Genomic DNA, 56220 nt, shown 5'->3' with positions numbered 1-56220 from the left:
CTTTTGGATATGGCATCCAGTGATCTGGCCGGTATCATCAATGCTCAAGCGAAACTGGACGACAGCAGGCTGCCCGCGGCGCAACATATCGGTAGGATAGTCATTTGCATTCACCCAGCTACCTGGATTGCCGTCGGGCTGGGCTACTCTAGTCAGGTTTTTGTGTTTTGTGACATCAATACCCCAATGAGTTTGTAATTCGTCAATACAAGTTGATAACGCAGAAAATGGTTTTTCCATCGAACCTACCTCAAGTATAACAGACTGTCGCAACGGACGCCCAATCGAAAGCTGAGTTACTGCCGCTTGACGTTCAGCGCTAATAGGCTCGAACTTAAAGGCATAGTTCTTATTCCATGTTTTCAAAGCCTTCGTTTCGGCTTCACTGTTTGCCGCTATCCGCATTCCGCCTGAGAAGATCAACGCGGGTATATCCTCACCAAGACTACCTACGAAGAAACTAATCTCCTGTACTTCTTCCGTTGGGCCAAATTGTAATCGTGCTGGACGTGAACTGCTGCGCAATTTGAAAGGTTCGCCCGCTAACGTGAGTTGAAATCTATCGCCTGGACCGAATCGGCTGAAAATAGCAGTTGCGCTTTGCTCCGCAGTGCCAAATTGACGGATTAATCGGCAGCTATCGTCGTCATAGCTAGCAATCCATTTGGAACTTGGTTTGAGCACCAGAGGTTGTTTCTTTGCAGCTACAGGCTGGCTCAATAGAATGCCACCCGCAATAATTGAAGCAATAAAGCAGAATAATTTATTCATGATGGTACAATATTCCATGATGAGCTTATTGCAATACTTGGTTTATTCATAAAGCAACAAAAAACCCCGACGCTTTCACGCCGGGGTCTGAAACTGTCAAACGGGATAAAAATATCCCATTTATCGAAACGCTTAAACCTTCTCGGTCAACTCCGGTACGGCGTTAAACAGATCCGCAACCAGTCCGATATCGGCCACCTGAAAAATCGGTGCGTCTTCGTCCTTGTTGATCGCGACGATCGTTTTGGAGTCTTTCATGCCCGCGAGATGCTGGATCGCGCCGGAAATGCCGATGGCGATATAGACTTCTGGAGCAACGATCTTGCCGGTCTGGCCGACCTGATAATCGTTGGGAACATAGCCCGCATCGACCGCAGCACGGGACGCACCGATGCCGGCGCCGAGCTTGTCGGCAAGCGGCGTGATGACTTCTTCGAATTTTTCGGCAGAGCCCAAGGCACGGCCGCCCGATACGATGATCTTGGCGGAGGTCAGTTCTGGACGCTCGGACTTGGCGATTTCTTCGCTCACAAATGATGAAAGCCCGGATTCGCCGGCGCCGGTGACGCCTTCGATGGATGCGGAGCCGCCTTCGGTGGCGGCCTTGTCAAAAGCCGTACCGCGCACGGTGATCACTTTCTTGGCATCGCTCGATTTAACGGTCGCAATCGCGTTGCCCGCATAAATCGGGCGCGTGAACGTGTCTTCGCTTTCGATCGAGAGAATGTCGGAAATCTGCATCACGTCGAGCAGAGCAGCAACGCGCGGTGCGATATTCTTGCCGGTGGTGGTGGCGGGCGCGAGGAAAGCGTCATGGCTGTCCATCAAGCTGGCGACTAGTGGCGCAACATTTTCGGCCAATTGATTGGCCAGCGCGGCATCGTCGGCGACATGCACGGTGCTGACACCGGCAACCTTGGCTGCTTGCTCACCAACACTGGCACAGCCGGACCCGGCGACCAGCGCATGGACTTCGCCCAGTTGCGATGCGGCGGTGACAACGGCCAGCGTCGCGTCTTTCATTTCGCTATTGTCATGTTCTACGAGTACGAGAGTTTTCATGTTTGAACTCCTTAGATCCTTTTTACCCCCCGCTGCGCTCATCCTGAGCCTGTCGAAGGGTGTTTGCCACCATGCTTCGACAAGCTCAGCATGAGCGGAAGTGGGTTATTCGCCGCTAGATCGCTCCTACAGCTTTGAGTTTGGCGACCAGCGCATCCACATCTTCGACCTTCTCACCGGCCTGACGGACAGGCGGTTCGGAAACATTGGTGGTGGTGAGGCGCGGAGAAATGTCGACGCCGTAATCGGCGGGCGTTTTCTCATCGAGCGGCTTTTTCTTCGCCTTCATGATGTTGGGTAGCGACGCGTAGCGCGGCTCGTTAAGGCGCAGGTCGGTGGTGACCACGGCAGGCAAGTTGAGCTTGACCGTCTGCAAGCCGCCATCAATTTCGCGTTTCACGTCGACACTGTCGCCATCAACAGTGACGGTGTTGGCGAATGTGCCCTGACCCCAGCCGAGCAAGGCTGCGAGCATCTGGCCGGTCTGGTTTGAGTCGTCATCAATCGCCTGTTTGCCGGTGATGACCATTTTCGGCTGCTCTTCTTCCACGATTTTCGCGAGAATCTTGGCAACGCCCAGCGGCTCGACCTCTTCGTCGGTCATCACCAGGATAGCGCGGTCTGCGCCCATGGCGAGAGCGGTGCGCAGGGTTTCTTGCGCCTTTTGTGGGCCAACCGAAACGGCGACGATTTCTTCTGCCTTGCCTGCTTCTTTGAGGCGAATCGCTTCTTCGACAGAAATTTCGTCGAACGGATTCATCGACATTTTGACATTGGCGAGATCCACGCCGCTGCCATCGGATTTGACCCGCGGTTTTACGTTATAGTCTATGACCCGTTTGACGGGCACCAGGATTTTCATTGCTGTTTCCTTCTTTATATTTCCGCGAACGCTTTAGCTTACGTTCACGTAAACGTCAAATATCGATGTTGCGGCGCAGCATGCGTGATCAGACACGCGCTGCATAGCTGTACTTTGTGCCTATGCAGCGTTTCAGGCAGCGTCTTTCACTTGCGCAACAATTTTCTTAGCAGCATCGCCGAGGTCATCAGCAGAAACGATCGGCAGACCGCTGTTCGCCAAAATTTCCTTACCCTTGGCGACGTTGGTACCTTCGAGCCGGACCACGAGGGGAACCGAAAGATCGACTTCCTTGGCTGCGGTAACAATGCCTTCGGCGATGATGTCGCATTTCATGATGCCGCCGAAAATATTGACCAAAATGCCTTCTACAGCCGGATCTGCGAGGATGATCTTGAAGGCTGCGGTTACTTTTTCGGTGGTCGCGCCGCCGCCCACGTCGAGGAAATTGGCCGGGAAGGCGCCATTGAGCTTGATGATATCCATCGTCGCCATCGCAAGACCAGCACCATTGACCATGCAGCCAATATTGCCGTCCAGTTTAATGTAGGCGAGGTCATATTTGGAAGCTTCGACTTCCGCCGGATCTTCCTCGGTCACGTCGCGCAGTTCCATCAGGTTGGGGTGACGCATCAGGGCGTTGCCGTCGAAGCTCATTTTCGTATCGAGCACCAGCAGTTGCGCATCTTTGGTTTCCACGAGCGGGTTAATTTCCAGCATCTCGCAGTCCATGTCAGTAAACGCGGTATAAAGCTGTTTGCCGAGCTTCTGCGCCTGCTTGTTCAGATCACCCGAAAGACCGAGCGCAAAAGCCATCGACCGGCCATGATGCGGCATAAAGCCCTGCGCGGGATCAATCGTGATCGTCTTGATCTTTTCCGGCGTGTTATGCGCGACATCTTCAATGTCCATGCCGCCCTCGGTGGAGACGATCATCGCGATCCGGCCGGTTGCCCGGTCGACCAGCATGGAAAGATAATATTCTTCGGCAATGTCGACGCCATCGGTGACATAAAGCCGGTTAACCTGCTTGCCTTCATCGCCGGTCTGGATGGTGACCAGCGTATTGCCGAGCATTTCAGTGGCATTGTCGCGCACCGCGTCGACGGATTTGGACAGCCGTACACCGCCGCTGGCATCTGGCCCCAATTCCTTGAACTTGCCCTTGCCGCGACCACCGGCATGAATCTGTGCCTTCACCACGTAAAGCGGTCCGGGCAATTTTTCTGCCGCTTCGACAGCTTCGTCAACGGTCAGAGCTGCGTGGCCCGCAGGAATGCCGATGCCATATTTGGCGAGTTGTTCTTTGGCCTGATATTCATGGATGTTCATGGGACGGTGCAGCGCCTTTCTTATATGTTCGTTTAGCGAGTCTTGCGGAGGGCTAAAGCACAGTCAGGGGCCGATTTCCACCCCGATTTATGATATTTATTGCTTCTCTGTATAGCTGTGCAATTATGCGCTTCTCATGATTTTCAATCCCCCATTGGCGAAAGAGGATATGCGATGACTGGCAAAGGCCTGCTGAGAGGTATTTTCATATCCGTGATCGCTGTCATATTACCTCTCGGCGATACAGTATCGGCTTCGGAGAAGGTTGACATGGAAGGCTATCAAAAATTTGGCTCTTTCCTGTCTGACTTTCGTAAAGAGCAATCCATTCGGGCGCTGACCGCAGTGATTGTCAAAGATGGAGAAGTGGTCTGGGAACAGGCTTTGGGAACATCGGATGATGAAGGCGATGTGCCAGCGACCATGGACACGACTTTCGGGATTGCGTCGGTCACCAAGCCCATTGCTGCTACCGCGATTTTGGCGGAGGCGGGCAAGGGCGGACTCTATCTCGATTGGCTGCTGGCTAACGATCCGCGCTGGGCGGATTTTTGCGGATGGTTTTCAACCTCCGGCATTCCCTTTGGCGGTGGCGGCAAAGACAGCGATGGAACGGCTATCGAACCGGTGGATTGCGAGCGCAAATTATCGCTTTTGGACAGCCTGAACATGCGGGTTAATGGGGCGGCTGGATCGGCCTTCGTTTATAATCCGATGACCTATGCGCGTATCGATCGGGCTATAGAGGGAGCTGGCGGAAGGCCGCTGCGAGCCATTGTCCGGGACAATGTCCTGAAGAAGGCGGGTATGGAAAATGTCGCGCTGGGTTGGCATGATCCTGACGGGGGATCGGCGCTAAGGCTATTGGCCCCGCCATTTACCGTTCAGGAGGATGGCCGCGATATAAAAGCCAGTCACTCGGATGATGATTTTCGCGCGGCGGCTGGGATCATAGCCAGCGCACGACATGTTGCTCAGTTTGATATCGCGCTGGATGCCGGAAAACTGCTTTCGGCCGATTGGATGGGGCGGATATTCTCGGACGACAAACTGCCGCCGCGCGGGGACTATCGTTGGGGATGGTTTGCACAAGACTGGCAGGACAAGCGGCTCTATTGGCACTCGGGTTGGGAACCGGATCGCTATTCGGCCATCTATCTCAAAATACCGGAAAAACGGCTCACCCTGATCCTGTTGGCGAACAATGAAAATCTCTGGTGGGGCAATCCTTTTTCCGCAGCAGAGATTCACAAAAGTCCGGTGGTTGCTGAATTCCTCACAAAATTTGCTGCGCCATGAATCGGCGTGGCCGACTTATTTAACGGCGCAGACCAGTCCAGATGACGTCACGACGCCCAGTATTTCGGGGTCCTGCAACGCCTTGGTCCGCTTCACAAATTCATTGACGCTGATATCGCCGGGATCGCGTTTGCGCAGCTTGTCGAGGCGGCTGAGCTTGTCGATTTGCGCGTAGGACAGGCGATCGACCATACGGTCGGCCATACAGCTGGCAATCGGTTTCGACAGTCCCGCGCTCATCAACCCGTTGCGCACGCGGGTTTCGGGCGTCGCACAAGCGGCCAGACTGGCGATCAAAGCCAGTCCAGCCACGAGATGCGTCCGGGTCATTTCTTTGTTTTGGCCAGCTCGATCGCGTCCAGCACAACCTGACGCGCTTCTTCGGCATCGCCCCATTTGCCGACACGGACCCATTTTTCGGGCTCCAGGTCTTTGTAATGGGTAAAGAAATGTTCAACCTGCTGCATCACGATCTCGGGCAAGTCACCGCCTTCACCGATGGCGCGATAATAAGGGAATGTGGCATCAATCGGAACGCAGAGCAGCTTTTCATCGCCGCCATGCTCGTCTTCCAGATTGAGCACCGCAATCGGACGGCACCGCACAACACAGCCCGGCATGAACGGCGAGCGCGCCACGACCAGAGCGTCTAACGGATCACCGTCAGGTGACAAGGTATGCGGAATGAAGCCATAGTTAGCAGGATAACGCATTGGCGTGTGCAGGATGCGGTCGACAAACAGCGCCCCGGATGCCTTATCAAATTCATATTTAACCGGTTCGCCGCCTACGGGAACTTCGATTATGACGTTGAGGCTTTCCGGCGGGTTATCGCCGATAGGAATTTGGGTGATGTCCATAGGGTATTGGGTCCTATTATCTTGTTTTTGGCTTCAAAAGCCGGTCAATGCCCCCTTCAATTTGGCCACCCTCTCCGGCAGTTTCGTCTGCCACTATTTTTTCAAGGTGCGGATAGCGAAGCCCGCCTGAATAATCGACCAAAAAATTGCTATATTGGTCGTCATTCTTCGCAAATATCTCGATTTTATTCATTTGCCCGCGATTTTCCTCGATCGCCTGGGTCAACATTTCGGCGGTATAGGCTTTGCCGTTCACGGCCGTGATCGTGAGGCCGTTTTTAAGGCCCGCCTTAAACGCCGGTCCGTCCCACATCACCGCTTTGACCACGCCCTTGTCGCTCACCACCATGCCGATCGAGTGGCTGAGATCCAGCTGTTTGCGGCGTTTGTCATTGGCGCTGATAAAATCGCTCTTTGTCGCATTATAGACCAGTTTATACCCGCCCAGGGTGAGCCCGTCTTTGGGTGCTTCGTCGGTTGTCTGGTATACCCGTTCCTGAATGAATCCGGCCCAATCATAGGGCTGCACGGCGTTCAGCGCCGCGATCACATCGGGCAGTTCATAGGTGACGACGCCATAGTCGCCATTCTTGCCTTTGAAGAAGGTTCGGGCAAAATTTTCGAGTGATTTCTTGCCGCCCGATTCGCGCCGGATAATGCCATCAGCCTCCAGCCAGATGAGCAGGCCTTCATTATAATAATCTTCCTGCCGCTGCCAGCTGCTCCACGGTTTGGGTTTGCGTTCGGCGATAATCGGATCATGAGTCGTGTCAATTAACGGGCGCCATTGGCGGCCCACGCGCAGGTCCATGCCCGCTGCAATCGCGGCAAAGGCATCGAGCGTATCCTGTTTGGAATAAAGACCGGAGCGCGCGCCAAGGACATAGCCCCAAAACTGCGTCTGGCCTTCATAGACCCACAGCAGGTTATCGCGCATCGGCTCACGGAAATCGGGCGTCCACATGCCGGCGGGGCGGCGATATTTGCCGTTCCAGGCGTGGACAATCTCGTGCGGCAACAGGTTGCGGCGACCCGGTCCATCATTCCATTTGGTGAAATATTCGCGGTTCACGCCATTTTCCGAAGAGCGATGATGCTCAATCCCGATGCTGCCCATTTCCTCGGTCAACGCGAGCAGGAAATCATAGCGGTCATAAGGATGGCTGCCGAACAGCGCCTCTGATTCCCGGGCCAATTTGCTATGCTTGGCAATGTGCGACTTTCTGGGTTTGAGGAATTTGGCATCATCAGCCACGACATTCAGATGCACGCGGCGGCTCAGCCGGTAGGTCTGAAAATTTTTGCCAGCGAAGACCGGGCTGTCGATCAGCGTATCATAGTCTGTCTTTTGATAGGCGACGCGGTTCCCACCGGCAGATTTGTCCTGCCGTGACTTCGGGCGCATGGAACTGGCCGCACGCCAGCCATCTGGATAAATGGCGGTCGCTTCCACGGGAATCTGTCGGACATAATGGCCAGCAGGATAGAGAGACACCTGGTGCCAGCGCAGGTTGAGCATGGACGGGGCCATGACGATACGGCCCTGGCTGGCCGTGGTGGCGGAGGTGAATTGGAATCGCGCTTCAATTTCCTCTACGCCCGGCGGAATATCGATATGAAAGGCATAGACATCGACATCATCGCGTACCCAGGCCAAATCCGTTTTGTCTGCCAAAATCCGCAGTCCGGTCAGCTTCTCAATCTCCCCGCGCGGCGCATGATTGCCCGGCAACCATTCGGGGTAAAGCAGAGTTAGGCGCCTTAGTCCGGAGATCGGAATAAATTGTTGGACCTTGAACACACCCTGTTTGTTATCGCGTGCATCGACAATCAGGCGCATCGTGCCGGGAAAAGCCACATCCTGCGCTCTGGGAATCGTATCTTCCGGAGCAACATAGGTCGGCTTGCTCAGATTATCTGGCATGGCGGCGGAGAGGGCGGTGACAGGCGAAACGAGTGACAGGGCCGAAAACAGACCCAAAAATGCAACCAGACGCATACTAACTCTATCCCCTGTAACGTGGCTTCATAACTGTTCTTCGGTGCTGAATGGCGCTTTTTAGCGGCTGCGTCCAGTGGACCAACAAGAAAAACACTAATATTGGCAATAGAAACAAGCCATCTTTCGCTTTTGCGCATCACCGGCTAAAGCGCCTTCAAGGTAAAAGGGCAGATATGGCAAAAATACAAACACCGCAACCGGTGCGCGGCACGCAGGATATATTTGGCGAAGATCAGGAGCGTTTTAGCCATGTCGTGGAGACGTTTGAACGCGTGCGCCGGCTTTACGGGTTTAAGGGCGTACAGATGCCGGTGTTTGAGCCAACGGCTGTTTTTGCGCGGTCTTTGGGCGAAACCACCGATGTTGTGTCGAAGGAAATGTATAGTTTCGAGGATCGCGGCGGTGACAGTCTGACCCTGCGCCCCGAATTTACCGCCGGTATCAGCCGCGCCTTTCTGACCAACGGCTGGCAGCAGCATATGCCGTTGAAGCTGTCCACGCACGGTCCTTTGTTCCGCTATGAGCGCCCGCAAAAGGGCCGCTACAGGCAGTTTCACCAGCTCGATGCCGAAATTATCGGTGCGGGTGAGGCGGCGGCAGATGTCGAATTGCTGTGTTTTGCGGATCAGCTTTTAAACGAACTGGGCATATCGGACGGCGTGACCTTGCAGCTCAATACATTGGGCGACGCGGAAAGCCGTGATGCGTGGCGCGACGCGCTGGTCGAACATTTTCGGGCGCATAAAGCCGATCTGTCCCAGGACAGTCAGGACCGGCTGGAACGCAATCCGCTGCGCATTCTCGATAGCAAAGAGCGCCAGGATCGCCCGATTGCCGACAGCGCGCCGGAAATTGACGCCTATCTGTCGGACGAGGCGAAAGAGTTTTTTGCCGAGGTTACCGAGGGGCTGGATGCCTGCGGCGTGGTATGGGAGCGCAACAGCCGACTGGTGCGCGGACTCGATTATTATCGTCATACCGCGTTTGAATTTGTGACCGACCGGTTGGGCGCGCAGGGGACTGTACTCGCCGGTGGGCGTTATGATGGCTTGATTGAATCGCTGGGTGGACCGGTGACGCCCGCTGTTGGCTGGGCGGCAGGGATTGAGCGGTTGGGTATGTTGCTGACAGATTTTGGGAAATGCGTTTCAATTGCTGTTGTCGCCGACTCAAAAGAACTGGAAACCAAGGCTCGAGAGGTAACGCAAAGACTAAGAAGCAATAATCTGGCTTGTGAAATGAGCTACAAAGGGAACCCTAAAAAACAAGTAGATAAGGCGCGAAAACGAGGACATGATGGTGTTCTATTTGTAAGGGAGCCGGATAGTCCTGGAGGGGAGTTTTACATTCAGCGTTTCGTAGATCTTGAGGAGTTTGTTGGACTTTCTGCGAAAATTGGCAGAGTTCTCGGGACGCCTATAGTGGATAGTAACGACAGATGATGGCTATCCTCACATGTTACGCACATCGTCACCCTGAACTTGTTTCAGGGTCTATTTCTCGAATTTCGCAAACGTCGATTGCCTCGCGATGGATGCTGAAACAAGTTCAGCATGACGATGATAGGAAGGCGTGGCGATGACCACCATAACCCCCCAACGCATCGCCCAGATCGAAGCGCGCTTTGCCGAGCTGCAGGCTATGATGGCGTCTGGCAATCTCGATGGCGATAAATTTGTCGAGGTCTCTAAGGAATATGCCGAGATCGAACCGGTAGCCGAGGCCGCGGCTGAGGTTCAGCGCCTGCGTGACGAGCAGACGGGGCTGCAAGAAATGCTCGCCGGTGATGATGCCGAGATGAAGGCGATGGCCGCCGATGAAGTCGATGACGTCAAGAAAGCGCTTGAAAAGGCAGAGCATGCGCTGGCTTTGAAATTACTGCCGCGGGATAGCGCTGATGATCGGCCCGCGATGCTCGAAATTCGCGCAGGTACCGGCGGTGATGAAGCCGCGCTTTTTGCCGGTGATCTCTACCGCATGTATAGCCGCTTTGCCGATGAGCAGGGCTGGAAGGTCGAACTGATCTCCGCCAATGCGTCCGAAGTCGGTGGGTTCAAGGAAGTCGTTGCGAATATCAATGGCAAGGGCGTGTTTGCGAAACTGAAATTCGAATCCGGTGTGCACCGGGTGCAACGTGTACCCGAAACGGAAAGCGGCGGGCGCATTCATACCTCGGCGGCAACGGTTGCGATTCTGCCGGAACCGGAAGAAGTGGATATCGATATCCGCACTGAAGACCTGCGCATCGATACCTATCGGGCGAGCGGCGCGGGCGGACAGCATGTCAACAAGACCGACAGCGCGATTCGCATCACCCATTTACCCACCGGACTGGTAGTGCAATGTCAGGACGGCAAGTCTCAGCATAAGAATAAAGCACAGGCGATGAAAGTATTGGCCGCCCGGCTTTATGAGCAGGAACGCGATGCGGTGCAAAGCGAAGAGGCCGATGCGCGCAAGGCGATGGTCGGCTCCGGCGACCGCTCCGAACGCATCCGCACCTATAATTATCCGCAAGGCCGCGTGACCGATCACCGGATCAACCTGACGCTGCACAAGCTGCCCGAAATTGTCGAAGGCGGCGCGCTGGGCGAGATGGTCGATGCCCTGATTGCCGAGGATGAAGCCAGCCGGCTTGCCAATCTGGATGGCTGACATGGCCGCGGCATTGCGGCAAGCGGCGCAGGCACTGGAAACTGTGAGCGAAACGCCGCGCCTCGACGCGGAACTGCTCATGGCGCATCTTTTGGGCATCAGCCGTCAGGATTTGCTTCTCGACCTGCCAAAACTGGATGTGCCGGACGGTTTTTCGGCCTTGCTGGAACGTCGCAAAGCCCATGAACCGGTTGCGCATATTGTCGGTGAACGGGAATTCTGGAGTCTGCCGTTTCAGGTGTCTGCCGATGTCCTGATTCCCCGTCCCGATAGCGAGATTTTAATCGAAACCGCCGTGGAAATCGGCACCGATCACCCGCCAACACATATCCTGGACCTCGGCACCGGCAGCGGCGCGCTATTGCTGGCCGCCTTGTCCGAATTTCCCGAGGCGCGGGGTGTGGGAATGGATGCTAGCCCGGCCGCGCTTGCTATGGCGCATAACAATGCCGATAGCTTGGGACTCAGCGATCGCGCGCGTTTCCTGCTGCAGGATTGGACAATGGCGGACTGGACGCAATCACTGGGCGGGCTGTTTGACCTGATTCTCGCAAATCCGCCTTATGTATCGACAAAGGCGGAACTGTCCCGCGAAGTGTCGGAATTTGAACCGCATAAAGCTTTGTTTGCCGGTGCGCAGGGGATGGACGACTATCATGTCATCATTCCGGCTTTGGATGCATTGTTAGCGGGCGACGGTATCGCGTTAATCGAGATCGGATTTGACCAAGCCGGCCAAGTCACGATATTGGCTGAAAAACAGGGCTATGCCGTTGAATGCAAACAGGATTTAGGCGGTAATGACCGGCTGCTTGTCCTGCGGCGAGACCCTGTCTCGTAAAAATCACTTGGTTTTGGCTTATGAAGGCGCTAAGGATGTTTCAGGCCCAGATGATTTCTGGCAATTTCCCTAAAATCGCTGGCCTACCCCCATATAGATAATATTGCTGATGTCCGGCGATCATTTATCTTCTTTGGGTTGCTGTGGGTCATTAGATCTGCGGCACGGGCACTGCCTTTGTGGCGGTTAGATAACAGGAAAGACCGAGTATATTAACGGTATAAGGACACCCAGAATTTGATGAATAATCGTCAGGCCGGCGGCCGTCGCCGTGGCCGGAACAGTAATAACAACCGCAACCAGAATAATCGTGGTGGCGGCGGTATTGACCGGGAAAACCGGATCGACAATCGCGCGCGCGGTAATGCCGCCCAGATGCTGGATAAATACAAGAAAATGGCGCAGGACGCGCAGGTCAATGGCGACCGCGTCAATGCCGAATATTATCATCAATTTGCTGACCATTATTTCCGGGTGAACGCAGACAGCCAGGCGCGCCGTGAAGAGCAGCGACTGGCCAGAGAAGCCGGGCGCGAAGAACAGCGCGGCCAGAATAATGACCGCAATGACAATGCGGATGACAATAGTGATCAGGATGATCGCGGACGCCCGCAGCGCGGACGTCGGCCCAAGGCGGATGATCAGCCTGCAAAAGCAGCCAATTCAGACAAAAAGCGTTCTGATACAAAAGGCACAGACAGGCAGGACAGTTCAGACGCTCCAGCGGAGAAAAAACCCGTTCGGGCCCGCCGCCCCCGTAAACCGGCCGCTGAAGTCGCAGAAGCCAATGGCGAATCAAATGGCCTTGATGCCAGCGCCTTGCCCCCTGCCATCTCGATCCAGTCGGATGACAGTGGTGATAGCGCCAATGATGGGGAAGAGAAGAAGCCTGCGCGCAAGCGTCGCACGGTAAAAGCCAAGACGGCCGAAGCCGAAACACCGCAAGAAGGCGACGCGGCTTAGTTATTCAGGCTGTTTGGCCAAGGCTGTTTCCAGCCAATCCGGCAGATCAAGATCGGTGATATCGTCAACCCGGCGATGTTCGATCGACAGCCCGAGATCGGGATAAGCGATGCGCTGGCGTTTTTCGTCGGCTTGCGCAATCGGCACGACCACCAGACGGCGATTAACCTTCTGCCGGTAATTCATCCGCGCGGTATTTTCCTGACCGACATAGCAACCTTTGGTGAAGCTGACGCCTTTCAGCTCGGCGGCATTACATTCCAGCCATAAAGTTTTATCGCTGCCCAATTCGTCCTGACCCTCAGTCACGCCGAGAGCAAGGCGGTGTGCCTTGTAAGCTGCATCAACCGAACCTGTTCCAGAATCATTGTGGGCGATCCACCGATAACCAATTTCAGCGAGCCGGGGGTCAGCGGGCTGTCCGCTGGCATCACGCGACCAATGCACAGATAATCCCTCGTCCACCTCAATGCCAATTTTACGGCGCAGACGATAGAGTTTCAAACGTTTGACCAGTGCTTCCGCATGATCCTTCTCACAATCGATCAGGATATCGCGCCCGTCCGCCCACAGAAAAAAATCAAACAGCACCTTGCCTTGCGCGGTCAACAGCGCTGCCCATTGCGGGGTTCCGGACAGCACGAATTGCATATCCTGGGTCACAAGTCCCTGTAGAAAGCCGCTAATGTCCTCGGTCCCGTCGGTTGCGGAAATGCGGATCACGGCGCGCTCATTAAGTCTGGTTTCGGTCATTAGGATTAGGTAGGGACGCTCAGCGCCAAAAGAAAGCCCGAACCATGAATCAATCGCCCGACCAGATTACCATCCGCCAGCCGGATGACTGGCATGTCCATCTGCGTGATGGCGATATGTTGCGGTCAGTGGCCAACTATACGGCGCGGCAATTTGCCCGTGCGATCGTCATGCCCAATCTGTCACCGCCGGTCACCGATACCGCGGCGGCGCAAGCGTATCGCGAGCGCATTTTGGCCGCTGCATCCGATCATCCCGGTTTCACACCGCTGATGACCTGCTATCTCACCGACACGGCGGATGCCGATGACATAGCGCAGGGTTTCGCAAATGGCGTCTTTACCGCCGCCAAGCTCTATCCCGCCAATGCGACCACCAACAGCGCCCATGGGGTGACGGATGTGGCCAATATCATGCCGGTGCTGGAGCGGATGCAGGCTATCGGCATGCCGCTTTTGATCCATGGTGAAGTCACCGATGCCGATGTCGATGTGTTTGACCGGGAAGCGGTGTTTATCGAACGCACCCTGTCCAAAATTGTCGATCAATTGCCGGATCTGAAAGTGGTGTTTGAACATATTACCACCGCCGATGCCGTGGATTTTGTGCATGCCGCCGGTACCAATGTCGGCGCAACCATTACCCCGCAACATCTCCATATCAATCGCAACGCGATGTTTCAGGGCGGCATAAGGCCGCATGCCTATTGCCTGCCCGTCGCCAAGCGTGAACAGCACCGGCTGGCCCTACGCAAAGCGGCGACATCGGGATCGCCGAAATATTTCCTCGGCACCGATAGCGCACCGCATGAAATTCATGCCAAGGAATCTGCCTGTGGTTGTGCCGGTATTTTCAACGCGCCCTATGCGCTGGAAAGCTATGCCACGGTTTTTGAGGAAGAAGGCGCGCTCGACAAGCTGGAAGGCTTTGCGTCGATCCATGGCCCGCAATTTTATGGCCTGCCGCTCAATGAAGGCACAGTGACCTTGCAGCGGTCAGCAGTCACCGTGCCCGAGACGATCGAAGCGGGCGGCGCGACGATCGTGCCCTTTCACGCGGGACAAGAGCTGCGTTGGCAGATTGCCGGGTAAAAGAAACTAGGTCGCTGGCGCCTTCTTGCTGGCATTGCCGAAAATCGCGTCGGCGGAGAATATCGCAAGACTGATCCAGATCAATATGAAGCAGATGATATGCGACGTCGTAAGCGGTTCGCGATAGAGCAATGTCCCGATCAGAAATTGCAGCGTTGGCGCGATATATTGGGTTAATCCGATCGTGCTGAGCTTCATTTTCTTGACCGCCGCGGCAAAGAGCATCAGCGGCGTTGCGGTCACCATCGCACCGCCGAGCAGCAGCATATCGATGGTCAACTTGTCACCGAAATGGGTGGTCGTTGTCGGCGCGGTGGTACCAAAAGTGATCCAGCCAATGAATAACAGGAATGGCAGAAACAGATAGCTGGTTTCCATAGTCAGGCCGACAATCGGGCCGACATCGGCAATTTTGCGGACAAGGCCATAAAGCCCCCATGAGCCAGCCAGCGCGAGGCTGATCCACAGGGTCTGCCATGCTTCCATTGCCAGAACGGATACGCCAATGGCGGCGATACCGACCGCAATCCACTGGTTGCGGCTCAGCGTTTCCTTGAGGAAGATTTTGGCGAGGAACACGCTGATCAAGGGGCTGATAAAATAGCCCAGGCTGGCGGCGAGAATATGGTCCGACTGCACCGCCCAGACATAGACGAGCCAGTTGACCGAGATGAGCAAGGCGGTGGCCAGCAACGGTCCGCGTATTTTCGGTGCTGCCCAGGCAGCACGCAAACCGGATAGATTTTTGCGGAAATAGAGGATGATAAAGAGTAATGGCACCGACCAGATGATACGGTGGGCAACGACTTCGAGCGGGGCAACGCTCTCTAACAGCTTGAAATAAATCGGCATGACACCCCAGATGCAGCATGCAAGAAGCGCCTGCAGGATCCCCAGTCGGCTAGTGGATATTGGGCCTGTCATAGCAAGGCGACTAGGCCCGGGCTGATGGGGTGGCAATATAAATTAGTTTGGGGCGCTGATAATTATGCTGTCCTACAAGGTCGCATTTGGGTTATGTTTCGGCTGATGAATAGGACAGTATCTTGTTGGACGGCTTCAGAAAGGGCTCAGCTTGTCGCTCAAGAGAAACGGTTGGACAGAATTTGACCCCCATTTTGCGTATAATTTGTAGAATTTTGCAGACGTCTTTTAGGCCAGTTGGTTACGCTGTGCAGAAAGGCGTCAGATAATCCCGCCGCCGATCCAGAGGCGGAAAGCGCAAATGCACATGACGATCAGGCAGAAATACATGCCGCTGCTGCGTGATGAAATCAGTCCGAAAAGGGCACCGAGGCCAGCAATCGGTAGAATCAGCCAGTTGGTCCAGCCGAGCAACGGAACCAGTCCGACAAAAGCCAAAATGAGGGCGATGCCGCCGATGAGGATAGAAATTAGATTAGCCATAACTGTATTATAGGAATAGTGCACCGGTTTTGCAAGGGCTTGTATCGGTATAAGCCTATGATAACAGGGGCGCTTAAGGGAGGACGATCATGGATATCAAGGATATCAGGATTGAAACGGAGCGGCTGATCCTGCGGCCACCCCACGCTGACGATTTTGACGAATGGGCAGCGTTTCAATCCGACGCAGACACGATGACCTTCATTGGCGGCGTCAAGAGCCGCGCGGAAAGCTGGCGCGACCTGTGCGCCATGGTCGGCGCTTGGCACGTGCGCGGCTATGCGATGTTCTCGCTCATTCTTAAAGATAGCGATAAATGGATTGGCCGGATTGGACCCTGGTATCCCGATAGCTGGCCCGGCACGGAAGTGGGCTGGGGCGTGTCGCCCGACTATGCCGGCAAAGGCTATGCGCTGGAAGCGGCTGTGGCGAGCATGAACTATGCGGTCGATACACTCGGCTGGAGCGACATCTGTCATACGATCGATCCGGAAAATCTCGCGTCGATCCGGCTGGCCGAGCGGCTTGGGTCGACCAATCGCGGACCAACCGCCTTGCCAGAGCCCTATCAGGACGCCCGGGTTGACGATTGGGGCCAATCGCGCGAACAGTGGCTCGAAAACAGAAAGCAATTTCAATAATCTGCGACGAGAGGAGAGCATGGAGATGGCCGAAGACCGATATCTGGATCCGAGCCGAGAACATTTTGATGCGTTCAAAGCGCTGCCGCGCGATGTTCCGATCAATATGCTCAACCTGCTGCAATTTCACCAACAGGCCCAATATCCTGACGACCACCCCAATGCGGCGCAAGGGTGGAGCGGCGCGCGGGCCTATGAGGAATATGGCAAAACCAGCGGGCCGATTTTCAAGCGGGTCGGCGGCACGATCATCTGGCGCGGCAAGATGGAGGCGATGGTGATCGGGCCGGATGACAAGCAATGGGACAGTTCATTCATCGCGCGCTACCCCAATAGCGGTGCCTTCCTGGAAATGGTCACCGATCCCGAATATCAAAAGGCGGTGGTCAATCGGCAGGCGGCTGTTTTGACGTCGCGACTCATTCGATTCGGTGAATTAGACGGCCCGGACGGCTTTGGCTAGAAATCCCATTTTGGGACAGGTGGTTAACGGAAGGTTGGCGGTTTAACCACGTTTCCTAACAGAAAATTAACGCTTTTTGGTGCAATTGTCCCGCATATTCAGGAGCATATTGCATGACACATCTATCCCGTTCCCTCTTGCTGGCAGCGACGGCATTTACCTTGCCGCTGACCATGGCGGCTTGTGGTAGCAACGAAGGTAATGAAGCGGAACTGGCGGAGCTGGATGATAATCTGACCGCTGATCCAGCGATGAAAGATGCGCTCGAAGACCAGATATTGGTGGATCCCAACCTGACTGATCAGGCCAACAACAACGCCATTCGCGGCGCCAATGGCCCGATTGACGGCAAGGTTCCGCCAGAAGGTGGCAAAGCTTATGCAACCGCTCAGCTGGAAGGCAAGATGCTCAGCGCGCCCAAGCCGCGTAATATGACATCGGATGATGAATGCACCAGTTGTGCTGGTTCCGAGGGCATAACCCTTGGCGCAAAGGCCCAGGCTCAGCGCGGTAAAGGCACATGCGATCAAAAGCTCAGCTATGACATGGGCTGGGCCAACCGGATGCCACCGGAATTCCCGGTCTATCCCAAGGCCAATGTCAAGGAAGCGGCCGGCGTTGAAGGCGGGCTATGCGATATACGCGTGGTCAGCTTCTCCACCGCCAGCCCGATGAAAAATGTCGTGGATTATTATTACACCCAGGCCAAACGCGGCGGCTATAGCGCGGAATATCTGCTGCGCGGCAGCGAGCATGTTCTGGGCGGAACCCGCGGCAATGACGATGGCGCCTATGTGATTACGCTCAACAGCCGCTCCGGTGGCGGTACCGTGGTTGATATTGTTGCCAGCAACGGCCGCTAATCCGGCAAGAGATTACCGACGCCAGAATATCGCATTTCACATCTGGCTGAAGAAGGGGCAGCTTCGGCCGCCCCTTTTCCTTTGGGTGATGAACGGCCCTTATCTGTCTTAGACCGATCCTATTCCCGGTAACTGCCGCCGCCATCGACGGTGACATCATTCGCGGTGGTAAAGCTCGCCCCTGCGCTGGAAAGCCAGATCATGGCATTGGCGACTTCCTCCGCCTGACCAACCCGATTGATCGGATGATTGGAATTAAAGGCGACTACGGCCTCTTCATGGGTTCCGGGAAAAGCGGCGAGATAACGTTGGTACATCGGGGTATCAATGGCGCCGGGATGAACGGTGTTGACCCGGACCTTATTCCCCTGTGCCGCGCAATGCAGCGCCAGGGATTTGCTGAGCGCCGTGACCGCTCCTTTACTGGCAGAATAGGCGGCCATGGCGGATCCGGGGCGCATCGCGAGCATGGAGCCGACATTGACTATCGATCCGTCTTCATCACTGTCGACGATTGCAGGCAGGGCTGCTCGGCAACCATAAAATGTGCCGTTCAGATTGATATCGATGGTTCGGCTCCAGCTGTCGAGATCCACATCATCGACCGCGCCGGGCTCTGAAATTCCGGCAATATTGAACAGGGTCGTTATCTTGCCAAACTTGTCCTGCGTAGCCTTTACCGCAGCATGCCACTGGTCGAGATTGCGGACATCCAGTGCGATGGCGGCTGCGCGGTCACCCAAAGCAGCGGCATGGGCTTGCGCTTTTTCCAGCTGGATATCGCCGAGCATGACGGATCCGCCTTCTTCCACAAAGCGTCGACCAGCCGTCCCGCCAATGCCTTCCGCGCCGCCGGAAACCAGCGCAACTTTTCCGTCCATCATACCCATAGTTCAGCCCCTTTGGCGGTTATCAGCGTTTATCAAAAGTGAGCGGAAGGTTGGTCAATCCGCGCAGCATCATATTGGGAGGATAGGTCAGTTCCGCACCTTCCCTGATCCGGATATTGTCGATCCGTTCGGCAAATTGTTGAAAGGATACCGTCATTTCTTTGCGCGACAGCATATTGCCGACGCACATATGAATGCCCTTACCAAAGGCCAGATGGGTGCGCGCATTTTTGCGGTCAACCTGAAAGCTGTTCGGGTTTTCAAACTGTTTCGGATCGCGATTGGCGGCATGATAGCGCATCATCACCATTGCGCCCTTGGGCAGCATGACGCCGCCCAGTTCTGCATCTCTGTGCATCACCCGCCAGATACCGGAAGAGCCGCTAGACATGCGCAGGACTTCTTCGACCGCATTGGGGATGAGCGACGGATCATCCTGGATTTTTTTATACTGATCCGGGTTGCTGGCGAACAATCGCAGGCCTTCGCCCAAAGCCGCTGTTGTGGTCTCATTGCCCGCCACCATCAGTTGCTGCACTATGGAGAGGGATTCCGCGTCATCCAGTGGCCGCTCGCCATCGACCTGGGCGTTGACCAGATCGGACAGAATATCGCTTTTCGTTTCTTTCCGGCGGGCATCCATATTGGCCTTGAGGGCGTGCTGATATTCCACCACTTCGCGCTCGGTTTCCAGTTGCCGTTCGCGCGTCATCATACCCGACAGCCGGTCCACAAAGGCATTGGTCCAGCGTTTGATGGTGCCAGCGTCGGCGACGTCCAGCCCCAGCTGCACGGCAATCGTGCGTACCGGCATGGGAATGGCATATTCTTCCATGAATTCGCATTCGCCCTTGTCGATAAAGCTATCGATCAGCTCATTGGACATTTCCCTTATGCTGTCTTCCAGCTTGTTGACCTTGGGCATCGAGAAAGCCAGATTGACCAGCTTGCGAAAACGGGTGTGGACCGGTTGGTCGGCGGTCAGCAGGGTATTGACCTGCGGCCAGCCTTTGGACTGTATCTCCTGTATTTCGGTATCATTGGCCAGTTCTTCATCCGACTTTCCGCCCGACAGCAGCGCGGTAAAATTATTGGAGAAGTCGTCTAACCGACCGACGGCTTCGGATATCAGGTCATAGTCCAATACAATGTAAGCGCCGCTGGCTTCGTCCAGAAAGACCGGGTTTTTGGCGCGTTGCTCTTCGTAAAAGTCGAACGGATCGACGAGGATATCGGGCTGGAACAGAGATTTTGAAACCGCTTCGTTCATGGTATCATTCCTATTGGGGTTTTAATCAAAAGCTGGTGTCGGAACACCTTCCGCATTGTAAACCGGACCCTCGGCATCAACGCGATATTTGGCACTGACGGCGTTTTTCAGCCCAAAGCTACCGATATGGGCAAGCATGTTCGCATAATGCACATCCTTGAAATGTTGCGCGAGGGCTTCTTCGTCCGTCCACTCTTCAAACACTTCGATGCGTTCGGGATTATTCATGTCCGCAGCCCAGCTGTAGCACAGACAGCCTTCCTGACTCAGCGCGCCATCGATATAGGGCTGCGCTTTTTTAAGACATTCCTCGCGTGTTGCCGGGTCCACGTCAACATGTGCTGCGACCAGTATTTTAGCCATTTTCTATTCCCCCTAAAGCTTCTGTCCACCGAGCTGCGCGACGACATTGAATATACGTTTTTTGTAGAGCCACTGGCCATCAATTTTGACGAACTCGTCATCATAGCGGCCACCGGCAATCCGCGGCTCGCCCTTTTCGACCAGGATTTCATGGGTTTGGTAACGGCCCGTCGCGGTGTCGCCGGTGACTTCCAGGCTGCCCGGTATACCCAGAAAACTGACGGCATCAAACTGGCTCATCGCGCCGTTCCAGAGGTTGACGATATTTTCGCGGCCCACAACCTCGGTGCCCATGAGCGACCAGATCGCGTCTTCGGTCCATAAGGCGCCCCAGTCATCAGGATCGGTGCGCAATACCGCGTCGCAATAGCTGTCATGCAATTCCCGGATTGCCAGCCGGTCTTCTATTGGTCCTGAAAACATGGACTCATCCTCTCCTCTTTATGGGAGAGATTACACGGTAAAAGCGCCAGACATGCAAGCTGCCATAAGTGCTAGGTAATCGTGCTCCTGCGCAGGCAGGAGTCCATCTCCCATGCTTAACTCAGGATGGGAGTTTTGGGTTTGGCGCGTGGATTACGGACAGCGCGCCAGCTCGACGGTGATGGCAGGTGAGGACAGGAGATAGGCCCATGCCTGCGCAGGGGCGCTGGGACCAATCGACTGGGATTAATCGCCGCTGATGCGTTCGATATCCGCGCCGACTGCTGCCAGTTTTTCTTCCAGCCGTTCATAGCCGCGATCCAGATGATAGATGCGCTGCAACTGGGTTTCGCCTTCTGCAGCCAGGGCGGCGATCACCAGACTCATCGAGGCGCGCAGATCCGTCGCCATCACCGGTGCGCCGGTCATTGTCTTCACGCCGCGTACTACCGCAGTGCGGCCTTTGGTTTCGATATCCGCGCCCATCCGGTTGAGCTCCGGCACGTGCATGTAACGGTTTTCAAAGATGGTCTCGGTTAGCACGCTCGCACCATCGGCCATGCATAGCATTGCCATCAACTGCGCCTGCATATCGGTGGCGAGGCCGGGATAGGGGGCGGTAGAGAGAGTTAGCGGACGCAAGGTTCCATTGGCGGCAACTTTGATGCCTTTGTTGTACGGCTCAATATGCAATCCGGATTCAGTGAGCGCAGCCAGGGTTGCTTCCATCTCGTCGGCTTTCGCGCCAACCAGATCAACCTCTCCACCCGCAATGCCAACCGCACAGGCATAGCTGCCCGCTTCAATCCGGTCCGCCATGACGCGATACGTGCAGCCATGCAGGCGCGATACACCGTGGATGGTGAGGTCGGATGATCCGATGCCTTCAATCTCGGCGCCCATGGCAACAAGCATATTGCAAAGGTCGATGATTTCCGGTTCGCGGGCTGCGTTCTTCAGACGACTCTCGCCGTTGGCGAGCACAGCCGCCATTAATGCGTTTTCGGTCGCACCGACAGACACGACCGGGAAGGTAAATTCCCCGCCTGGCAAGCCGCCATCTGGCTGACGCGCCGTCACATAACCACTGGTGGTTTCAATTACCGCGCCGAGTGCTTCAATCGCTTTCAGGTGCAAGTCAATCGGCCGGTTGCCAATTGCGCAGCCACCGGGCAGCGATACCCGGCATTCGCCAGCCCGCGCGAGCAATGGGCCGAGCACAAGGATGGAGGCGCGCATCTTGCGGACAATGTCATAGGGCGCTTCGGTCGAGGTAATCTTGCCAGCTTTCAGTGTCATGACCCGGCCGAAATCTTCAGGTCGCGCGCCTTCGATAGTTGTTGATACGCCAAGCTGATTGAGCAAATGACCGAAACTGTCGACATCGGCGAGCCGCGGCAGGTTGCGCAAGGTGACCGGCTCTTCGGTGAGCAGCGCGCAAGGCAGCAGGGTCAAAGCGCTGTTTTTAGCGCCAGAAATCGGAATGATGCCAGACAGCTTTTTACCGCCGCGAATTGAGATAATATCCATCGCGATGGTTTAGCGAAAATGCTCCGCCTTGCAAGTCAGACCAACTATCAAAGCGGTAAAGTTACAAAAGTGCTTGCTGCCTAATGATCGAACCCCGGATTGGTCCGGTTCAATTTGCGCATGAGGCCGGGCCAGACGAGATTGTCACCCAGACCTGGCATGAAAGCGGGTGCGGTTTGTTGGTGCACGCGTTGACCCATATCTTCCGGTTCTTCATGCAAATGCTCCTCGCCGCCCACAGCTTGCGCGAGGATTTGGGTCTTGCAGGCATTTTCGAGAAAATACATCCGCAGGAAGGCGAGCGCACAATTTTTGCCGACGGTTAGTGTGCCATGATTGCGGAGGATCAGGAGATTCTTGTCACCCACATCCGCAATCAGGCGCTCACGCTCGTCAAGGTCCAGCGCAATACCTTCATAGTCATGATAGGTGAGATCCTCATGCACCTGCATGGAAAATTGCGTGTAGCGGCGCAGCCCCTCTTTCTGGACTGAAACCGCGATACCATAAGGCGTATGGACATGGATCACACAGCCGGCATCTTCGCGCGCACTATGAATTGCGCTGTGGATGGTGAAGCCGGCGGGATTGATAAAATAGGGTGTGTCCTGCTTGATATTCCCTTCCAGATCGATTTTGACCAATGAACTCGCGGTCATCTCGTCAAACATCACACCGTAAGGATTGATCAAAAACCGTTCTTCGCCATCTTCGTCGGGCAGGCGGGCGGAGATATGGGTGAAGACCAGATCGGTCCAGGCATGCATTGCGCATAGCCGGTAGGTCGCTGCGAGATCACAACGCAACTTCCATTCCGCGTCAGAAACTTTGCCTTCAAGCCGGTCAATGGTGGTCGGATCAGGAATGTTAAATCCGGCATCAACATTCATCGCGCTACCGGTATCCTGCACAGCGGTGGCCATCTTTTCTCTCCTTGTAGAATCGTTTCGTTCATTGCCTCAATAATGGCATAGTCTTGGCCGGATAGGACAGCTTTTTTTGTTTCCCTGCCAGTCTCCCTGTCCAGGCTCCGCAGAATTTGATAAGCGCAATGATCATCTTTTCCTTCCTGCAAAAGGCGGCCCATGCCAGAGCAACATGAGAACGTACCCGAACTCCCCTGTTCGATTGTAACAGAGCTGCGTTCCGGCATGAAGGTTTGCCTACGTCCGATTCATCCATCTGATCAGGGTAAGATTGAGCGCGGCATTATGGAATTGTCTGATCGTTCACGCTATTTGCGTTTCTTCTCAAGCTTTAAAATTGCCCCGGCCTCTGTGGTCGAGAAGCTGTCAGCTGTGGACGGCATTGACCATATTGCCTGGGGCGTGGTTAATCTGGATGTGGATGACCATCCGCCCATTGCAGCCGCCCATGCGATCAGAAGTACCGATGACCCGGCGAGAGGAGAGTTTGCGATAGCGGTGCTTGATGAATATCAAAGCAAGGGTGTGTCGCGGGTGCTGATCGCGGCTTTGTTCAGCAACTGTCTGGAGCAGGGACTAAGCAAACTGGATATTGCAGTGTTGCGTGAAAACAGAAAAGCAGCCGGCTTGATCGCTGCATTGGGCGCCGAGATGACGCGAAGTGAAAATGCGATTGCCTATTATAGCCTCGATTTGGAGAGCGCCTTAAATGCTTTGCGGGCGATGGAAAAGCCAAAGGGTTTGCGCAATATTTGGGTTGCTTTTGACGGTTGAGCCATGTCCGGTTCATCAACAGACGATATCTACCAATCACCATTATTCTTGACCATTGCCGTGCATGCATGGCTATGAATAGGTCGATATTTCAACGCGGTGGGGATCAGGATCTATGACAAATGGCGGGACACAAAGTCTGAATAAGGGCTTTTTTGGCTGGATCGAACGAACAGGTAACAAGCTTCCCGATCCGGTTTTTCTGTTTTTCTACCTGATATTGTTTGTTGTTGCCTTGTCGGTCGTCGCGGACCTGCTGGGTTGGGCCGCAGTGCATCCGATTGAAGTCGACCCTGAAACGGGTGAGCGCAGAGTAATTGCCGCGACAAGCCTATTTTCGGCGGAAAATATCAGGCGGCTATGGGTTGAGATGCCCAAGACTTTCACCCATTTTCACCCGCTTGGCTATGTTTTGGTGGTGATGTTGGGGGCCGGGGTAGCAGAGCGATCCGGCCTGTTTGGCACAGCCATGCGAGCGGGTGTGCGCAACGCACCGACTTTTCTGCTGACGCCGATTGTGGCGCTGGTGGCGATGCTCGGAAATCTGGCGGCGGATGCGGCCTATGTTGTGCTGATTCCGCTGGCGGGTATCATATTTGCAGCGGCCGGCCGCAACCCGATTGCTGGTATTGCCGCTGCCTTTGCGGGCGTTTCAGGCGGTTTCTCCGCCAATCTGTTTCCGGGGCAGCTCGATGCGCTGTTATTCGGTATTACCCAGGCGGCGGCAGAAACCGTGTTTCCCAACTGGGAAGCTAATATCGCCGGCAACTGGTATTTTATCTTTGTGATGACCTTCGTTTTCCTGCCGGTCATCTGGTATGTGACCGATCGGATTATCGAACCGCGTCTGGGAACCTATAGCGGATCGATTAATCCGAGTGCCAATGTTGCCGATGACAGCGAGCCAGCCGAAGATGCCCAAGATCGCCCGCTCGAAGAGGGCGAAAAACGTGGTCTGCGTTACGCAGGTTTGGCGACATTGGGTGTGATCGCGCTCTGGCTATTGATGACCTTCGGGCCAGGCACCGCCCTGATCGATGAAACCGCTTCGGCAGAGGCGCAGTTCACGCCCTTTTACCAGTCACTGGTCGGCGGTTTCTTCTTGCTCTTCCTTCTTGCGGGCTGGGCCTATGGCAAAGGCGTGGGTAACATCAAAAGCCATCGCGATCTGGTTAAGATGATGAGCGACAGCATGGCGGACATGGCGTATTTTCTGGTGCTTGCTTTCATGGTCGCGCATTTTGTCGCAATGTTCGGCTGGTCCAATCTTGGCCTGATCACCGCCGTCCATGGGGCAGAAATTTTGCAAAGCCTGGATATGCCTGCGCCAATCTTGTTGGCATTGGTGGTTATATTCGTGGCTGTGATGAACCTGTTCGTTGGCTCGGCGAGCGCCAAATGGGCACTGCTTGCACCGATATTGGTACCGATGCTGATGCTGATCGGGGTTAGCGCGGAAACCACTACAGCCGCCTATCGTGTTGGCGACAGTGCAACCAACATCATCACGCCGCTCATGGTCTATTTCCCGCTGATTCTTGTCTTCTGCCAGCGCTGGAACAAGGATTTCGGGATTGGCAATCTGACCGCGATGATGCTGCCCTATGCGCTGTGGCTGCTCGGTGCCGGATTGGCGCTAATCATGCTCTGGGTCGCATTTGAAATACCGCTGGGCCCGTCTTCGCCAGTATTTGCGCCACCGCCGACAAGCTAACCCCTTAGCAGCCCCAAAGCCGCATAAGCTTTATCCACTGTCGGCTGTGCCAATGTCTGTGCACGCTCCGCGCCATCGCGCAAAATCGCATCAATTGCGCTTTCATCTTGGCGCAGCTCTTCATAGCGGTCGCGGATTGGCGAAAGTTTGGCCACGGCGAGGTCCGCTAAAGCAGGCTTGAAGTCACCAAAGCCCTTGCCAGCATGTTGGTCGAGCACCGCCTGCGGGGTGCTGTCTTCCAGCGCAGCATATATGCCGACGAGATTTGTCGCCTCCGCACGGCCTTCCAGCTCCTCCAACTTACCGGGCAGGGGATCAGCATCGGTACGCGCCTTTTTGATCTTCTTGGCGATGGTGTCGTCATCATCGGTCATGTTGATCCGGCTCAAATCTGACGGATCGGATTTCGACATTTTCGCCGCACCATCGCGCAGCGACATAATCCGCGCGGCGGTTGCGCCGATATAGGGTTCGGGCAGGATGAAGACGTCCTGTCCGGTATCATTGTTAAATTTGGTCGCGATATCGCGGGCAAGCTCGAGATGCTGCTTCTGATCCTCACCCACCGGTACGTGGGTGGCTCGATAGATAAGCACATCAGCCGCTTGCAGCACCGGATAGCCGTAGAGGCCCAAGGATGACCGCTGTTTGTGCTTGCCGGATTTTTCCTTGAACTGGGTCATCCGGTCGAGCCATCCCATCGGTGTGTTGCAGATCAGCATCCAGGCCAGCTCCACATGCTGTGGCACCCGCGCCTGATTGAACAGGATCGACTTTTTGGTGTCTACGCCGGCAGCAACAAGCGCTGCCACCATGTTGCGGCAATTGGCAGACAATTCCGACGGGTCATTGGGGACCGTGATCGCGTGAAGGTCGGCAAGAAAGAACAGGCACTCGGACTCCTGCTGCAGCTTCACCCAGTTTTTGATCGCGCCCAGATAATTACCGAGATGGAGATTACCTGTGGGCTGAATGCCCGAAACCGTACGCATGATCATTGTCCTTCTTGTCCTGCCTGTTCGGCTGCTTTTTTCTTCGTCAGCATGGTGATCTTGTCGCGGTCCACTGCGCCGGTCACCCATGCCAGCACCGCATAGACAAGACCGCCCGCGCTGACCAGCGCTGTAATCGATCCAATCCGTTGCCAGATATTGCCGTCATAAAGGCCTTCGCCCAGCGGAACGGCATAGATCAGCACCATTGCCATGCCGAGCGCTGAGAGGGTGATCCGCAAGATGCGCAGCAACAGCGACAGTTCAATTCGATAATGACCGCGCCGATGCAGCATGGTGTAGAGCATAGTACAATTGCACCAAGCCGCCAGCGCCCCCGCCAGTGCGAGCCCATAAATACCGTAAATCGGTATCAGGATGAGGTTCAACGTGATGTTGATTAGCAGTGATATGCCAGCGGTATAAACCGGCGTCCGGGTGTCCTTGCGCGCAAAAAAGCCGGGGATCAGGACTTTGACCAGCACATAGGCGGGCAGTCCGATGACCAAAGCGGCGACCACGCTGGCGGTCGTCGCGCCGTCGCTGGCCTTGAAATTTCCGCCGACATAAAAGGATGTGACCAGCGGTCCGGCGGCAAAGAACAGGGCTATCGCAGCGGGGATTGTGAGTAGCATTGCCAGCTCAATCGCGTTGCTTTGCAGGCGCTGTGCGCCCCCCGGATCATCTTTGGCAATGAAGCGGGAAAGGGCAGGCAGAATGGCCGTGCCGAGCGCGATTCCGATAATACCAAGCGGTAATTGATTGAGCCGATCGCCCATGGCGAGATAGACGAAGCTGCCTTCTGGCAAGCGGCCGAGGAAGAATAGGTCGATAAATCGGCTGATCTGATAAATACCTGCACCAAAAACCGCAGGCAGGATCAGTACTCCGAGCTCTTTCACATCAGGCGTGAATTTTGGTCTTCTAATCGCGAATGAAAATCCCGCTTTACGTGCCCAGCAATAGAGCCATAGCATTTGCAGCAGCCCCGATATCGACACCGCGAAAGCGAGAAAATAGGCCGTCTGGCGGGGATTAGCACCACCATCAATCCATAGCGCGATCAGCAATGCGGTGATCTTGCAGATGTTGAGCATGATCGGTGCGGCCGCCGCAGCCGCAAAACGGCTGACGCTGTTGAGGATCGCTGCGAACAAGGTCGTGATGCTGATGAGGCCAAGATAAGGAAAAGTTATCCGGGCTAAGCTGATGGAAAAATCGCTCGTCCGGCCACCTTCACCGAAATCATCAATGAACCAGATAATCGCGGGCATGGCCAGCATCATAACGGCCGAGAAAATCAGCAGGATCGGGACGAACACCGACAATACATCAATCGCAAAATTCTGCGCGGCAGAACGTTGTTCATCTTCTTCCATCTTGCGGTTGAAGAGAGGAACGAACGCCGCCGAGAACGCACCCTCGGCAAAGAGCCGGCGGAAGATATTGGGGAGTTGAAATGCGAGCTGCCAGGCATCTGCTGCTGCTCCCGCACCGAGCACGCGCGCGAGCATGATATCGCGCACGAACCCAAATATGCGGCTGACCATCGTCAGACCGGCAATGATTCCAGTAGATTTTAGCAGATTCACCGGCGTGCCCTGAAGCGAACCTGCAGCATATTCATGCCCTCGAAGGCGTTATGCTCAGGCGTTGCCAACCGGTTGTTCTCCGGATTGCATCGCGGCCTGCTGCTCCCGCTGTTGCATGTAGAGGGCCGTGAAATCAATCGGCTCAAGCATCAGCGGCTGGAATCCGGCATCGCGGACTGCGTCGGAAACAATCGCGCGCGCAAATGGGAATAATAGCCGTGGTGCTTCGGCAAATAGAAACGGATGTGCCTGTTCATCGGTGACGTTACGCAGACCGAAAAGACCACAATAAAGCAACTCAACCTGAAACGCTATTCCTTGGTCTGCCTTAGCAACAACGTCGATTTTTAGTTCAACTTCGTTCACTTCGTCAGATACTGGCTTGGAACCAATATTAAACTGTACGTCAATCTGCGGTTGGACTTCCCATTGATATACATCTGGGGCGTTGGGGTTTTCAACCGACAAGTCCTTTACATATTGCGAGATAACACCAATTTTTGGTTGATTATCGGCGCCATTGGCTGCGGCTTCCGGTGTTGTAATATTATCATTCTCATCAGCCATCTGGCTCATCCTTTCGGGAAATTACGTATAGTAAGTTAGGGAGCATTCTTACGCCCCGTTTGCAGCGCGCCTAGCAGGGGATTAAAGACAGGGCAATGCCCCAAATATGTCGGCCCTTGGGGTGAATAAGTGGCTGACATCAGTAATATTCCGTAAGGCCATATTCACAAACTTGCGGCTAAACCGGTCGATATTCGCTCCCCACAGCACTCAATAGCTTGTGAAAGACGCGCCAAATAAGAGAAAGCCATTTGAAACTGGCGCAGTTCCTGCCTATGTAGGAGGGAATTGAGATATTGGAGATATCGTGACTATCGAGATTGTTCTTTTAGCGATGGTAGCTGCTTTTTTGGGCCTGCGCCTTTATTCTGTTTTGGGAAAACGTACCGGCCATGAGCAGGAACATACCCCCCGTAACGTAGAGAATAGCTTGGATAAGCGTCCTCAGGACCGAGCTGCCCATGATGAAAATCGGGATAGCCCTATTCCCGACATCGTACCGGCTTCCTCCGCGCCTGCACCGCAGCCCACGATGATCTATGACGCTGCTGCCGAATCGGGCATGCGCGCGATCATCAATGCTGATCGCAATTTCGACGCTGGACGTTTTGTTGAAGGCGCGAAAGCGGCCTATGGCATGATTTTGGAAGCTTTTTGGACGGGAGATCGTGAACAGCTTAAAGAGTTGTGTGACGATGATGTCTACGAAAGCTTTGTCTCCGCGATTGAAGCGCGTGAGAAAAATGGCGAAATATTGGAAAATCGCCTCGTACGGATCGAAGAGGCGCGGATTGCCGACGCCGATTATGATCGCCGCGTTGCACGGATCACCGTACGCTTTGATGCGGATATCGCAGCTGTAGTGAAAGACAAGGATGGCAAGCTGATCGGCGGATCGCTGACCGATGCGGTTGATACGCATGACGTCTGGACCTTCATGCGCGATCTTTCCAGCGCTGACCCGAACTGGATCCTCGACGAGACGGACGAAGCGTAAGTCCTGCGTGGGCCATAATATTATAATCATGAAAATCGGAGGATTTTTGGGCGCAATGACGCTGCTGAGCGCTTGCTCGCTGTCTATCATTCCTGAAGGTGCGGCGCGCGGCGCACCTGCTGGAAACGGAGAGTGGGTGCAGGGCGACGTTCCGGCCCAATCTCCTCAATCAGGGCCGACACGCGCTGCGGTCAGGCAAGCACCCGTCCAGCAGACGGCGGGTACGATTGAAGCTGTTGACTCTGAACAGATCACCCCGGTTTCCGATGATGACACCCGGGCCACGGGAGCAGGTATTGCTCTAGGCCCAGATATTCCATCGCTGAATTTGCAATCGGACAAAGCCACTGCTGCTCTCAAATCTTTTCGCACCAGCTGTTCCTCGCTAGTTCGTCGCACCGACAATAGCGGTTTGACAGAGGGCGAGGATTGGCGACAATCCTGCGAGGCTGCCAAAGCTTGGCAGGACAATGACGCGCGCAGTTTCTTTGAAGGCTATTTTGAAGCGGTGCAGGTTGGCGATGGCAAAGCCTTTGCGACCGGTTATTTTGAACCACAGATTCAAGGGTCACGTGTCCGGAGCAACGTCAGTCAGGTGCCGATTTACAAGCGCCCATCCAACCTGCTTGATGTCGATCTCGGCCAGTTTTCGGATGGTCTGAAAGACAAGCGCATAAGAGGCAAGGTAGATGGCACCAAGCTAGTCCCATTTGAAGAGCGCGCGCAAATTGATGATGGCGCGTTGCAAGGCAAAGGTCTCGAACTCGCCTGGGCGTCGGATTATATAGAGTTTTTCTTCCTGCAGATTCAGGGTTCTGGCCGTGTCGCCATGCCTGATGGTTCGGTTATGCGGATCGGCTATGATGGACAGAACGGCCGCGATTATACCGGTATTGGTCGCGTGATGCGTGAGCGCGGGCTGCTTGCCGACGGCAAAACCAATATGCAGGGCATTATCGAATGGCTGCGTGCCAATCCTGAAGAGGGGCGCAAGATCATGCGGGAGAATAAGAGCTATATTTTCTTTCGCGAGCTCACCGGGCCCGGTCCGTTGGGCGCGATGAGTCATCCGGTGGTCGGCCGTACATCGGTCGCTTCTGACCCGAAATTTGTCCCGCTCGGCGCGCCGGTTTTCCTCGATATGGATCATAATATCGCGGATGGCCTTTGGGTTGCGCAGGATACCGGTGGCGCGATCAAGGGATCAAACCGGTTTGATACATTCTGGGGCGCAGGCGAAGAAGCAGCGCAAATTGCCGGCGGTATGTCTTCCCGCGGACAGGCATTGATCTTCCTGCCCAAAGGTAGCGTTGCCAAGCTACTTCAAAGCCAGCAAGGCAATTAGGCCGCATGTCTGACCGGCCCCTTACCGCCGGTGAAAAGGCGCTATGGCAGAAAGTCATCGAAACGGTAAAGCCGCTGGATGAGGCACGTGTGAGTCGGGTGAAAGCGCTACCTGTTGCGAAAAAGCTGCCAGAGCGACGTGGACCAATTACGGCGGAAAGTTTTGGCGGTGTTTCGGCCAAGGCGATACCGTTGAAGGAACAGGTTGCTGTTCCAGAAAAAGCAGGCCTTGATGGCCATTGGGACCGGCGCCTGAACAAGGGCGTTGTCCAGCCTGACGTTACCATTGACCTGCATGGTTATACATTATCATCAGCGCATGGGCGCCTGGATAGCGCCTTGGAACTCAGCATAGCGGCAGGCCATCGCGCGATCTTACTGATCACCGGCAAAGCGCGCAGCGAGGAACAACGGCGGCGTGAAGGCGGGCGCGGGGCGATCCGCGCGGCGATTTCGGATTGGCTGGCGGCATCTCGCCACGCTTCCCATATCGCGGCGGTCCGACGCGCGCATCCGCGTCATGGCGGGGCGGGGGCGCTTTATATTATTTTGCGAAGACGGCGATAGTAACTAGCTAAGCGCGCGTTTTACAACCAGCGCATAGATTTTTGCCAGTTGATCGAGATCATCCACCGCCACTGCTTCATCCAACTTGTGCATGGTTGCGTTACAAAGGCCAAATTCCACCACTGGTACAATTTTCGACAGGAAGCGCGCATCGGACGTGCCGCCCGTGGTGGACAATTCCGGTTCCACTCCGGTCACTTCGGTAATGGCCTCGCCAATCAACCCCGACAACTCTCCCGGAGGGGTCAGAAACGGTTCACCGGAAATAATCGGGTTCAGCTCACCGCCGTTACGCTCTACAATTTCGCGCACCAGCCCGCTTAGACTATCTCCGCTATGCTGGTCATTAAACCGGATCGACAAACGTCCTTCGGCTTTGGCAGGGATAACATTATGCGCCGGATTGCCAACGCTGAGGTCGGTAAATTCGATGTTGCTCGGCTGAAACCAATCGGTGCCTTCGTCCAGCTGGAGTGCGTCAATTTCGCTCAAGATAGTACCGAGCTTGGTGATCGGATTGTCGGCGAGATGAGGATAGGCAACATGGCCTTGCGTGCCATTGACGGTGATCCACATATTGACCGATCCGCGCCGTCCAATTTTCATCATATCGCCGAGCTGGTTCACTGACGTGGGCTCTCCAACAAGGCATAGATCAGGGGTAATGCCGCGCTCTGCCATCAGATCCATCAAAGCGACTGTGCCAAAGCGCGCTGGTCCCTCTTCGTCACCGGTGATGATCAGGCTGATCGTCCCGAGGTCGCTAGGCAGGCTGTGCAAGGTGCTGACAAAGGCGGCGATGCTGCCTTTCATATCCACCGCGCCGCGTCCGTGTAGTAGATCGCCTTTGACTTTGGGAACAAAAGGGTCACTGCCCCAGCCTTCGCCGGGTGGAACGACATCGAGATGTCCCGCGAAGGCAAAATGGCGTGCGCCTTCTGGACCTCTGCGGATGGCGAAAAGATTCTCAACCGCGCCGCCAAGACCCTCGTCCTCGGGCCTGTCACCGGCAATGAAGCGCGACACCTCAAACCCTAAGGGTTGGAGCATCGCTTCCATTTCGTCAAACACGATACCGGTTGCAGGCGTGATGCTCGGGCAGGCGATCAGCCGCTTGGCCAGCTCGAGGGCGCTATTGTCGCTCATATTGTGGTTCAGCCTCTTGCCGCTTCAGGTGCATCAAAATGTTCGATTACCCATGGTTCTTCTTCGGCGGCCTCCATCCACTGAACCATCCAGTCATGGCCGAGCATGGTATCCATATAGGATGCGGCAAAGCCGGGAACCTGAATTCCATAAGTCTGGAACCGTGAAATAATCGGTGCATACATGATATCAACCGCACCAAACGTACCAAATAGAAACGGCCCGCCACCGCCAAAGCGCGCCCGTGCTTGTGCCCATAGCTGCATGATACGGGCGGCATCCTGAACCACCTCTAGCGTGAATTGAAGCCCTTCGAAGCGCTTGCGAGTGTTCATCGGGCACTGTTTACGCAGCGCCATAAAGCCGCTGTGCATCTCGGCAGCCATCGAACGGGCCATACCACGCGCTGTCTCATCTTTGGGCCAGAAGCGGTCGCGATGGGTTTTGTCGGCGAGCCAGTCGATGATCGCGAGACTGTCCCAGATCACGCTTTCGCCATCCCACAAAATGGGGACCTTGCCGCCGGATGGCGCAAAATTTTCGCTAACCCGCATCTCATCCCAATCCTCACCATAGAGCGGCACGGTGAGCTCTTCGAACGAGAGCCCGGACTGTTTGCAGGCGAGCCATCCACGCATGGACCAGCTGGAATAGGCTTTGTTTCCGATTATCAGTTTCATAAACACATACCTAACGCACTCGTCATTAGAGCGGAAGCGGGAATCTTATATCCTGATATTCGCGATATTTATGAGGAAAGTTACGCTAACTGGCATCTGAACCTATATCTGAACGGCTTCGAGCACCGCCATGCGCAGTGCGTCAATGCCCTGCTTTTTCTCCGAAGAAGTGATGATCAATTCGGGATGTGCGGCCGGATGCTTTTTCGCCGCAGCAATGACTTTTTCTTTGGTCGCCTCCAGCTCGGTGGTTTTCACCTTATCAGCCTTGGTCATCACGATCCGGTAGCTGACAGCCGCTTTGTCGAGCATCTCCAGCACATTTTCATCGGTATTCTTGATCCCATGGCGCGAATCAATCAGCACAAAAGTGCGCTTGAGCACTTGCCGCCCGCGCAGATAATCGTTGATCAGGTAGCGCCACTTCTGAACGACTTTTGGCGGGGCTTTGGCAAAGCCATAGCCCGGCATGTCGCAGATCCGGAAGATCGGCGGCCCGTTTGAAGTGTCCCCAATGTCGAAAAAATTCAGTTCCTGCGTCCGGCCCGGGGTATTGGATGTCCGCGCGAGCCCGTTGCGGCCCGTCAATGCATTGATTAGCGACGACTTGCCGACGTTAGACCGGCCCGCAAAGGCAATTTCCGGAGCCGTCGGATCCGGTAAGAATTGTAGCTGCGGTGCAGATTTCAAGAAAGAAATCGGTCCGGAAAAGATTTTTGGGTGCAGTGGTTTCATAATATCGATCCGTCGTCCTGAACTTGTTTCAGGATCTAGTATTTTAGTCGCGGCATCCACTGTGCATCCTGAGTCGAAAGACCACCGAAGGTAATCAAGTTCAGGACGACAAACCCGGAGCAGGGGGGCGGCCTAGTTGGTTTTTGCCGCTTTTTCTTCTTCTGCTTTCTTGGCCTTTTCCTCAGCATCCTTGGCCATTTGCTCTTTCAGCTGTGGATGGCGCGAATAGAGCCACTTCTGCTGCGCAATGGTAAGGACGTTGGAAACGGTCCAGTAAAGCTGCAGGCCAGCGGCAAAGGGCGCCATGATGAACACCAAAATCCACGGCATGATGCTGAAAATCTGTTGTTGCATCGGATCCATTTGCTGCGGGTTCAGCTTGAACTGATAGTGCATCGTAATGCCCATCAGGATCGGCAAGATACCCACCGCGAGGAAGCTCGGCGGATCAAACGGGATCAGACCGAACAGGTTGACCGGCGTAAGTGGGTCGGGCGCAGACAAATCCTTGATCCACAGTGTGAATGGTTGATGGCGCATCTCGATCGAGAGCATCAACACTTTATAGAGCGCAAAGAAAATCGGAATTTGCAGAAAAATCGGCAGACAGCCAGCCAGCGGATTGACCTTCTCATCCTTATACAGCTTCATGATTTCCTGCTGCTGTTTCTGCTTGTCTTCCTTATATTTTTCCTGAATTTTCTTCATCTTCGGCTGCACAGCGCGCATTTGAGCCATCGAGGCGAACTGCTTTTGCGCAATCGGGAACATAATCCCGCGCACGACAAAGGTCATCAAAATGATCGCGACACCAAAATTGCCGGAAAATTTAAACAGCCAGTCGAGCAGATAGAAAAGCGGTTTTTCAAACCAGTAGAACCAGCCCCAATCGACTGCTCGGTCGAGCAAGGTGATGTCATATTGCTCTTTATAGGTATCGAGCAGCGCGGTTTCCTTTGCGCCCGCGAACAGGCGTGTGGTGGTCTTCAGCACTTTGCCGGGCGCAATGACTTGCGCATTTTCGCGGGCAATTTGCGCTTGATAAATGTCGCCGCTACCCGCGCGGAACTTGGCTTCGACTTTAGCATTGCTGACGGGAATCAAGGCCCCGAGCCAATATTTGTCGGTGAAGCCAACCCAGCCCTTGGTTGCATCGGCTGCTATACCGTTGGTGCCTGCTTCATCGACATCTTCATAATCGGTGTCGAAATTAGCGATACCATCAAACACGCCCATCGGACCAATATGGATGGTCCAGCTATCCGCTTCGCCTGGCGGGACATTGTCGAGATCGCGCACGCGGCTGAGTATGCCAAAAGGGTTGAGCGCAATTGCGTTTTCGCCGCGATTGGTAACGCTTTGCTCTGCGGTGATCAGATAATTTTCATCAATGGATAACGTGATTGCGTAGGTCTGTCCGGTTTCATTGGCCCAGCTTAGTGTAACCGGCGTTTCCGGTGTCAACTTGGCCTTGTCGGCTGTCCATACGGTTTTGTCGTCCGGCACAGCCACGCCATCTCCGGCCCAGCCAAAGCGGCTGAAATAGGCGTCTTTGGTACCCGATGGAGCGAATAGCCGCACTGGCGGGCTGTCTTTCGCCAGCTCCGTGGTGTGATCGGTCAGCGTCAGATCATCAAACCGCGCGCCCTGCAGGTTGATGGAGCCTTGGAGCCGCGGTGTATCAATCGCGACACGAGGATTTTCGGCGAGTACGACCGAAAGCTTGCGGATGGTGCCAGCCGCCGCATCCGCGCCGATTGCAGCACTGCCCGGTGTCGTCGAAACAGCGGGCGCGGAGCCATCTGTCGGTGCCGCGGCCTGATCATTGCCTGGGCTGTCGGCTTGCTCGACCGCTTCATTCTTGTTCACCATGTCAGGGAAAAATGTTTCCATCAGTACCGGCCAGCCAAAAAGGATGATGCCGGTTAGCAAGACCGCCATGATGATATTACGCTTGTCGTCCACTGTTTTTCCTAAATTCTGGCTTAAAGATTGATGTTACACCAAGCAAGACTAGAGCAGCCCTGTTCCATTGCCTCTATATATTAATGCGTTCAAGGGACCGGATCATAACCAGAGCCCCCCCACGGATGACAGCGCAATAGCCGTTTCGCGCCCAGCCAGCTACCCCTAATTGCACCGTGTTTTTCGATCGCTTCGATCGCATAGGCTGAACAGGTTGGGCTGTACCGGCAAGTCGGAGGCAAAATACGCGACGGGCCCCATTGCCAGCAGCGTACGAAGAAGATGAAAATCGCCCTCAGCATGGTTTTTAAAGTTTTTTCGCGAGATGTTTCAGCGCTTTTTCCAGATCTGTTTTTATCGCAGCGAAATCCCGCTCTTTATCTTGTTTGCGGCCTTCCTTGCGGCCGATCATGATATGATCTGCGCCGACTATACCATATTGTGGGAGCAATTCAGCGAGCAACGCTCGAAACCGCCGCTTCATCCGGTTGCGGGCCACTGCATTACCGATTTTTTTGGTCACTGTAATGCCATAGCGGATGGTGTTGGGGGCTATAGCATGCTCTGCGCTTCGCTTATGGGCCAGCAGAACAAAACCAGGCGTTACGAATCGCTTGCCGCGATTCGCTGCGAGAAAATCCGGACGCTTCCGAATCACTTCAATGTTGATGGGTTGAAGACGCGGATCAGTCACCGCATCATCCTATAATCTGCCGGAGCAGATGCTTCAGGCAGACAGCTTGTTGCGGCCACGCGAACGACGGGCAGCCAGTATTTTACGGCCTCCGACAGTTGCTTTGCGGGCGCGGAAACCATGGCGCCGTTTACGGACCAGGCGGCTCGGTTGAAATGTGCGCTTCATCGCGTTTATCCTACGTCTAAAATTTCGATAAAAAAGGCCGCCATAAGCTGCGGCCGTCTTGTTGTCGCTGCGGATAAGTGTGCAGCCGCGGAAAGTCAAGCATTAGGCTGAGCACTCGGCAAAAAAACTGGCAAAAAAACTCAGCTTTCGGACTTGGTCTTCACCTTGCCTACAATCGGCAGTTCAAAATCATCGGGCAACTCTTTGTGCCGTTTGCGGCGCATCGCCCAGTCGGTCCATTGGCCATATTTCGGAAAACGCTGCTTGAAATCGACGTAGCGTTTCTTCGCCCAGCGCGAATTTTGCAGCACCAGCGCCAATCCTAGTGGGAACATAATGATGAAACCGGGTCCCGGAATAGCGCCGACAATGGGCGACAGGATCATCAGCGTAAAGCCGAGCACCGAAAGCGCGAATCGCGATCCCGATGTATATTTCCTCCGTTTTTTACCCAGTTTCTCGTCCATATCCACTTTCATACGTTCTATGTGATGCATCGCAATGCTACCCGCAAGCCGGGTTGTCGAAGAAATCACGCTGCTGGTCGATTATCGTTCCAATTTATGCATATAGCATGAATGGAAGACGGAGCAGAATCGCCGTTTCCGTACATCTGTTATTGGATATTGTGGCTAGTGCAGCAGCTGGAAACGCGCCAGATCATTGCGGGACAGTTTGAGCTGTTCGGCAAAAGGCACGCTGTTGGTCAGTGCGTAAAAAGCCTGAGCCTTGTCAGCCGGGATACCCATTTCCGTATAATAGCTCAGATATTCCGAATGAACCGGATCATCTGGAGGATAGTCATTGGCCTCTCTGCCATCTTCATCCATCCAGCTGTGGACGACGAATTCCGCGCCTTTGTCAGCGGTATGTCTTACTCCCGCGAGGAACAGTTCGACTGCACCAGACCGTACGGAGCCGTGTGCCGGTACATGTGTGCTAATCCCGGCGTGGCGAATTTGTCGAGCCAAACTCAAATTCGCGGCCTCATCCACCGAACCGTCACAATCGATCATCTGTATCCGTTTGATGCCAGGATGCTGTTTCAGCATCTGTCGAAACAACATTGGAGAATCGCTATCAACCGTGCCGGACATTTCCGCTGTGTCTGATGAGACTACTCGAAAAGGACCATAGCGACCCAGCGTTTGCAAAGAAGGCGCGGACGTCCAATCTGAAGACCGTTCTGGCGCGACAATCGTATATTCGAACGTTTCGACGGTTTCGGTAACGGTAATGCTGGAACCCGCCGCCTGGGCTGGCCCGGCCGGCAGCAGGAACAAGGCGGCAGCTGCAAAGATGATGGTCAAAAGGCCACTGGCCCAGGACCCCTTGGCGCCCTGATGATCGGTATCTTCGTTATATATCCGCAGTTCCATGAAGCTGTTTCTGCCTGATAGCTGTTGCGAAAAGATAGAAACCGTTGGTTTACATAAAGTTAACTATGATTGCGGGTGGTTTTGACGGTTCCGGCCAAGCCTTCCTTCCCGCTCGACTCTTGTGATTCGCCTTGTCACTGTCACGGGCTACAACAAGGAAATAAGGCGTTTGAAATGGTAGCACTTGTCTCCACTGTGGCCTATTTGGGTCTGGAAGCACGCCGAGTGGAGGTGCAATGTCAGGTTGCCCCGGGACTGCCTGCCTTCAATGTCGTGGGCTTGCCCGATAAAGCCGTCGCCGAGAGCCGAGAGCGAGTTCGCGCGGCGATTGCGTCCATGGGCCTGTCATTGCCGCCCAAGCGAATTACAATCAATTTATCCCCGGCAGACCTGCCGAAGGAAGGATCGCATTACGACTTGCCGATTGCTTTGGCGCTGCTTGGCGCAATGGGAATTATCGATGCAGAGACTTTGGCAGGTTATGTCGTGGTGGGTGAACTATCATTGGATGGGCGGTTGGCGGCTACGCCAGGAGTTTTGCTCGCCGCTTTACACGCATCGGGCGAGCATCTCGGGCTGATATGTCCCGCTTTGCAGGGGCCCGAAGCGGCTTGGGCCGGTGATGTGGAAATATTGGCGCCAAATGATCTGCTCGCCTTGCTCAATCACTTTAAAGGTCAGTCCGTTTTAAGCTCGCCGGATCCCGGAGCCGCCCCAGAGCCTGACCACGGACCGGATCTGAAAGACGTAAAAGGTCAGGAAACTGCCAAACGCGCGCTAGAGATTGCGGCGGCAGGCGGACATAATTTGCTGATGAACGGACCGCCCGGTTCGGGCAAGTCACTATTAGCATCCTGTTTGCCGGGCATATTGCCGCCCTTGTCGCCGGCAGAGGCTCTGGAAGTTTCGATGGTCGCCAGTGTCGCAGGTACGCTGGAGGGTGGGCAGATGAGCCGGACCCGTCCCTATCGCCATCCGCACCACAGCGCTTCGATGGCCGCTTTAGTTGGTGGCGGATTGAAAGTACGCCCGGGCGAGGTGAGCCTCGCCCATCTCGGCGTGTTGTTTCTCGACGAGTTACCGGAATTCCAGCGCGCGGTGCTCGATTCGCTGCGCCAGCCGCTCGAAACCGGGGAAGTTAGTGTGGCGCGAGCCAATGCCCATGTTACCTTTCCGGCGCGGGTCCAGATGGTCGCCGCTATGAATCCTTGCCGCTGCGGGCATCTTGGCGATGCGGCTCTGGCCTGTTCGCGCGCGCCCAAATGCGCTGCGGACTATCAGGCGAAAGTGTCTGGCCCGCTGCTAGACCGGATCGATTTGCATATTGAGGTGGAAGCTTTGTCTGCGGCCGATCTCACCATGCCGCCGCCTGCGGAAGGGTCTGATGTGGTTGCGGCAAGAGTGGCTGAAGCCCGGCACTTGCAGCGTCACCGCTATGCCGACCTTGATGCCAGGACAAATACAGAGATTGACGGTGATGCGCTGGAAAAATTTGCGACACCAGATGAAGCGGGACGACAATTATTGGCCCAAGCTGCTGAAGCCATGCGCCTCTCGGCGCGCGGCTATACAAGAGTTTTACGCGTATCGCGGACAATTGCCGATTTGGCAGGCGTGAAGCAGATTGGGCGGATTCATGTAGCAGAAGCACTAAGTTACCGCCGCCAAGCACCGCGCAATTAGCACGTAGGCCTTTAAATCAGCCTACCAAAGCGGCAATATCAATCGGCCGGCCATTACGGCGCAGCTCTACGGTCACATTGGGATTATTCTGTCCGGACCGACCCACTGGCGCGCCTTGCACAAGCTGATCACCGACTTCTGCATTGGTCGTCGCCATATTGGTTATCAGGCTGGTCCAGTTCGCATCATGTTCGATGATCATGATATTGCCATAGCCGCGATAGGGACCGGAGAAGGCGACCCGGCCAGCTGCCGGCGCGACTATCTGCGCGCCGGGATCCACAGCTATGGTCAGCCCGCGCGAGCGATAGCCGCTGTCGGATATCTCACCCAGTCCAGTAACTATTTCCCCGATTACTGGCAATCGATAGGCATTGGCAATATTGGCTTTACGTGCCGGGCTGGGTGCTGGCTCGGCACCATTCTGATTCGGCCGTAATATTGGTCCGTCGAGCCGGGCTAGCGATTCGCGTACTGCACCACTTTCGCGAATCTGGTCCATCAAATCGAGTATATCGCGCGCCTCTTCGCCCAGCGCCAATGCGCGGTCCTGTTCCAGACCGGCATCGTCGGAAAATTGAAGGGTTTCGACGCGTTCGTTGGCTTCCAGCCCGGACAGCTGTTTGCGCCGCTGCGTTAACTGCAGCTGGCTTTCGTTCAAAGAAGCAATGGCCCGTGCAGACTGGGTCCTCAGCTTTTCGCCCTGCTGAACCTCGCTGCGCAAGCTTTCTGTGCGCTGCTCTATCTCGGGAATCACGGTAGACATGATCGAACGGATATAGATGAGCTCGTTTAGCGACCGTGGTTCCACCAGGGCCAATGCAGTTGGCTTGCGCGTCATCATTTGTAAAGCAGCGGTCAAACGAACCACCGGTCCTTGCTTTTCAGCCAGTCGGGCACGCTGGCGTTCTTGCAACCGTTCGACGATCGCGATGCGCGCCCGCGCTGCCCGAATATCGGCTTCTGCCGCCTGTATGCGCGCTGCCAGCGCGGCGGCTTCGCCGTTGACCCGGTCAGCTTCATTTGTTGCGGCCTCTGCTTGACGGCGTAAGGCATTGCTGCGTTGCCGGGCTTTTTCTGATTGCTCGCGGGCAGAAACCAGCGCCCGCTGTTCCTCGTTCAGTGACGGCCCGGGGGTTTGTGCAGGCAGTGCTGCGGCACAAAAGGCACCTATCGCGGCCAGACCGAAAAGGATGAAAAGCCAGCGGAGCATGCTCTAGCCCTCCCGATGATAGGGATGATTTGCGATGATGGCGGTCGCGCGAAATAACTGTTCGGCAAGCATGGCGCGAGCCATAAGGTGCGGCCAGGTGGCTTTGCCAAATGAAAAGAAATGGTCTGCGCTATTGCGCTCTTCGTTAGTCAAGCCGTCCGCTGCACCGATCAGAAAACGTGCCTCCCGCACACCATTGTCACGCCAGCCATTCAGCACTTTCGCAAAAGCCTTTGATGTCCAGTTTTCGCCCGTTTCATCGAGCGCAATGATTTTCGTTTGGTCAGCAACCTTTGGCGTTTTTCCGCCGTGCTCGGGCAGCTCGCTCAGCTGCACGTCCCAGCTGATGCGTTTCACATAACGGTCCACCAGCTCCTGCTCGGGACCGCGGCCAACCTTCCCGCGAGCGACTATATGGAGCCTCATGATTAACTAAGCCGCCGTGCCTAGGCTTCCGCCGTCTCTGCTTCGGGTGTGTCTTCTTCGCCAACGGCCCACATACGCTCCAGATTATAGAAGCTGCGCACTTCGGGACGAAAGAGATGAATGATCACATCACCAGCATCGATCAAGACCCAGTCGGCATTGGCCAAACCTTCAATTCGTGCCTCGCCGCCTGCCTGCTTGACGCGCTCGGCCAGCTTTTGCGCCATAGATGCGACTTGCCGGGTCGACCGTCCTTCAGCGATAACCATATGGTCAGCAATATTGCTTTTGCCTTCTAGCGCAATCGTCACAATATCCTGTGCCTGATCATCGTCTAGCGATTTCATCACGAGAGCATATAGGGCATCTGATTCGGCCTTTCCTTCTTTCGAAGTAGCGGGTTTCAGTGCTTTGCTTTTCGATTTCGTCAATTCAAATCCTATCAATCTGTCTGGCAAACCAATTTACGTGTCACTGCGTCGCGAACGCAGCGATCTGCATATTGTTTGTGCCAATGGGGCCGGGCCATCCGGATCGCGGTGGCCGAGCGGGGGTCGGGACGATAGCGCAAGAATGTCAGCGCTGGCGTACTCCAGTTAGTCCAGTTCATCCGCTGGTTCGCAGGCCGGACGGAGCGCTGGAACCATGCCATTGCGGGTGCCGCAAAAGCATCATCATCATAGCCGTGCCGCGCGATAACTGCAATCGGCAATAAACGGGCTATTTTCCGCCAGTCTTTCCAGCGATGAAATTGCGCGAGATTGTCTGACCCCATGATCCAGACAAATTGCCGCTTCGGATAGCGTCGGACCAGCGCCCGCAACGTATCATAGGTATAGCGGGTGCCCAATTCGCGCTCGATCGCGGTGGGCCGGATCGCGCTACGCCGCGCCATTTTCTGCGCTGACGCCAGCCGCGCGCCAAGCGGTGCCATGTCGCTGGCGTCTTGTTTCAGCGGATTGCCGGGAGAGACCAACCACCACAGCTCGTCCAGCGCCAATTCCTCCATCGCGAACAGACTAATCGAACGATGCGCGCCATGCGCAGGGTTGAAGGAACCACCCAATAGGCCTGTAGTCTTCATCAAAATGCGGACCACGATTTCCAAGTACCGACCGCATAGAATAATCCATAAACCAGCACAATTGCCGAACTCCAGATGGCAAAACCGTTGATCTTCTCGGGAGCCAGCAAAGTCATTGGCAACAGTACCAACCCGCGTGTCAGATAGATCGCGCTTATGGCGATGAGTCCGGCTCGGAGCAGTGGCGGCTTCCATACCAGTCCAGCACCAGCAAAGGCGAACCAACTCCAGATTGCCAGAATAGCTGCAATTCCGATGGTTATCAGGGTCGGGTAAAGCGATCCTTTTTCAGCCATCCGGGCCATATCTTCACCTGCTCCAAAAAATCGGTACCAATCCGGTCCTCCGATAATGACACCAATATGCAGGAGGCTCGCCAATAAACTCAACACCCCGCCAACAACGAGCAACTTTTGGCCGAAATCCAGCGCTGCAAGCATTATGGCCGAACCTGTCCGGTTCCGCGCACTACCCATTTGTAAGTGGTCAATCCTTCAAGCGCGACCGGACCGCGTGCGTGGAGGCGGCCGGTTGAAATGCCAATCTCTGCGCCCAAGCCAAATTCTCCGCCATCGGCAAATTGGCTGGAGGCATTCCACATGACGATCGCACTATCGGCACGTTGGATAAACTGATTGGCTACTGATTCATCTTCGGTCACCACGACATCGGTATGATGCGAACCATGGGTAGCGATATGGGTCAGTGCCTCATCAATCCCGCCGACCATCCGTGCCGACACAATGGGCGCGAGATATTCCGTGTCCCAATCTTCTGTTTCAGCCGATACCGTCCGGGGATCAAGCTCCATAATCGCATCATCCCCGCGCACTTCACAGCCTTCGTCGAGCAAGGCGCGCAACAAGGGGCCAGGTGCGGGATAATCCTGATCGATCAGCAATGTTTCCATCGCCCCGCAGACGCCGGTTCGGCGCATCTTGGCATTGACCGCAATGGCAATGGCTTTGTCCGGGTCCGCCGCTCGACCGATATAGGTATGACAAATGCCGTCGAGATGCGCGAGAACCGGTACACGGGCCTCTTCCTGCACGCGCGCAACCAGGGATTTGCCGCCGCGCGGAATGATGATGTCGATCAAGCCAGAGGCTTTTAGCATCGCCCCGACGGCCGCGCGGTCTGTCGTCTGGACCAGTTGAATGGCATCTTCCGGTAAGCCAGCAGAAGCAACGCCTTCGACCATCGCTTTATGGATGGCCCGATTGCTTTTAATCGCCTCTGACCCGCCGCGCAATATGACCGCATTGCCGGATCGAAGTCCCAACGCCGCCGCATCTGCTGTCACATTGGGGCGGCTTTCGTAAATGATGCCAATGACGCCAAGTGGCACCCGTACCCGTTCCATGATCAGACCGTTAGGCCGCTCATTTCGGTCGATTATGGCTCCTACAGGATCCGGTAGCGACGCCACTTGCTCGACCGCCGACGCAATGGCGTCAAGCCGCTCCTTGTCGATCATCAGCCGATCCAGCATAGCGTCACTCAGCCCCTCAGTACGGCCTTTTTCCATATCTTTGGTATTTGCAGCGAGAATTTCGGTCTCGTTTTCACGCAATGCTGAAGCCGCTGCGGTCAAAGCTGCTGCCTTTTGCTGGCTCGTCACGCTGGACAGGGCCGCAAAAGCAGCGCGTGCTCGTTGGCCCATATCGGCCATAAGGTGCTGATGATCACTCATGCGCATCTGCTAGCATGGCTATGGCTTTCAGATAAGCAAAAATCGGAGTCGATTTGGCGTCAAAATAAATGGCCAACAAAGTGATAAACAACACAAACGAATCGAAAAATTTCACTACTGTCGGTTAATTTTACATTAATTTTGCAACTCACCGCAGACCTCTTTCGACTCGTCACGACTCGCGTCAACAGGATTCGCTCCGTTAATAACCCTCTGCTACTCGCCGATCGGGGATTAGTAAGAGTAAAACGGGTCATGCAAATTAAAAAAACCAGGGAAGGGCTCCTTGCCCGATTGGATCATATGTTCACAGATCGCGAATTTTTCATGCGCGCAAATGGACAGGTTCGATTCCTTACGATTTCAGGGAAGTTGCAAAAGCGCGTCGCGATGATTGTGAGCGCTATTGTCGGCCTTTGGCTGATAATCACGCTGGCGATGACAGTTAATCAGCTGACCGTAACAAGTGAGCGGATGGCGCTGGCGGAAAAAGAAGCCGCAGTAAATAGCAGTCAGAGCCGGGTTGCCGAATATAAAAAATCGATTGACGGCGTCGCACAGGATTTGATTCAGCGTCAAGATGCCATCGAGCAGATCACACAGCAATTTATCGGTGAAGAAGCCGGTGCAGAAGCGGAAACGCTGACCGAGACCGAGAAGAAACTCTCGGAAAACACGAAAAAAATTAGCGCCGCGTTCCCGGAAGCCGCCGAGCTTGCGCGGCTTGAAGCCCGTCAAATTGCTTTTGCCCAAAGGCTCACACGGGCAGCGATGAAGCGCACGGAACGGGCCGAAGCCGCCATTCGCGAGTTCGGGCTTAATCCTAAAAAGTTCGCCGCATCTTCCACAGAAGCCGTCGGCGGTCCCTATATTCCTTTTTTTGCTGATGGTGAGAGAGAATTACACCCTACGCTGGAGCGTTTGAATAACGCCTTGTTGCGGATGGACCAACTGGAGCGGACATTGCTCACCATACCCTCCGCGATGCCAGCAGACATCACGATGATGTCGAGCGGCTATGGCTATCGCCGCGATCCTTTTACCGGCGGCGGCGCAATGCACAGCGGAATCGATTTCAAAGGACCGCATGGCCAACCGATATTGTCGGCAGCAGGCGGTAAGATTACCCATGCAGGCTGGAAGTCGGGTTATGGAAAGACGGTGGAAGTCACGCATGGCAACGGCCTGATGACGCGCTATGCGCATCTTTCCAAAATTCATGTGACCACTGGTCAAAAAGTGAAACAAGGCGTACAAGTGGGGGCTATGGGAAGCACCGGACGTTCTACTGGCACACATCTACATTTTGAAGTGCGGTTGAATGGCAAAGCGGTAAACCCCCGACCATTTCTGGAGGCAAATACAGATGTTCTCAAAGTCCAAGCCGTCGCAAGACAGCGAACAAACGCACCAAAGAAGCGTGCCGAAAAGTCAGGCTCCAGCCGTGGCTAGAAGCAGTGCAAGCAATGGATCAAGCTTCTCTGTCATCGGAGACGGCATTACCATAACCGGCAATATCGACGCGAAAGTCGATCTGCATATTGATGGCGAGGTCATCGGCGACATCAGATGCCTGTCGCTCGTACAGGGCCCATCCAGCAAAATTCAGGGTGCTATTATCGCCCAGAATGCCAGCCTTTCCGGCGCGGTCGAAGGCTCGATCGAAGCGGGCGATCTGGTGATCAGTTCCAGTGCCCGCATTGGCGGCGATGTTGCTTATGAAAATGTCACGATTGAACAAGGCGGCCATGTGGACGGCAAGTTCAAGCATAAGAGCGCCAAATCACCGAATCTGGCAAAGACAACCGTCGATATGGCGAAAAAGTCCCCGCCATTGGAACTGACGGCAGACGATAAGGCAGCTTAGGGCCCCATTTTAGCCGATTTTCGGGTTAAGTTTACAAAGTGTACAAGGTCCTGGGTGCTTCGCAAAGTGCTGGACCCGTGGTGCGCCGAATATTGCCTGGATCAGATTTTTCTGACCAAAGTTCACACACATCACACCTGATTGCTTGATGGGCTTCTGTGGTCCAGACACCCCAAGTAACGGCCGAAAAAGATCTGGATCTTATTTAAAATTGAGAAAGAGCAATCGGTAAATTATCATAATGCCTATCCTGTAGGAAAGCCCAGCGTCGTCATTGTTGGTTAAGGTGCTTGGCATTATTGCTGTTTCGCGCCTATATTCGAAGTATATTGAGACTCACAGGATTCCGATTATGAAAAAGCCGTTCTTGCAAGCCACTGCTCTGGTGTTGACTGTGGCGTTGTTACCCGCGACCACCTCCGCCATTTCTGCTGTTGATGCGAACACCTATCGCGAGATGGAACAGTTTATGAGCGTGTTTGATCGGGTGCGGACGGATTATGTCGATCAGGTGGATGACGCCGACCTCATCAAGGGTGCGATTAATGGCATGCTAGGTAGCCTCGATCCGCACAGCAGCTTTCTGGATGCTCGCGACTTTGAAAATCTGCGGACCCAAACGGACGGCAATTATGGTGGCCTCGGCCTGTCGGTGACGATGGAAGATGGCGCTGTCAAAGTGATTGCACCGTTTAAGGACACGCCAGCAGACAAAGCCGGTGTAAAGGCTGGTGATTATATTACCCATATTAACGGATCGCTGATTTATGGCGGATCGCTGGATGAGGCGGTAGAGGAAATGCGCGGCAAGCCGGGCTCCCCTATTGCGCTGACGATCGTTCGTCCAGGTCGTGACAAGCCTTTCGATGTATCGATGAACCGAGCCATTATTGATCTGAAGCCTGTCACTTGGGAAGTGAAAGACAAGGTCGGCGTGATCAGCATTAACAGTTTTTCAAATGACACCGGGGCCGATGTGAAGGCGGCAATCACCAGTATCGACAAATCGCTTGGCAAGAAACCGCTGGGCTATGTTCTGGATATGCGCTCCAATCCCGGCGGTCTGCTCGACGAAGCGGTCAATGTTTCTGATGTCTTCCTGTCGCGCGGTGAAATTGTCTCGCAGCGCGGCCGCGGCAAGTCCGATATTGAGCGTTATTTTGCGAAATCTGGCGATGCTGCCAATGGCCTGCCGGTCATTGTTCTGATTGATGCCGGTTCTGCCTCGGCCTCGGAGATTGTTGCTGGCGCGCTGCAGGATCATCATCGCGGTCTCGTTATGGGCGAGCGCAGCTTTGGTAAAGGATCGGTGCAGACCTTGCTGCCGCTGTCCAATACCTCGGCGTTGCGCTTGACCACGGCACGCTATTATACACCGTCTGGAAAATCGGTGCAGGAAGGTGGCATTGAGCCGGATATCATGGTTCCGCAGCTGTCCGACCCCGACTACAAAACCCGCCCGCGCTTCCGCGAATCCGACTTGCGCAAGCATCTGATCAACGAAGTAAAACTTGAAGATGATGTGCTGGAGGAAGATGCCAAGGATGATCCGCGTTTCACCGAAACAGCCGAAGAGCTTGAGAAAAAAGGCATTGAGGATTTTCAATTGCACTATGCTTTGCAGACCATCGGGCGTTTGGGACCGGATGGGCTGAAAGTGGCGATGAACAAGGCATCAGCCAAAAAGTCTGCAAAACCGGTCACCGCTAAAAACTAGGACGCCGGTTATGGCCCTTTCCCGTGCAGCCCTGTGGCTGTCCCTGATCATACCCTCTGCCTTGCTCGGCGGGGCATTGATCAGCGAATATGTTTTTGGTCTCTATCCGTGTGAAATGTGCATGTGGCAGCGGTGGCCGCATCTGGCCGCGATCATCTTCGCGCTGGGTGCGATAGCTGTGCGCGGCCGTAAATTATCGAAGTTTATTGTCGCGGATGCGGCACTGGCAATATTGATCAGCGGGCTGATCGGTGGCTTTCACGCCGGGGTTGAATATGGCTGGTGGGAAGGGATTACGTCCTGCGCGACCAACGTGCCTGCTGGTGGTGATATGCTCGATTCGATCATGAACGCGCCATTGGTGCGTTGTGATGTAGCGCCTTGGTCGCTCTTCGGTATTTCGCTGGCTGGCTATAATTTTCTCTTGTCTGTGGGCGGCGCAATCCTCATCTTGGTACTGTTGGCAAAGGGCCGAAAAGATCACGCCTGAAAGGACGCGCAAGATGGCTGAAGAAGCACTGGGAAAAACGAAAGCAGATATCGCATCAATGATCCGTGTCAATCAGGCCGGTGAATATGGCGCAGCGCAAATCTACAAGGGCCAGCTCGCCGTTATGGGTGATGATGCCCCTGATAGCAGCGCAATCCATCACATGGCGGAACAGGAACAGCGGCATCTGGATACTTTCGACCGGATGATTGTCGAACGCAATGTTCGACCGACGGTGTTGCAACCTTTCTGGAAAGCCGCTGGTTACGCGCTTGGAGCCGGAACCGCGATCATGGGGCCGCGCGCTGCAATGGCCTGTACCGCCGCCGTGGAGACCGAAATTGACCTGCATTATAAGGAACAGCTGGAGCAGCTGGAATCGGAAAATGATCCGGAGCTGCTCAGTAAGATTGCGGAGTTTCGCGAGGAGGAACTGGAGCATAAGCAAACCGCGATTGAATCAGGCGCGGAAGATACGCCGGGCTATCCTGTATTGAGTGCGGCCATCCGGCTGGGGTGCAAAGTGGCAATAGGGCTTTCAAAACGTATCTGACTGCATTATTGGCCTTCAGCGCGGGTTCATTCAGTCGCTGGCAAAGGATTATGATGATAAAAGCTGCTCTTTTTTTCGCCCCACTGATACTTGCAAGCGGTATGCTTGCGGCCCCCGCAATGGCTCAGGATGAAGCCGGCGACCGGGTCAATCAGCTCGTCATCTATGGCGATGATCCTTGTCCACAAAGTACTGGCGGAGAGATTGTCGTCTGCGCGCGCAAGGCGGAATCGGAACGCTATCGGATTCCCGAGACGTTGCGTGACAATCCCAATGATGCCAAAAACGAAGCATGGTCAGAGCGTGTCAGAGCCTATGAATATGTTGGCAAAGACGGCACGCAAAGCTGCTCCCCCTCGGGTGCTGGCGGCTTTACAGGTTGCACGCAAAAATTGCTCAAACAGGCTTATGCCGAAAAAGGGCAGGATGACACGGTCAACTGGGGCCGGTTAATCGAGGAAGAGCGTCAGAAACGCCTCGCCCGGATTGATGGTGAAGCCGAAGCGGTCGAAGAACGCCTCCGCGAAATTGAAGCGCAGCGCGAAGCCCGCGAAGCCGGTGCTGCTGAGGCACGGGCGCGGCTGGAAGCCCAGGATGCCGAAGCGCTGGAGGCTTCAAATGCTGAGACTCGTGCTGGCAATGATCTGGCAGTGCCACCGGGAGCAGATGAAACGCCGCCGCCGGTTCCTGCGGATGATGAGTGACCGGCGATAATATACGAATAGCTACTCTGGCAGAAATTTCTGAATCTGGTCGTCAAAGTAAAACTTGGTAGTCGTCCAACCATCGCCCGTCCGGTAAAACTGCATTGTGACTTGAATAGCGTATTTTTCCAGAAATATCAGATATGCACGTTCAATAAATCTCGAGGATACGTTCTTTTCGTGGATCATCTCCCAGCTTTCTACTTTTCCATAATAGGAAAGCAGTTGATCCATTGCGTTTATAATAGTTGTTTTCTCTACCATTTTTGTTTCGAGAAGCGGAGCATTTGACACCATATCGTCAAGAAATCCAGCTGAGCCATTATTTTTGAGAGCAGTGAAAGCGGAATCGGCCAAGCTGTCCGGCGTGGCCTGCGCCAAAGCGGGGTTGCTGATGAAGAGCGAAGCAAAAGCGATCCATAATCCAAACTTGTGCATCTTATTTCTTCCCTTTAATCCAGCGGTTCACTTGCGCTTCCAAAATGTCTAGTGGCACCGCGCCCTGGCCCAGCACCACGTCGTGAAATTCGCGCAGATCAAATTTTGCGCCCAGCTCTTCCGTCGCCTTGGTGCGTAGTTCACGGATCTTCAGCTCGCCCATTTTATAGGCCAGCGCTTGACCGGGCCAGCTGATATAGCGGTTCACCTCAGCCTCGATATTGGCGGGGCTGAGGGCGGTATTGTCAGTCATGAAATCAATCGCGCGCTGCTTGCTCCAACCTTTGCTGTGGATACCGGTGTCGACCACCAGCCGGGTGGCGCGCCACATTTCATAGGATAGTCGGCCCATATCTTTGGCTGGCGTGTCATAGAGGCCCATTTCAATGCCAAGCCGTTCTGAATAGAGGCCCCAGCCTTCGACAAAGGCAGTGAAAAACGCGCCGTGCTTGCGGAAATCGGGCATGTCGAGTTCCTGCTGCAAGGCGATCTGCATATGGTGGCCGGGCACCGCTTCATGGACGCTCAGAGCAGGGATTTCCCAGAAGGGCCGCTGGTCCAGCTTGGACGTGTTGACATAGTAGAAGCCGGCAATGCCGACATCGGGCGATCCCGGATTATAATAAGCGGTGGTCGTGCCTTCTGCCGTTTCCGCCGGGATTTCCTTGATCCCATAAGGCAATCGCGCCAGCTTGCCGATGATTGAGGGCATTTTACCATCAATCAGCTTGGTCACCCGCGCGACTTTTTCCATCAGCTCTTCGGGCGTCTTGGCATAATATTTCGGGTTGGTGCGGAGATCCTCAATGAACGCTTCACGGGTTTCAAATCCGGCTTTTTTCGCGACCTCAACCATCTCAGCGCGGATGCGGGCGACTTCAGACAAGCCGATATTGTGAATCTCGTCTGCTGACTTTTCGGTGGTCGTCATCTGACGAATGCGAAAATCATAATATTTGTCGCCGCCCGGCTGCGCCGAGACGCCCGGCTCTTTAGCGCAATTGGGCGCATATTGCCCGGTATACCAATCAAGATGCTCTTTCAGCGCTGGATTGATGTTCGTACTAATCGCTTCCGCGGCGGTGGCGGCGAGATTATCGAAAGCCGTCTGATCCATGCCTTCCGGCTTAGTGCGTTTAAACGGTTCGAAGAAGCGTGATTCCTTTGGGTCTTCCTTGATCAGTCCGGAAATGCTGGTCTCATAGCCGACCATCGAAACGCAAGGCTGGACATAGCCGCCTTCTAGCGCCTGATTGGCAACGGCAATCGATTGCCGGTGAACCATCCCGTATTTTTTCAGCCGATTGATGTAAGTTTGATAATCCTCGGCGTTGCGGAACGGCAGGTTATTTTGCATGCTCGCAAAACTTTGGTGCCAACCGCTGCGGTTGGTGAAGTTGATCGTGCGCTGGCCATAGCTACTGGCCTCAACCTGTTCCGCAAGGCTGCGGCGGAGAATGCCGTAGTTGGTTTTATCATCTTCTGAGAGGCTGTTCTGTTCGATTTTGTCGAGCTGGGTCAGCCACATCTTGGCTTTTTCGACTCGCTTATCCTCGGCCTCAAGACTGTAATCGCTAACTTGGCCATCCGGATCATCAATGCCTAACGATGAGGCAAATTCGGGATATTGCTCGAGATTATAGGCCCAAAAATCATCAATAATCTGATGCAGTTCTGATGACTTTTGAGACTCGCTGTTCTGAGCATGAAGCGGCGCGCTGATCGCCAGCGTCGATAGTGAAACCAATATCGCGAAATGTCCCCGGCGCATAATACCCTCCTGCAAAAATATCTGTTGCAGCTATCCTGATTAATCGACGGCTTCTGTCAAGCGCGATGATTGCTGATCTTGGTCAAATTAGCTTTTTGCGCAGCGCCATGGCCGTGGTTATCGGAATATCATTAATCTTGAGCGGAGCCATGGATGATCCGCCTGCGATTCCCACAGTGATGGTTGCCAGATCCAGGGGATGATCCAGCGGCGACTGGCCGACATCAACCGTTTGTATTTTTCGGATCGGCACTATTGTAAGCTTACGCCGCCACCAGCCCGCCCGCACGAATAATTGATTGGCCGTCAGGGCATATTGATGATGCCGCCAGTTCAATATCATCACTGAAATAATCGGAATCGCGAGCAATATCAGTGCATAAAAACCGGTATGAACAAAGGTGCCGTTACCAACAGCAACGGCGCCGAGCACGATGGTGATGATGATAGCATCACGCCACCAAAGCGCAGGGTCGACTCTATGGAATTCAAGATCGCGCGGGACGTTGGTGATACCCGTTTCGTTTAATATGGGATCGACTTCTTCCATCTGCGCGCACGGCGCGGCGCTATGGTCACTCTCCCCGCTGCCATCGCTGGCGAGGGATTGGAATTTGAGATGATACCAACCAAAGCGTTGGCGAATTGGGCCGGTTTTCAATATCGCAGCCTGCACCCGATGGATTGGCATGACCATGTCGGTCAATGTAAAGAGCCCTCGCCGCCGACGGAATCCAGGCTGACCTCTATCGACGCGGTCGAGCCGAAAACCATATTCACGGATGAAGGTGCGGATGATGCCGCTGCCCATGCCCACTGCAATAAGTGAAACCAGCGCCCCGACCGCTCCGGCAATTTGCGCCGAAAAGCTAAGGCCGTTGACCATATCTTGCTCCGACAGTTGTTCCGCCCAATACCACGGGTTGAAAAAGTCATCGGGCAACAGGAAGTCAAGATTTTGGGCGATAGCACCGAGAATGGCGAGCAGGATGAAGGAGAAATTGAACAGGCCGGCAATGAATATGCGCCGGTTGTCCATGGCAAAAAGCGGTGGCCGTTCGTCCGCATCTTCGGTCGATGCCGTTTCGCCGGTTATATCTGTCGCCATTGCGGAGACGCCCGATTTATAGTCGCGCACCGTGTCCCGTAGCGCTTCTGCATCCGCCAATGCCAGCGCATCGAGCTTGCCATCTTCGCCCGCCGATGCCCCGGTTTCCAGTTTTACCGTGGCGAGGCCCAAGACCCGGCTGACCAGTTTTTGCTCCAGACTGACATCCTGAATCCGGTCAAACGGGATGGAGCGATTGTTGCGGCTGAGCAAACCGCTTTTGATGCGAATTTCCTTGGGCCCAATATGATAGGAGAAACGCGACCAAATCAATGCCGTGATGCCGATAATGAAAGCCAAAAGGGCTATGGCTGCTAAACCGGTATAGGCTAGATTCCGGTCGAAAACGCTGAAATAGAGCACGCCCATCGCGATCAGATTCTGGCCGATCGCCGCAACGGACTTCAGGATGATGCTGAGCGGGTGCAGTCGGCGGAATGACTCGCCATCATCTGTTTCTGGCACTTCTGGTTCTGCTGAAATCACGGGGGTTTCATTCATATCATGTCTTGACGGATATGACCCTTGATCGTGTCGCGCATCGCTTCGGCATCCGGGGTGCTGAGGCCTGGTAGAGTAACGATGCTGTTATGCGTCCCAGCGGTGTGGACGATCAGGGTCGATAATCCGAACATGCGCTGAAACGGACCTTGCGCAACATCGATATGCTGGATGCGATTAAACGGCACGATCGTGTCGATCCGCCACATAAACCCGCGCAATACGCGCAGTTGCTTACCTTGTCCATCTGGGCCAATATCATAGCCCCAACGGCGATAGATGCGGTTTGGCAGCATGACGAAAAGGAAAAGCGCGAAGGCAGCGACAGGCCCGATGATCGATCCAGCAACCAATGGAAGCTCATTGCGGATCCCAAATTCGACAGCGACCGACGCAATGATCAAAATAGCGGCAAAGATTCCGGTATTCAGACGGATAAGTGATTTCTGCGGCGGATGGAGCGGGGTCAGGCCTTGATTGTAGGCCCGCGCGTTGTCTTGCTCCATTTCTGTAAGCGGGTCGATGGTAATATCGTTCATCGTTTCACTATGCCCAAGCTGTGTTATTTAGGCAAGACAGATAGAGTTTGCGTACCGCCCGGCTTTGTAATCTCTAACGCGCCAGTGCCGCTTCTGCCTCATCAGTCAGCGTCTTGATAATATCCGCAACGCTTTCCTCGGCCTTGACCATGCCGACCGACTGTCCGGCCATGACCGAGCCATTTTCGACATCACCATCAATCACCGCCTTGCGCAGCGCGCCGGCCCAGAAATGCTCGATCTGCAATTGTGCTTCGCCCATTTCGATCTCGCCAGCATCCAGCAGCTTGGCGACCTCTATCTGCTTGCGGGTAAATTCTTCGGTGCCTTTATTCTTCAACGCGCGCACCGGAATGACCGGCAGCCGCGGATCGACCTGAACACTGGTAATCGCGTCACGGGCATTGCCGCGCATGAAGGCTTTCTTGAAGTTTTCATGCGCGATCGATTCGTGCGCACAGACAAAGCGCGTGCCGAGCTGGACGCCGCTTGCACCCATTTCAAGATAGCTGGCAATGGCTTCGCCGCGGGCGATGCCCCCGGCAACAAAGACCGGCAGCTGATCGGCTATTTCAGGCAGGATTTCTTGTGCGAGCACGGAAGTCGAGACCGGTCCGATATGGCCGCCTGCTTCCATGCCTTCGATAACGATGGCATCCACGCCGGAGCGGATAAACTTCTTGGCCAGCGCCATGGCCGGCGCAAAGCAGATCACTTTTGCGCCGATTTCCTTGATTGCCTCAAGGCTGCCTTTGGGCGGCAAACCGCCGGCGAGCACCACATGGCTGACGCCGTGATTACCGCATATTGCGATCAGTTTCATCAGATCGGGATGCATGGTGATCAGGTTGACGCCAAAGGGTTTGCTTGTCAGCTTCTTGGTTTCAGCAATTTCCGTATCAAGCAATTCGGGGTCATTGCACCGCAAGCGATCACGCCAAAGCCGCCTGCATTGGAAATGGCGCTCACCAGATTGCGCTCCGATACCCAGCTCATCGCGCCGCACATGATGGCGGTTTCGCTGCCCAGCAGGTCGGTGCCGCGCTGCATTAAGGTTGAGAGTTTGGATTGGGTCATTGGGTTTCTTTCTAAATGCCCTCTCCCCTTCAGGGGAGAGGGTTGGGAGAGGGGGCTATCGAGACTTGCCCAGACAGCCCCTCCCTTAATCCCTCCCCTGAAGGGGAGGGAGATTGTTAAGCTGCATCCTCTGCATCCAGGCCATAGGCGGTGTGAAGCACCCTGAGCGCCAATTCGGTATAGTCTTCCTCGATCAGCACGCTGACCTTGATTTCCGACGTCGTAATTGCCTGAATATTAACGCCGCGATCGGCCAGCGATTTAAACATCGTGGAGGCCACACCGGCGTGGCTTTTCATACCGACGCCGACGACCGATATTTTCGCGACGTTCGTGTCGGAAATCAGCCGGTTATAGCCAATGCTTTCCTGCGCTTTTTCCAGCACCTGCATGGTACGGTCAAGGTCGCTGGTCGGGGCGGTAAAGGTCACGTCCGTCTCGCCTTTTTCGCGGCCAACATTCTGAATGATCATATCGACATTGATCGCGGCCTTGGCCAGCGGCTCGAAGATATTGGCCACAGCGCCCGGCTTATCGGGCACGCGGGTCAGAGTGATTTTGGATTCATTCTTGTCATGGGCGATGCCTGTGATGAGTTGACGCTCCATATCTTCCTTCTCCATTTCGCTTTCGCTGACGATCATCGTTCCGGGCAGATCATCAGCGCTGGGCGCGCCATCCTCGGTAAAGGATGACAGCACTTGAATACGTACATTTTCTTTCATCGCCAGACCGACCGACCGTGTTTGCAGCACTTTCGCGCCGACGCTGGCCA

General features: G+C 54.8%; 60 protein-coding genes and 1 pseudogene (2 of these 61 only partly in view). 21 read left to right on the top strand and 40 right to left on the bottom strand.

Features of this window, described 5'->3' with window-relative positions:
* The 4 genes from J4G78_RS10440 to sucC all read right to left on the bottom strand — a co-directional run.
* Positions 1-771, bottom strand: partial view of an energy transducer TonB gene (locus J4G78_RS10440; RefSeq protein WP_207986515.1) — the 5' portion only. 141 nt of this gene lie to the left of the window's left edge; the window shows 771 of its 912 coding nt (coding positions 1-771); the start codon lies at positions 769-771; the stop codon falls past the left edge of the window.
* 132 nt (positions 772-903) lie between these two features.
* Positions 904-1833 (bottom strand): electron transfer flavoprotein subunit alpha/FixB family protein, encoded by a 930-nt coding sequence (locus J4G78_RS10435; RefSeq protein WP_207986514.1) that lies wholly within the window; start codon positions 1831-1833, stop codon positions 904-906.
* A 115-nt stretch (positions 1834-1948) separates the two neighbouring features.
* A complete protein-coding gene (locus tag J4G78_RS10430) occupies positions 1949-2695 on the bottom strand; it encodes an electron transfer flavoprotein subunit beta/FixA family protein (RefSeq protein WP_207986513.1) in 747 nt (248 codons plus the stop codon).
* 132 nt (positions 2696-2827) lie between these two features.
* Positions 2828-4027 carry an ADP-forming succinate--CoA ligase subunit beta gene (sucC, locus tag J4G78_RS10425; RefSeq protein WP_207986512.1) on the bottom strand — a complete coding sequence of 400 codons (1200 nt, stop codon included), beginning with the start codon at positions 4025-4027 and terminating at the stop codon, positions 2828-2830.
* A 174-nt stretch (positions 4028-4201) separates the two neighbouring features.
* Between sucC and J4G78_RS10420 the strand changes: the two genes are divergently transcribed.
* The gene (locus J4G78_RS10420) at positions 4202-5326 is read left to right on the top strand and encodes a serine hydrolase domain-containing protein (RefSeq protein WP_207986511.1); all 1125 of its coding nucleotides are present in this window, start codon (positions 4202-4204) and stop codon (positions 5324-5326) included.
* A gap of 15 nt (positions 5327-5341) precedes the next feature.
* On the opposite strand, the gene J4G78_RS10415 is transcribed toward J4G78_RS10420, so the two are convergent.
* The 3 genes from J4G78_RS10415 to J4G78_RS10405 are packed head-to-tail and all read right to left on the bottom strand — an operon-like array spanning position 5342 to position 8185.
* On the bottom strand, positions 5342-5656 hold the full coding sequence (locus tag J4G78_RS10415) for a hypothetical protein (RefSeq protein WP_207986510.1): 315 nt from the start codon (positions 5654-5656) through the stop codon (positions 5342-5344).
* Positions 5653-6186, bottom strand: coding sequence for an inorganic diphosphatase (gene ppa, locus J4G78_RS10410; RefSeq protein ID WP_207986509.1), 534 nt, complete (start codon positions 6184-6186; stop codon positions 5653-5655). Before ppa ends, J4G78_RS10415 begins: the two co-directional genes overlap by 4 nt.
* Before the next feature lie 16 nt (positions 6187-6202).
* Complete coding sequence (locus J4G78_RS10405) at positions 6203-8185, bottom strand: M61 family metallopeptidase (protein ID WP_207986508.1); 1983 nt, start codon at positions 8183-8185, stop codon at positions 6203-6205.
* 176 nt (positions 8186-8361) lie between these two features.
* Here J4G78_RS10405 and hisS point away from each other — a divergent pair, with 176 nt between their 5' ends.
* The 4 genes from hisS to J4G78_RS10385 all read left to right on the top strand — a co-directional run bounded on the left by hisS (position 8362) and on the right by J4G78_RS10385 (position 12647).
* Positions 8362-9630 (top strand): histidine--tRNA ligase, encoded by a 1269-nt coding sequence (gene hisS, locus J4G78_RS10400; RefSeq protein ID WP_207986507.1) that lies wholly within the window; start codon positions 8362-8364, stop codon positions 9628-9630.
* Between the two features lie 136 nt (positions 9631-9766).
* Complete coding sequence (gene prfA / locus J4G78_RS10395; RefSeq protein WP_207986506.1) at positions 9767-10843, top strand: peptide chain release factor 1; 1077 nt, start codon at positions 9767-9769, stop codon at positions 10841-10843.
* Position 10844: 1 nt separating this feature from the next.
* Positions 10845-11684, top strand: coding sequence for a peptide chain release factor N(5)-glutamine methyltransferase (gene prmC, locus J4G78_RS10390; RefSeq protein WP_207990611.1), 840 nt, complete (start codon positions 10845-10847; stop codon positions 11682-11684).
* 240 nt (positions 11685-11924) lie between these two features.
* Positions 11925-12647: a DUF4167 domain-containing protein gene (locus tag J4G78_RS10385; protein WP_243457317.1), complete on the top strand. Its 723-nt coding sequence runs from the start codon at positions 11925-11927 to the stop codon at positions 12645-12647.
* Here J4G78_RS10385 and ygfZ read toward each other — a convergent pair whose 3' ends face one another.
* The gene (ygfZ, locus tag J4G78_RS10380) at positions 12648-13400 is read right to left on the bottom strand and encodes a CAF17-like 4Fe-4S cluster assembly/insertion protein YgfZ (protein ID WP_207986504.1); all 753 of its coding nucleotides are present in this window, start codon (positions 13398-13400) and stop codon (positions 12648-12650) included. It abuts the gene before it with no gap.
* Positions 13401-13444: 44 nt separating this feature from the next.
* Between ygfZ and pyrC the strand changes: the two genes are divergently transcribed.
* A complete protein-coding gene (pyrC, locus tag J4G78_RS10375) occupies positions 13445-14491 on the top strand; it encodes a dihydroorotase (protein ID WP_207986503.1) in 1047 nt (348 codons plus the stop codon).
* 6 nt (positions 14492-14497) lie between these two features.
* On the opposite strand, the gene rarD is transcribed toward pyrC, so the two are convergent.
* Both rarD and J4G78_RS10365 read right to left on the bottom strand, forming a co-directional pair.
* Complete coding sequence (gene rarD / locus J4G78_RS10370; RefSeq protein ID WP_207986502.1) at positions 14498-15415, bottom strand: EamA family transporter RarD; 918 nt, start codon at positions 15413-15415, stop codon at positions 14498-14500.
* A 261-nt stretch (positions 15416-15676) separates the two neighbouring features.
* Positions 15677-15898, bottom strand: coding sequence for a hypothetical protein (locus tag J4G78_RS10365; RefSeq protein WP_207986501.1), 222 nt, complete (start codon positions 15896-15898; stop codon positions 15677-15679).
* A gap of 89 nt (positions 15899-15987) precedes the next feature.
* Between J4G78_RS10365 and J4G78_RS10360 the strand changes: the two genes are divergently transcribed.
* From J4G78_RS10360 to J4G78_RS10350, 3 genes are all read left to right on the top strand, one after another.
* On the top strand, positions 15988-16539 hold the full coding sequence (locus J4G78_RS10360; RefSeq protein WP_207986500.1) for a GNAT family N-acetyltransferase: 552 nt from the start codon (positions 15988-15990) through the stop codon (positions 16537-16539).
* A 25-nt stretch (positions 16540-16564) separates the two neighbouring features.
* Positions 16565-17002: a DUF1330 domain-containing protein gene (locus tag J4G78_RS10355; protein ID WP_207986499.1), complete on the top strand. Its 438-nt coding sequence runs from the start codon at positions 16565-16567 to the stop codon at positions 17000-17002.
* A gap of 113 nt (positions 17003-17115) precedes the next feature.
* The gene (locus J4G78_RS10350; protein ID WP_207986498.1) at positions 17116-17865 is read left to right on the top strand and encodes a hypothetical protein; all 750 of its coding nucleotides are present in this window, start codon (positions 17116-17118) and stop codon (positions 17863-17865) included.
* Between the two features lie 119 nt (positions 17866-17984).
* Here the strand turns inward: J4G78_RS10350 and J4G78_RS10345 are convergent, their stop codons facing one another.
* From J4G78_RS10345 to J4G78_RS10320, 6 genes are all read right to left on the bottom strand, one after another.
* Positions 17985-18755, bottom strand: coding sequence for an SDR family NAD(P)-dependent oxidoreductase (locus J4G78_RS10345; protein WP_207986497.1), 771 nt, complete (start codon positions 18753-18755; stop codon positions 17985-17987).
* A gap of 22 nt (positions 18756-18777) precedes the next feature.
* Entirely contained in the window at positions 18778-20025 is a 1248-nt protein-coding gene (locus J4G78_RS10340; RefSeq protein WP_207986496.1) for a cytochrome P450, read from the bottom strand.
* Positions 20026-20046: 21 nt separating this feature from the next.
* A complete protein-coding gene (locus J4G78_RS10335; protein WP_207986495.1) occupies positions 20047-20388 on the bottom strand; it encodes a putative quinol monooxygenase in 342 nt (113 codons plus the stop codon).
* Positions 20389-20400: 12 nt separating this feature from the next.
* Positions 20401-20811 (bottom strand): nuclear transport factor 2 family protein, encoded by a 411-nt coding sequence (locus J4G78_RS10330; protein ID WP_207986494.1) that lies wholly within the window; start codon positions 20809-20811, stop codon positions 20401-20403.
* Between the two features lie 246 nt (positions 20812-21057).
* Positions 21058-22341, bottom strand: coding sequence for a UDP-N-acetylglucosamine 1-carboxyvinyltransferase (gene murA, locus J4G78_RS10325; protein ID WP_207986493.1), 1284 nt, complete (start codon positions 22339-22341; stop codon positions 21058-21060).
* An 80-nt stretch (positions 22342-22421) separates the two neighbouring features.
* Entirely contained in the window at positions 22422-23264 is an 843-nt protein-coding gene (locus J4G78_RS10320; protein WP_243457054.1) for a class II aldolase/adducin family protein, read from the bottom strand.
* A gap of 162 nt (positions 23265-23426) precedes the next feature.
* Here J4G78_RS10320 and J4G78_RS10315 point away from each other — a divergent pair, with 162 nt between their 5' ends.
* Both J4G78_RS10315 and J4G78_RS10310 read left to right on the top strand, forming a co-directional pair.
* On the top strand, positions 23427-24041 hold the full coding sequence (locus J4G78_RS10315) for a GNAT family N-acetyltransferase (RefSeq protein WP_207986492.1): 615 nt from the start codon (positions 23427-23429) through the stop codon (positions 24039-24041).
* Positions 24042-24156: 115 nt separating this feature from the next.
* Positions 24157-25755: an AbgT family transporter gene (locus J4G78_RS10310; protein ID WP_207986491.1), complete on the top strand. Its 1599-nt coding sequence runs from the start codon at positions 24157-24159 to the stop codon at positions 25753-25755.
* Here J4G78_RS10310 and trpS read toward each other — a convergent pair.
* From trpS to secB, 3 genes are read right to left on the bottom strand one after another with little or no spacing between them, the layout of a single operon-like run.
* Complete coding sequence (trpS, locus tag J4G78_RS10305; RefSeq protein ID WP_207986490.1) at positions 25752-26747, bottom strand: tryptophan--tRNA ligase; 996 nt, start codon at positions 26745-26747, stop codon at positions 25752-25754. The two genes, J4G78_RS10310 and trpS, sit on opposite strands and share 4 nt — an antisense overlap.
* 2 nt (positions 26748-26749) lie before the next feature.
* Positions 26750-28339 carry a murein biosynthesis integral membrane protein MurJ gene (murJ, locus tag J4G78_RS10300; RefSeq protein WP_207986489.1) on the bottom strand — a complete coding sequence of 530 codons (1590 nt, stop codon included), beginning with the start codon at positions 28337-28339 and terminating at the stop codon, positions 26750-26752.
* Between the two features lie 54 nt (positions 28340-28393).
* Positions 28394-28906 (bottom strand): protein-export chaperone SecB, encoded by a 513-nt coding sequence (gene secB, locus J4G78_RS10295; RefSeq protein WP_207986488.1) that lies wholly within the window; start codon positions 28904-28906, stop codon positions 28394-28396.
* Positions 28907-29240: 334 nt separating this feature from the next.
* Here secB and J4G78_RS10290 point away from each other — a divergent pair, with 334 nt between their 5' ends.
* The 3 genes from J4G78_RS10290 to J4G78_RS10280 are packed head-to-tail and all read left to right on the top strand — an operon-like array spanning position 29241 to position 31814.
* Complete coding sequence (locus tag J4G78_RS10290; protein WP_243457316.1) at positions 29241-29903, top strand: Tim44/TimA family putative adaptor protein; 663 nt, start codon at positions 29241-29243, stop codon at positions 29901-29903.
* A gap of 55 nt (positions 29904-29958) precedes the next feature.
* A complete protein-coding gene (gene mltA, locus J4G78_RS10285; protein WP_207986486.1) occupies positions 29959-31248 on the top strand; it encodes a murein transglycosylase A in 1290 nt (429 codons plus the stop codon).
* A gap of 5 nt (positions 31249-31253) precedes the next feature.
* Positions 31254-31814, top strand: coding sequence for a Smr/MutS family protein (locus J4G78_RS10280; RefSeq protein WP_207986485.1), 561 nt, complete (start codon positions 31254-31256; stop codon positions 31812-31814).
* 3 nt (positions 31815-31817) lie between these two features.
* Here J4G78_RS10280 and dapE read toward each other — a convergent pair whose 3' ends face one another.
* From dapE to J4G78_RS10235, 9 genes are all read right to left on the bottom strand, one after another.
* Positions 31818-32960, bottom strand: a complete 1143-nt coding sequence (gene dapE, locus J4G78_RS10275; protein ID WP_207986484.1) for a succinyl-diaminopimelate desuccinylase — start codon at positions 32958-32960, stop codon at positions 31818-31820.
* Positions 32961-32968: 8 nt separating this feature from the next.
* Positions 32969-33640 carry a glutathione S-transferase family protein gene (locus tag J4G78_RS10270; RefSeq protein ID WP_207986483.1) on the bottom strand — a complete coding sequence of 224 codons (672 nt, stop codon included), beginning with the start codon at positions 33638-33640 and terminating at the stop codon, positions 32969-32971.
* A 102-nt stretch (positions 33641-33742) separates the two neighbouring features.
* Positions 33743-34375, bottom strand: a complete 633-nt coding sequence (yihA, locus tag J4G78_RS10265; protein ID WP_207986482.1) for a ribosome biogenesis GTP-binding protein YihA/YsxC — start codon at positions 34373-34375, stop codon at positions 33743-33745.
* 132 nt (positions 34376-34507) lie between these two features.
* Entirely contained in the window at positions 34508-36340 is a 1833-nt protein-coding gene (gene yidC, locus J4G78_RS10260; RefSeq protein WP_207986481.1) for a membrane protein insertase YidC, read from the bottom strand.
* Positions 36341-36429: 89 nt separating this feature from the next.
* The gene (gene yidD / locus J4G78_RS10255) at positions 36430-36642 is read right to left on the bottom strand and encodes a membrane protein insertion efficiency factor YidD (protein ID WP_207986480.1); all 213 of its coding nucleotides are present in this window, start codon (positions 36640-36642) and stop codon (positions 36430-36432) included.
* 5 nt (positions 36643-36647) lie between these two features.
* Entirely contained in the window at positions 36648-36995 is a 348-nt protein-coding gene (gene rnpA, locus J4G78_RS10250; RefSeq protein WP_207990607.1) for a ribonuclease P protein component, read from the bottom strand.
* A gap of 72 nt (positions 36996-37067) precedes the next feature.
* Positions 37068-37202 (bottom strand): 50S ribosomal protein L34, encoded by a 135-nt coding sequence (rpmH, locus tag J4G78_RS10245; RefSeq protein WP_207986479.1) that lies wholly within the window; start codon positions 37200-37202, stop codon positions 37068-37070.
* 140 nt (positions 37203-37342) lie between these two features.
* Positions 37343-37738, bottom strand: coding sequence for a hypothetical protein (locus J4G78_RS10240; protein WP_207986478.1), 396 nt, complete (start codon positions 37736-37738; stop codon positions 37343-37345).
* A 96-nt stretch (positions 37739-37834) separates the two neighbouring features.
* Positions 37835-38581, bottom strand: a complete 747-nt coding sequence (locus tag J4G78_RS10235; RefSeq protein ID WP_207986477.1) for an alpha/beta hydrolase — start codon at positions 38579-38581, stop codon at positions 37835-37837.
* Between the two features lie 174 nt (positions 38582-38755).
* On the opposite strand from J4G78_RS10235, the gene J4G78_RS10230 reads away from it, so the two are divergent.
* Entirely contained in the window at positions 38756-40264 is a 1509-nt protein-coding gene (locus J4G78_RS10230) for a YifB family Mg chelatase-like AAA ATPase (protein ID WP_207986476.1), read from the top strand.
* A gap of 16 nt (positions 40265-40280) precedes the next feature.
* Here J4G78_RS10230 and J4G78_RS10225 read toward each other — a convergent pair whose 3' ends face one another.
* The 6 genes from J4G78_RS10225 to J4G78_RS10200 are packed head-to-tail and all read right to left on the bottom strand — an operon-like array spanning position 40281 to position 44680.
* Positions 40281-41477 carry a murein hydrolase activator EnvC family protein gene (locus tag J4G78_RS10225; RefSeq protein WP_207986475.1) on the bottom strand — a complete coding sequence of 399 codons (1197 nt, stop codon included), beginning with the start codon at positions 41475-41477 and terminating at the stop codon, positions 40281-40283.
* 3 nt (positions 41478-41480) lie between these two features.
* Positions 41481-41903: a 23S rRNA (pseudouridine(1915)-N(3))-methyltransferase RlmH gene (locus J4G78_RS10220; RefSeq protein WP_207986474.1), complete on the bottom strand. Its 423-nt coding sequence runs from the start codon at positions 41901-41903 to the stop codon at positions 41481-41483.
* A gap of 20 nt (positions 41904-41923) precedes the next feature.
* Positions 41924-42310, bottom strand: coding sequence for a ribosome silencing factor (gene rsfS / locus J4G78_RS10215; RefSeq protein ID WP_510621983.1), 387 nt, complete (start codon positions 42308-42310; stop codon positions 41924-41926).
* Between the two features lie 35 nt (positions 42311-42345).
* On the bottom strand, positions 42346-42987 hold the full coding sequence (locus J4G78_RS10210; protein WP_207990603.1) for a nicotinate-nucleotide adenylyltransferase: 642 nt from the start codon (positions 42985-42987) through the stop codon (positions 42346-42348).
* Positions 42987-43427 (bottom strand): hypothetical protein, encoded by a 441-nt coding sequence (locus J4G78_RS10205; protein ID WP_207986473.1) that lies wholly within the window; start codon positions 43425-43427, stop codon positions 42987-42989. The genes J4G78_RS10210 and J4G78_RS10205 overlap by 1 nt, the downstream gene beginning before the upstream one ends.
* Positions 43427-44680: a glutamate-5-semialdehyde dehydrogenase gene (locus J4G78_RS10200; protein WP_207986472.1), complete on the bottom strand. Its 1254-nt coding sequence runs from the start codon at positions 44678-44680 to the stop codon at positions 43427-43429. The genes J4G78_RS10205 and J4G78_RS10200 overlap by 1 nt, the downstream gene beginning before the upstream one ends.
* A 255-nt stretch (positions 44681-44935) precedes the next feature.
* Here J4G78_RS10200 and J4G78_RS10195 point away from each other — a divergent pair, with 255 nt between their 5' ends.
* The 6 genes from J4G78_RS10195 to J4G78_RS10170 all read left to right on the top strand — a co-directional run bounded on the left by J4G78_RS10195 (position 44936) and on the right by J4G78_RS10170 (position 50011).
* Positions 44936-46132 carry a M23 family metallopeptidase gene (locus J4G78_RS10195; RefSeq protein ID WP_207986471.1) on the top strand — a complete coding sequence of 399 codons (1197 nt, stop codon included), beginning with the start codon at positions 44936-44938 and terminating at the stop codon, positions 46130-46132.
* The gene (locus J4G78_RS10190; protein ID WP_243457053.1) at positions 46125-46547 is read left to right on the top strand and encodes a bactofilin family protein; all 423 of its coding nucleotides are present in this window, start codon (positions 46125-46127) and stop codon (positions 46545-46547) included. The genes J4G78_RS10195 and J4G78_RS10190 overlap by 8 nt, the downstream gene beginning before the upstream one ends.
* Positions 46548-46899: 352 nt before the next feature.
* A complete protein-coding gene (locus J4G78_RS10185) occupies positions 46900-48264 on the top strand; it encodes a S41 family peptidase (protein WP_207986469.1) in 1365 nt (454 codons plus the stop codon).
* A 10-nt stretch (positions 48265-48274) separates the two neighbouring features.
* Complete coding sequence (locus tag J4G78_RS10180) at positions 48275-48754, top strand: disulfide bond formation protein B (RefSeq protein WP_207986468.1); 480 nt, start codon at positions 48275-48277, stop codon at positions 48752-48754.
* A gap of 13 nt (positions 48755-48767) precedes the next feature.
* Positions 48768-49307 carry a demethoxyubiquinone hydroxylase family protein gene (locus J4G78_RS10175; protein ID WP_243457052.1) on the top strand — a complete coding sequence of 180 codons (540 nt, stop codon included), beginning with the start codon at positions 48768-48770 and terminating at the stop codon, positions 49305-49307.
* A gap of 50 nt (positions 49308-49357) precedes the next feature.
* Positions 49358-50011, top strand: a complete 654-nt coding sequence (locus J4G78_RS10170) for a hypothetical protein (protein ID WP_243457051.1) — start codon at positions 49358-49360, stop codon at positions 50009-50011.
* 21 nt (positions 50012-50032) lie between these two features.
* Here J4G78_RS10170 and J4G78_RS10165 read toward each other — a convergent pair whose 3' ends face one another.
* From J4G78_RS10165 to J4G78_RS10140, 6 genes and pseudogenes are all read right to left on the bottom strand, one after another.
* On the bottom strand, positions 50033-50449 hold the full coding sequence (locus tag J4G78_RS10165; RefSeq protein ID WP_207986467.1) for a hypothetical protein: 417 nt from the start codon (positions 50447-50449) through the stop codon (positions 50033-50035).
* 1 nt (position 50450) lies between these two features.
* A complete protein-coding gene (locus tag J4G78_RS10160; RefSeq protein ID WP_207986466.1) occupies positions 50451-52220 on the bottom strand; it encodes a DUF885 domain-containing protein in 1770 nt (589 codons plus the stop codon).
* Positions 52221-52302: 82 nt separating this feature from the next.
* Positions 52303-53829, bottom strand: a complete 1527-nt coding sequence (locus J4G78_RS10155; RefSeq protein ID WP_207986465.1) for a PH domain-containing protein — start codon at positions 53827-53829, stop codon at positions 52303-52305.
* Positions 53826-54368 carry a PH domain-containing protein gene (locus J4G78_RS10150; RefSeq protein WP_243457050.1) on the bottom strand — a complete coding sequence of 181 codons (543 nt, stop codon included), beginning with the start codon at positions 54366-54368 and terminating at the stop codon, positions 53826-53828. The genes J4G78_RS10155 and J4G78_RS10150 overlap by 4 nt, the downstream gene beginning before the upstream one ends.
* Positions 54369-54441: 73 nt before the next feature.
* Positions 54442-55445: pseudogene (locus tag J4G78_RS10145) on the bottom strand (NAD(P)H-dependent flavin oxidoreductase).
* 116 nt (positions 55446-55561) lie between these two features.
* Positions 55562-56220 carry the 3' portion of an aspartate kinase gene (locus J4G78_RS10140; protein WP_207986464.1) on the bottom strand. 607 nt of this gene lie beyond the right edge of the window, so 659 of the gene's 1266 nt are visible here — the last part of the coding sequence; its start codon lies off the right edge, out of view; the stop codon is at positions 55562-55564.

It is taken from the genome of Parasphingorhabdus cellanae (assembly GCF_017498565.1).
In the GTDB taxonomy this organism is placed as follows: Bacteria; Pseudomonadota; Alphaproteobacteria; order Sphingomonadales; family Sphingomonadaceae; genus Parasphingorhabdus; species Parasphingorhabdus cellanae.
The sequence above is the reverse complement of the archived record's forward strand: the minus strand, read 5'-3'. Positions and strand labels throughout refer to the sequence as shown.

Excerpts from the sequence above, each read along its gene's own strand:
- J4G78_RS10235 (WP_207986477.1), bottom strand. The coding sequence starts at position 38,581 with ATGGAACTGCGGATATATAACGAAGATACCGATCATCAGGGCGCCAAG.
- murA (WP_207986493.1), bottom strand. The coding sequence starts at position 22,341 with ATGGATATTATCTCAATTCGCGGCGGTAAAAAGCTGTCTGGCATCATT.
- yidD (WP_207986480.1), bottom strand. The coding sequence starts at position 36,642 with ATGCTGAGGGCGATTTTCATCTTCTTCGTACGCTGCTGGCAATGGGGC.
- J4G78_RS10150 (WP_243457050.1), bottom strand. The coding sequence starts at position 54,368 with ATGAACGATATTACCATCGACCCGCTTACAGAAATGGAGCAAGACAAC.
- J4G78_RS10185 (WP_207986469.1), top strand. The coding sequence starts at position 46,900 with ATGAAAAAGCCGTTCTTGCAAGCCACTGCTCTGGTGTTGACTGTGGCG.
- J4G78_RS10315 (WP_207986492.1), top strand. The coding sequence starts at position 23,427 with ATGCCAGAGCAACATGAGAACGTACCCGAACTCCCCTGTTCGATTGTA.
- prmC (WP_207990611.1), top strand. The coding sequence starts at position 10,845 with ATGGCCGCGGCATTGCGGCAAGCGGCGCAGGCACTGGAAACTGTGAGC.
- J4G78_RS10420 (WP_207986511.1), top strand. The coding sequence starts at position 4,202 with ATGACTGGCAAAGGCCTGCTGAGAGGTATTTTCATATCCGTGATCGCT.
- J4G78_RS10205 (WP_207986473.1), bottom strand. The coding sequence starts at position 43,427 with ATGCTTGCAGCGCTGGATTTCGGCCAAAAGTTGCTCGTTGTTGGCGGG.
- J4G78_RS10155 (WP_207986465.1), bottom strand. The coding sequence starts at position 53,829 with ATGAATGAAACCCCCGTGATTTCAGCAGAACCAGAAGTGCCAGAAACA.
- J4G78_RS10195 (WP_207986471.1), top strand. The coding sequence starts at position 44,936 with ATGCAAATTAAAAAAACCAGGGAAGGGCTCCTTGCCCGATTGGATCAT.
- J4G78_RS10180 (WP_207986468.1), top strand. The coding sequence starts at position 48,275 with ATGGCCCTTTCCCGTGCAGCCCTGTGGCTGTCCCTGATCATACCCTCT.
- J4G78_RS10175 (WP_243457052.1), top strand. The coding sequence starts at position 48,768 with ATGGCTGAAGAAGCACTGGGAAAAACGAAAGCAGATATCGCATCAATG.
- J4G78_RS10330 (WP_207986494.1), bottom strand. The coding sequence starts at position 20,811 with ATGTTTTCAGGACCAATAGAAGACCGGCTGGCAATCCGGGAATTGCAT.
- J4G78_RS10160 (WP_207986466.1), bottom strand. The coding sequence starts at position 52,220 with ATGCGCCGGGGACATTTCGCGATATTGGTTTCACTATCGACGCTGGCG.
- J4G78_RS10405 (WP_207986508.1), bottom strand. The coding sequence starts at position 8,185 with ATGCGTCTGGTTGCATTTTTGGGTCTGTTTTCGGCCCTGTCACTCGTT.
- J4G78_RS10435 (WP_207986514.1), bottom strand. The coding sequence starts at position 1,833 with ATGAAAACTCTCGTACTCGTAGAACATGACAATAGCGAAATGAAAGAC.
- rpmH (WP_207986479.1), bottom strand. The coding sequence starts at position 37,202 with ATGAAGCGCACATTTCAACCGAGCCGCCTGGTCCGTAAACGGCGCCAT.
- trpS (WP_207986490.1), bottom strand. The coding sequence starts at position 26,747 with ATGCGTACGGTTTCGGGCATTCAGCCCACAGGTAATCTCCATCTCGGT.
- J4G78_RS10310 (WP_207986491.1), top strand. The coding sequence starts at position 24,157 with ATGACAAATGGCGGGACACAAAGTCTGAATAAGGGCTTTTTTGGCTGG.
- J4G78_RS10280 (WP_207986485.1), top strand. The coding sequence starts at position 31,254 with ATGTCTGACCGGCCCCTTACCGCCGGTGAAAAGGCGCTATGGCAGAAA.
- J4G78_RS10415 (WP_207986510.1), bottom strand. The coding sequence starts at position 5,656 with ATGACCCGGACGCATCTCGTGGCTGGACTGGCTTTGATCGCCAGTCTG.
- J4G78_RS10385 (WP_243457317.1), top strand. The coding sequence starts at position 11,925 with ATGAATAATCGTCAGGCCGGCGGCCGTCGCCGTGGCCGGAACAGTAAT.
- sucC (WP_207986512.1), bottom strand. The coding sequence starts at position 4,027 with ATGAACATCCATGAATATCAGGCCAAAGAACAACTCGCCAAATATGGC.
- yihA (WP_207986482.1), bottom strand. The coding sequence starts at position 34,375 with ATGAAACCACTGCACCCAAAAATCTTTTCCGGACCGATTTCTTTCTTG.
- J4G78_RS10225 (WP_207986475.1), bottom strand. The coding sequence starts at position 41,477 with ATGCTCCGCTGGCTTTTCATCCTTTTCGGTCTGGCCGCGATAGGTGCC.
- J4G78_RS10355 (WP_207986499.1), top strand. The coding sequence starts at position 16,565 with ATGGCCGAAGACCGATATCTGGATCCGAGCCGAGAACATTTTGATGCG.
- J4G78_RS10430 (WP_207986513.1), bottom strand. The coding sequence starts at position 2,695 with ATGAAAATCCTGGTGCCCGTCAAACGGGTCATAGACTATAACGTAAAA.
- J4G78_RS10290 (WP_243457316.1), top strand. The coding sequence starts at position 29,241 with ATGGTAGCTGCTTTTTTGGGCCTGCGCCTTTATTCTGTTTTGGGAAAA.
- rarD (WP_207986502.1), bottom strand. The coding sequence starts at position 15,415 with ATGACAGGCCCAATATCCACTAGCCGACTGGGGATCCTGCAGGCGCTT.
- J4G78_RS10340 (WP_207986496.1), bottom strand. The coding sequence starts at position 20,025 with ATGAACGAAGCGGTTTCAAAATCTCTGTTCCAGCCCGATATCCTCGTC.
- J4G78_RS10270 (WP_207986483.1), bottom strand. The coding sequence starts at position 33,640 with ATGAAACTGATAATCGGAAACAAAGCCTATTCCAGCTGGTCCATGCGT.
- J4G78_RS10360 (WP_207986500.1), top strand. The coding sequence starts at position 15,988 with ATGGATATCAAGGATATCAGGATTGAAACGGAGCGGCTGATCCTGCGG.
- hisS (WP_207986507.1), top strand. The coding sequence starts at position 8,362 with ATGGCAAAAATACAAACACCGCAACCGGTGCGCGGCACGCAGGATATA.
- J4G78_RS10350 (WP_207986498.1), top strand. The coding sequence starts at position 17,116 with ATGACACATCTATCCCGTTCCCTCTTGCTGGCAGCGACGGCATTTACC.
- mltA (WP_207986486.1), top strand. The coding sequence starts at position 29,959 with ATGACGCTGCTGAGCGCTTGCTCGCTGTCTATCATTCCTGAAGGTGCG.
- ygfZ (WP_207986504.1), bottom strand. The coding sequence starts at position 13,400 with ATGACCGAAACCAGACTTAATGAGCGCGCCGTGATCCGCATTTCCGCA.
- J4G78_RS10230 (WP_207986476.1), top strand. The coding sequence starts at position 38,756 with ATGGTAGCACTTGTCTCCACTGTGGCCTATTTGGGTCTGGAAGCACGC.
- secB (WP_207986488.1), bottom strand. The coding sequence starts at position 28,906 with ATGGCTGATGAGAATGATAATATTACAACACCGGAAGCCGCAGCCAAT.
- J4G78_RS10220 (WP_207986474.1), bottom strand. The coding sequence starts at position 41,903 with ATGAGGCTCCATATAGTCGCTCGCGGGAAGGTTGGCCGCGGTCCCGAG.
- J4G78_RS10210 (WP_207990603.1), bottom strand. The coding sequence starts at position 42,987 with ATGAAGACTACAGGCCTATTGGGTGGTTCCTTCAACCCTGCGCATGGC.
- J4G78_RS10170 (WP_243457051.1), top strand. The coding sequence starts at position 49,358 with ATGATGATAAAAGCTGCTCTTTTTTTCGCCCCACTGATACTTGCAAGC.
- prfA (WP_207986506.1), top strand. The coding sequence starts at position 9,767 with ATGACCACCATAACCCCCCAACGCATCGCCCAGATCGAAGCGCGCTTT.
- J4G78_RS10365 (WP_207986501.1), bottom strand. The coding sequence starts at position 15,898 with ATGGCTAATCTAATTTCTATCCTCATCGGCGGCATCGCCCTCATTTTG.
- J4G78_RS10345 (WP_207986497.1), bottom strand. The coding sequence starts at position 18,755 with ATGGGTATGATGGACGGAAAAGTTGCGCTGGTTTCCGGCGGCGCGGAA.
- J4G78_RS10200 (WP_207986472.1), bottom strand. The coding sequence starts at position 44,680 with ATGAGTGATCATCAGCACCTTATGGCCGATATGGGCCAACGAGCACGC.
- J4G78_RS10320 (WP_243457054.1), bottom strand. The coding sequence starts at position 23,264 with ATGGCCACCGCTGTGCAGGATACCGGTAGCGCGATGAATGTTGATGCC.
- pyrC (WP_207986503.1), top strand. The coding sequence starts at position 13,445 with ATGAATCAATCGCCCGACCAGATTACCATCCGCCAGCCGGATGACTGG.
- ppa (WP_207986509.1), bottom strand. The coding sequence starts at position 6,186 with ATGGACATCACCCAAATTCCTATCGGCGATAACCCGCCGGAAAGCCTC.
- J4G78_RS10335 (WP_207986495.1), bottom strand. The coding sequence starts at position 20,388 with ATGGCTAAAATACTGGTCGCAGCACATGTTGACGTGGACCCGGCAACA.
- dapE (WP_207986484.1), bottom strand. The coding sequence starts at position 32,960 with ATGAGCGACAATAGCGCCCTCGAGCTGGCCAAGCGGCTGATCGCCTGC.
- J4G78_RS10165 (WP_207986467.1), bottom strand. The coding sequence starts at position 50,449 with ATGCACAAGTTTGGATTATGGATCGCTTTTGCTTCGCTCTTCATCAGC.